Source organism: Parasphingorhabdus sp. W113 (assembly GCF_055693205.1).
In genome coordinates this window covers 2400444-2456839 of sequence record NZ_CM146328.1, presented here as the reverse complement: position 1 = coordinate 2456839, position 56396 = coordinate 2400444, and the positions used below count along the sequence as shown (strand labels likewise).

The following is a 56396-nucleotide window of genomic DNA, read 5'->3' as shown; positions in this document are numbered from 1 at the left end:
ATGAAGCTGAAAGCCGAAGCGGTGCAGGGCGGTTACATCCTCAACGGCACGAAATTCTGGATCACCAATTCCACCGATGCCGATACGCTGGTGGTCTATGCCAAAACCCGCCCGGATGCCGGGTCGGGCGGCATCACCGCCTTCTTGATCGAAAAGGGCATGAAAGGCTTTTCGATCGGTCAGAAGATCGAGAAAGTCGGTATGAAGGGCAGCCCCACCGCCGAGCTGGTCTTTGACGACTGCGAGGTGCCGGAAGAAAATGTCATGGGGCCGCTCAATGGCGGCGTCGGCGTGTTGATGAGCGGACTGGACTATGAACGCGCTGTGCTCGCTGCGATTCCGCTGGGTCTCATGCAGGCCTGTCTCGATACGGTCATTCCCTATGTTCGCGAGCGCAAGCAATTTGGCAAACCGATTGGTACATTCCAGCTGATGCAGGGCAAGATTGCCGACATGTATGTCCGGCTCAACAGCGCCCGCAGCTATGTCTATAATGTCAACAAGGCCTGTGATGCGGGGCAGACCACCCGCTTTGATGCCGCAGGTGCCGTCATGCTGGCGTCGGAAAACAGCGTCCGTGTTGCCGAGGAATCGATCCAGGCGCTGGGCGGGGCTGGCTACACCACGGATTGGCCGGTGGAACGCTATTGGCGAGACAGCAAGCTGCTGGATATTGGCGCCGGTACCAATGAAATCCGCCGCATGCTGATCGGGCGCGAATTGATCGGGGGCGCATGAAGCAATGACTGCGCCGATCCTCCCATCCGCCGTCAGCGCGGCCAGCGAAACCTTTCAACAATATGCGGCGCATAACCGGGCGCTGGCCGAGGAGCTACGCAGCAAGGTCGCAACTCAGGCGCTGGGTGGCACCGAGAAGGCCCGCGACCGCCATGTGTCGCGCGGCAAACTGCTTCCCAGAGATCGCGTCGAGCGGCTGCTGGACCCCGGATCTGCCTTTCTGGAGATCGGGCAGCTCACCGCCAACGGGCTTTATGATGACGCCGTTCCCGGCGCCGGACTGATCGTTGGGGTCGGGCAAGTGTCGGGGCGGCATGTCATGATCGTGTGCAATGATGCCACGGTGAAGGGCGGGACCTATTATCCGCTGACCGTGAAGAAGCATTTGCGCGCACAGGAAATTGCCCTCGAAAACCGGCTGCCGTGCATTTATCTGGTCGACAGCGGCGGCGCGAACCTGCCTAATCAGGCCGAGGTTTTTCCGGACCGGGATCATTTCGGCCGGATATTTTTCAACCAGGCCAATATGAGCGCGCAGCAGATACCGCAGATTGCCTGCGTGATGGGCAGTTGCACGGCGGGTGGTGCTTATGTGCCGGCCATGTCGGAAGAAACCGTGATCGTCCGCAATCAGGGAACGATTTTCCTGGCCGGTCCGCCGCTGGTCAAAGCCGCAACCGGAGAAGAGATCAGTGCGGAAGACCTGGGCGGCGGCGATATGCACGGCAAGAAGTCCGGCGTTGTCGACCATGTCGCCGACAGCGACGACCATGCACTCACAATCGTGCGGGATATTGTTGCAACGCTGCCCCAGAATCGCAAACCGGATGTTGCTTTGCAAGAGGTCCGTGCGCCCAAATATGATGCGGCGGATCTTTACGGGATTATTCCGGACGATGTGCGTGCGCCCTATGAGGTGCGCGAGATCATCGCACGCCTGGTCGATGGCAGTGAATTTCATGAATTCAAGGCGCTCTACGGGCCGACATTGGTGTGCGGTTTTGCGCATATCCACGGCATGCCGGTCGCGATCCTGGCGAATAACGGCATATTGTTCAGCGAAAGCGCTCAGAAAGGCGCCCATTTCATCGAGCTGGCCTGCCAGCGGAAAATCCCGCTGCTGTTTCTGCAGAATATTTCCGGCTTCATGGTCGGCGGCAAATATGAGCAGGAAGGGATTGCCAAACATGGCGCCAAGCTGGTGACCGCGGTCGCAACCGCGCAGGTGCCCAAAGTGACGGTGATGATCGGTGGCAGCTTTGGCGCCGGCAATTACGGCATGTGTGGCCGGGCCTATTCCCCGCGCTTCCTGTTCAGCTGGCCGAACAGCCGGATCAGCGTCATGGGCGGCGAACAGGCCGCCAGCGTTCTGGCCACAGTGCATCGGGATGCCAGCAGCTGGACCGAGGAAGAGGAGGAAGCGTTCAAGGCCCCGGTTCGGCAGCTCTATGAGGATGAAGGCAATCCCTATTTTGCGACCGCACGGCTGTGGGATGACGGGATTATCGATCCGGTGCAAACTCGCGACGTGCTGGGCCTCGCCTTTGCCGCGACACTGAATGCACCGATAGAGGACAGGGCGCAATTCGGCCTGTTCCGGATGTAGGGGGGCGATATGATTACATCTCTTCTGATCGCCAACCGGGGCGAAATTGCCTGCCGGATCATGGCGACAGCGCGCAAAATGCAAATTCGCACGATCGCCGTCTATTCCGATGCCGATGCCAGCGCGATGCATGTGCGCGAAGCCGATGAAGCGGTTCATATTGGCGGTTCTCCAGCCGCTGAATCCTATCTGGTTGGCGACAAGATTATCGCTGCGGCCAAACAGACCGGGGCAGAGGCAATCCACCCCGGATATGGTTTTCTCAGCGAAAATGCGGATTTCGCCCAGGCGGTTATCGATGCCGGTCTGATCTGGGTTGGGCCAAAGCCCGCCAGCATCCGCGCCATGGGGCTGAAAGACGCGGCGAAGACATTGATGGACGAAGCCGGCGTGCCGACAACACCCGGCTATCTTGGCGACAATCAGGATCCGGATCATCTTGCAGAGCAGGCCGAGGCCATTGGCTATCCGGTGCTGATCAAGGCGGTTGCTGGCGGTGGTGGCAAGGGCATGCGCAAGATCGACAGCGCGGCCGATTTTGCCGATGGCTTGCTCTCCTGTCAGCGCGAAGCCAAGGCAAGTTTTGGCAATGATATTGTTCTGATCGAAAAATGGATCACCAGTCCGCGCCATATTGAAGTCCAGGTGTTCGGGGACAGCCATGGCAATGCCGTGCATCTGTTCGAACGCGATTGTTCGCTGCAGCGGCGCCACCAGAAGGTAGTGGAGGAAGCGCCCGCGCCGGGGATGGATGACACCACCCGGGCCGACCTATGTGCCGCCGCCGTGCGCGCCGCCAAGGCGGTCGACTATCAAGGCGCCGGCACGATTGAGTTTATTGCCGATGCCAGCGAAGGTCTGCGGGCCGACCGGATATGGTTCATGGAAATGAACACCCGGCTGCAGGTCGAGCATCCGGTGACCGAAGAAATTACCGGCGTTGATCTCGTCGAATGGCAGTTGCGGGTGGCGAGCGGTGAGCCGATCCCGTTGAAGCAGGATGAATTGAGCATCAATGGCCACGCCGTGGAAGTGCGGCTCTATGCGGAAGATCCCACCAGTGGCTTTTTGCCCTCCACCGGCCTGTTGGAACAATGCCATTTTCCCGAAGACTATGTACGGATTGAAACCGGTGTCGACCAGGGCGATGTCGTGTCTCCCTTTTACGATCCGATGATCGCAAAAGTCATCACCCATGCGGATAGCCGGCACGAAGCGCTTGCTTTGATGCAGGACAAGCTGGATGGCCTGGCCGTCTGGCCGGTCAAATCCAACGCGGGCTTTTTGTACAATGCCGTGGCGCATCCGGCCTTTGTCGCGGGCGACATCACCACTTCCTTCATTGAAGATCACGGCACCGCCCTGATGCCAATTGCCGAACCGGATGCCGAGATGTTGCGCCAGGCGGCCCGGGAGCTTGTTGCGCAATATCAGCACAGCGATGATCGCGGGCTGTTCGGCTTCCGGCTTAATCGGGCGCCGTCGCGGACGGTGCACATGACTGCGGCTGGGCAGACCTATCAGGTCGCTGCACCGGCCGATTTTGGCGGCGATGTCTTTGTCTCCCGGGCCAGCGCCGATGTCGCGCTGGTGACCGCAAGGGGCCAGAGTTTCGGCATCGCGCTCGAACGCCAAGAAGGCGGTCCTGCGGCTGGCATAGCGGATGGGGCGATCCTCTCGCCCATGCCGGGCAAGGTGATTGCGCTGGACATTGCCGCTGGTGACACCGTGGTGGCCGGGCAGAAACTGATGGTGCTCGAAGCGATGAAAATGGAACATGCCATAACCGCCCCGTTTGACGGCGTGGTCAGCGCGGTTGGTCCCGACCTCAATGCCCAGGTGGTCAGCGATGCGTTGCTGATTCAAATCGACAAACCCGATAGCGACGGGGAGCAAGCATAATGGCAGGCCGTTTTTTTGATCAATGGGCCATCGGTGACACGATCGCGCACGACATCCGTCGGACGGTGACCGAAACCGACAATCTTCTGTTCACTACCATGACCCACAATCCGCAGCCGCTGCATCTCGATGCCGAGGCGGCCAAGCAGAGCGAGTTTGGCCAGATTCTGGTCAATGGGACGTTTACATTCTCTCTGATGGTCGGACTGTCGGTCGGCGACACGACTTTGGGGACGCTGGTTGCCAATCTCGGCTATACCGATCTGGTCATGCCCAAACCGGTTTTTATCGGCGATACCATGCGGGCGACCAGCGAAGTGAAAACGCTCAAGCAGAGCAAATCGCGACCGCAAGCCGGTATCGTGACCTTTGAGCATCAGCTGATCAATCAGCGCGACGAAGTGGTTTGCCAATGTCTGCGCAGCGCGCTGTTGAAGAAACAGGACGCATGATTTTGCGCTCGCTGCTATTTGTTCCCGGCGATCGCCCCGAGCGTTTTGACAAGGCGGCGCAAAGCGGTGCCGACGCGATCATCCTCGATCTCGAAGACAGCGTGTCGCTGGCCCACAAGCAGATCGCGCGCGAGGCGGTGGCAAAGTATCTGACGCAGACCGCGCCGGTGCCGGTTCTGGTGCGGATCAATCCGCTCGATGGCCCGCTGGCGATCGCTGATGTCAACAGCCTGTTATCGGCCCCGCCCGCCGGTATTGTGCTCCCGAAAGCCGAAGGGGCAGGTTCGGTTTCGCAGCTAAAGTCCTTGTTGGGCGGGCAGAATATACCCATCCTGCCGATCGCCACCGAAACGCCCGCAGCGGTGTTCCAGCTCGGCAGTTTTCAGGATGTTGGCGAAAGCCTGCTCGGCGTGACCTGGGGTGCAGAGGATCTGCCGGCGGCGATCGGGGCCGCGACCTCGCGCCATGATGACGGCAGCTATACCGCGCCTTATGATATGGTCCGCGCTCTAACCCTGTTCGGGGCCCACGCCGCCGGTGTTGCGGCGATCGATACGGTCTTTCCCGATATCAAGAATCTCGACGGTTTGGAACGCTACGCCCGAGCGAGCGCGCGTGACGGTTTTGCCGGGATGATGGCGATCCATCCCGCTCAAATTGAAACCATCAACGCCGCCTTCACCCCCAGCGCTGACGAGATCGCCTGGGCTGAGGCTGTCGTCGCGGCCTTTGCCGGCAATCCGGGCGCCGGCGTGCTCGAACTGGACGGCAAGATGATCGACAAACCGCATCTCGACCAGGCCGAAAAGCTTCTGGCGAAGATTGCGTCCTAGTCGGGTTTCCGCCTGTCGGTGATCCGCTCAGTCGTCCTCCAGCGCATAGGCAATCACATAGCCGCCCTTGCCATCGCGCACGCTCTGGGAATCGACATATTCGCCGGTATCCGGGTCGCGCGGATAGCGCCAGGTGGGATTGGGCACCGTGACGATGAGATATTGTTTGCCTGATTTTTCAGAGCGGTAGGACATCGGCGTCGCTTGCCCATTGCCGGGCAGGGCGGCCGCCCATTTTTCCTCGCCGGTGCGCAGGTCAAAGGCTCTGACCGTGCTGTCCATTGTCGAGCTGAGAAAGGTAAGCCCGCCGCGCGTGGTCAGCGTTCCTGCCCGAACCGCGGTTCCGACTTCCAGGGGTATGTTGAGCCGCAGGTTGAACGGCCCGCTATCCTTCATCGTGCCCGCGGGCCGGCTCCACAAAAGTTCCTTGGTGTTGAGATCCATGACCGCGATCCGCGACCAGGGTGGTTCGAAACAGGGCACCTGGGTGCCAAGGATCGACATGAAGGGCATCGGCAGGCCGAAAAACTTGATCTGCCGGTGGTCATAGGGGTCATCGGGATCAGCATCGCCCATTTTCGGCTTTGGTCCGTCCGGATCCATGTGCACAGCGGGATGGTTCTTGCCCAGCAACAGCGCGCCGCGCGGTCCCGCCTCGGCGACCTGTTCGGGGGTCACGAGGAGCAACCGGTGGGCCAGCATCATCGGCGCGGCGACGAGCAGGCCATTGTCGGCATCGACCGAAACACTGCCCCAGTTAAAGCCCCCGAAATTGCCCGGATAGAGCAAAGTGCCCTGCTGGGATGGCGGGGTGTACATGCCTTCATAACGCATCATGCGATATTCGATCCGGCAGACCATCTGATCGATCGGGGTCAGTCCCCACATGTCCTTTTCATAGCGGTAGGGGTGAAAATTTGGCAGCGGCGAATGGGGCTGGGTCGGCGACAGATATTCGCCGTCCGCCGCGCCTTGCGGGGCTGGCCGTTCTTCAATCGGGTGGACCGGCGCGCCGGTCCGGCGATCGAGCAGAAATATCGCGCCCATTTTGGTTGGCACCGCGACCGACGGCACGTTTTCGCCATCCCGCGTGACATCGACCAGCACCGGCTGGGCAGGGACGTCATAATCCCAGATGTCATGATGGACGGTCTGATATTTCCACCGCGGTTCGCCGGTCTTGCCGTCAATCGCGACCACTGCGGACGACCATTCGTCATCAAAGTCCCGCCGCGCGCCGCCGAAATAGTCAGGTGACGCATTGCCGGTGGGCGCATAGATCAGGTCCAGCTCCGGGTCATAGCTCATGATCGACCAGACATTCGGCGTACCCAATATATAGGTTTCGCCAGGCCCCGGTTCACTGTGGACCCCGGGATTGCCGAGATCCCAGGCCCAGACAAAGGCCCCGGTCATCGCGTCATAAGCCCGGACGACCCCGGACGGCAGGCCGAGATCCTGAGAATCCAGAACCTGTCCGCCCACCACGAGATTATTGCCGGCGACCAGCGGGGCCGAGGTGACATAATATTCGTCGACCGCATGGTCTCCCATGCCGGTCCGCAGATCGACGGAACCGTTGGCGCCAAAGTCCGTGCAAAGCTGGCCGGTCATCGCATCGACCGCAATGATTCTGCGCATCGACGGTCGCGGTGATGATCCTCTTCGGACATTGCCCGCTATAATCCGCCGGCGCTTCGTGATAGCCAACTCCGCGGCAGGTGCGGGCATATTGATGGGCGGCTGGCGGGGCAACATCCGGCGTGTGACGCCAGACTTCCTTGCCGGTGCTGTCGTCAATCGCGATCATGACATTGAGCGCGGCGCACATATAAAGCATGCCGTTAACCTGCAGCGGAGTCGCCTTGAAATCTTCCTCGACGCCCGTGCGGTAGCGCCAGACTTCCTTGAGGCCGCCGACTGTGTCGGTGTTAATATCGCTTATCTGGGCAAACCGGGTGCCGCCTTCGCTATTGCCATAATGGCGCCAGTCGGTCGTCGCTTCGACGCTATCCACGCTTCGAACCGTGCCGGTGCCGTTCTGGATATAGCCCTGCATCGATGCCAGGATCAGGACTGCGACCGCGGCCAGGCTTGGGCCGCCAACCCACCATTTGGTTGTCATATCGGTGCCGGATTCTTCCGCTTTGTCGGCACGCAGAGATTGGCGATACCAGGGCGTCAGAAACCACAGTCCCATGCCGAGCCACGCGGCGATCCGCGGCAGCAGGGCGAGAAAGTGGAGCTGCGCCTCGAACAGCGCCCAGATCAGGGTCAGCGCGATAATCACCCCATAGACTTTCGGGGCCCAGGCGCTGCGCCGGATCATCAGGACCACCAGTCCAAGCGTGACCAAACCCGCTATGACGTAATAGGGACTGCCCCCGAGCGTGACCAGATAGCCGCCCGGGACGGTCAAAAGCAGGCCGATCAGCGCGAACAGCACAACGAAAAACCAATGGGCGATTTTGGGGACTACCATGCCGGACTCCTGATGCCTGTTGCTATGGTCGGCCTGCTCGCCGACCCGTCGTGGATTACATCGGGTGGATGGTGTGCCCACCGTCCATGACCATGCTTTGACCGGTCATGAACTTGCTATGCCGGGACGCCAGAAAAACGGCGACGCCCTCCATGTCTTCCAGCTCGCCTATCTGGCCGCTCGCCGACCGCCGACGGGCGGAATCCTGAAACGCCTTGCTGGTTTGGAGCGACATTTCGGTTTCGATAAAGCCCGGCATGATCGCATTCACCTGGATGCCCGCCTGGCCGAGCTCAATCGCCAGCGCCTGCACCAGGCCGACCACCGCGGCCTTGGTTGTCGAATAACCCGCCGCGCCGCCGGTGCCCATCAAGGCCGCCACGGAAGAGGTGACGACCAGCTTCCCTCCGGCCTTGCGCTCGAGCATATGCGCCGTGACGGGCCGCCATGTCTGGACGACGCTCATCAGATTGAGATCAATCGTGTCCAGCCAGGTCTGCCGATCGGTCAAGTGCGACATGCCGCGAAAACCGCCGCCGCCCGCATTGGCGAAGCAGCTGTCGACCTTGTCAAAGCGGGCCAGGGTTGCATCCCAGGCCTCAGCAATCCGATCCTCGTCGGTCACGTCGCAGGCAAAGGCTTCTACCTCACCGCCCATCGCGCGCAATTCTTCCACAGCAGCCGCGTTTTTGTCGGCATTGCGTCCCCAGATGGCAACCTTGGCACCGGCCTTTACAAGCCCGCGGGCATAGGCCAGGCCGACGCCCCCATTGCCGCCGGTGACCAGTGCAACATTGCCGGATAAATCAAACATATGGACTCCTAGATACCGTTATTTTCAAAATTCTTTGCGGAGACGACTGCATCAGCCGGCGCCGTTTGCAGACCGATCAGATTGCCGTCAGGATCACGGCCGAACAGGATCTCGCCGCCGTCCATCGGACCCGGTTCGGTGACCACTGTGCCGCCGGCATCGACCAGACGCTTGCGCGCGGCCGCCATGTCCGACACGTCAAAAACGATCATGTTATAGCCCAGCGCATCCACCGGGCGCGGTGTGCTGAGATCTTCGGTGGGATGGCTGTGATACTGGAAAATCTCTAGCTCCAGATTGCGGATCTGGAACCATGCCATTTCAACCTTGCTGTCCGGCAGGCCCGAAACCTTGTCGATTTTCTCGCTCGAGACCGCAAACCATTCCCCCACACGGCGCGGCGATGGCTGGTTGAGAAACGCCGTATAGAAAGCGACCAGCCGGTCGATGTCCGGCGTCGCGAGCGAGACATGCCGGATGCGATATTGGTTTTTCGGCGGTGCGGGCAGATCGAGTTTCGCGACATCAACATGCTCGATCTCCGATATCAGTCCGCTTTGATCCCGCGCATAGGCATAGGAAACCGGGTTTTTCGGATTTAACTGGACCATCGCCTTTTCGCCGATATGGGTTGCTCCTCCGGCGAGAAACTTCTGATAGGCCTGGGTGGTCTCGTTCACCTGATAACAGACATGAGCTATGCCCGGACCTTGAACGTCCATCGGCGCGGCTTTCCGGGCGTCGGAAGACGGATTGGCAAAGGCCATGAAGCGGATCTGGGCATTGGCGCTGCGCATCATCCGCGTGTCTGCCATCACGCCGGCCCGTCCCGCCAAATTGTCAAATAGCGGATTTTCCGAAATCGGCTCTTCATTCACCAGTTTGAGGTCGACGGCGTCGCCATAGAGTTGGACGGTGTCGTCGAGATTGCCGACCGATGCTCCGATATAATTTACACCAGTGATGACGGCATCCGGCGCGACATTCGCGTCGTCTCCAGCACTGCCGCATGCGCTCAAGGACAGCGCGACACTGATTCCGGCTAAAATTCTCAGCATATCTCTCTTTCTGGTGCGACCACAGAGCTTGGAAAAGCTGCTCAGTCAATGGCTCAGAGCCTTCTATCCTTCTATTGAACTAAGAGTCAATAAATAGGCTATCCAAATCCGAATAGAGATTATATTGTTCGCCTTATTGAACATATTGTGTGTTAAATTTCGATGCAAGATAGGGCCAATGCGACGCGGGATTAAATTGACAAGCATCGGCCTGCTGGCCGTTTTCCTGATGGCTGGCGTGATCGCTGTTATTTGGGACAGCATGCCCGTGCGCATAGACCCATCGGATGTCGATCCTGCAGTGGTTCACGCCAACCGCGTCGGCGCAGCGGCTTATCCGTTTCGCGAAGCCTATTTCGAGCAAGATGGTCATCAGCTCCATTATGTGACAGCAGGCGAAGGAGAGCTTGTGCTCTTCCTCCATGGTTTCCCATCTTACTGGCTTTCCTTCATCCGTCAGATGGAGGCGTTAAAAAGTGACTATCGGGTCGTCGCCATAGATGGCCTCGGGGCAGGCCGATCCGATGCGCCGCAGGATCAGGATGCCTATCAGCTTGAGACTATGGCGGCCCATGTGCAGGCCCTGCTTGATCACCTCGATGCAGACAAAGTGCATCTCGTCGGGCATGACTGGGGCGCGACCTTCGCGTTCGGATTTGCCCAACGCTATCCGGATCGCGTCGCCAGCGTAACGGGTTTGAGCGCGCCACCGCAAAACCAGCTGCTGGCGATCATGCAGACTAATCCGGAACTGCGAGAGACCGCTGCCTATATCGAACGGCTGAAACAAGCAAATCCGCTACTGATCGTGGCCCTCGGTGGCGACAAGCAGGTCTGGACAGGGGCTTATCAGCCGCTGGTTGCCAAAGGGTTGCTCAGTGCGGAGGAGGGGGCATTGTTTCGTGCGGCGACAAGCAACCCGAAACGGATCAACGCCCATATCAACTGGTATCGTGCCAATATCCCGGCCTTTGATGCAATTACCGAAGCCAGTTTCTGGCCATCGCGCGACGCGCGCCTGACCATGCCCGCCCAGATTATCTGGGGCGACCAGGATCGGGTTTTTGTCCCTGATTATGCCAGGGCCCTGAGAGATATTGCCGATGATATTCGGCTCGTCCCGTTGGCAGAGGTGGGCCATTGGCCGCATGTTGAGCAGTCTGAAAATGTCACCCGCGCGATCCAGTCGCTGATCGCGGCCGAGGAAACCGCACCGGCGGTCAAATTGATCGAATGATTGTCGCTCAGACCCGTTCCAGCGGCAGAAAGGGCGGATCCGGCAAGTCGACCGTGATATGATCACCCGGACGCACCCGGCCGCCGGCAAGAACCACCGTCATGATCCCGGCTTTGTGGATCAGCGAGCCATCGGGCGCTTTATCAAGCACCGCGGCCAGAAGCCCTTTCTGGAAGCGATCAATCTGTGCACAGGGATTGCGCAGGCCTGTCACTGCCAGACAGACGGTGTCGCCAATGGTCAGCCGGGATCCGCGTGGCAGTGCAAGCAGGTCGATACCCTTGGTGGTGATATTCTCCCCCAGATCAGCCGGCTTTACGCTAAAGCCTTTTGCCGCAACTTCATCGAACAGCTCGGTATGAATCAGGTGGACCTGGCGGAGATTGGGTTGTGTCGGATCGGCCTTCACCCGGGACCGGTGCTGGACCGTGACGCCGGCATGGGCATCATCGCTCACGCCGAGACCCGCGACGATTTCAATTTCAGCCGCGATCCGCTTTGAGAAATCATGTTGTCCGCTCCGGGAAACGGAAATTACTTCTGCTGGCATAGATGGTGCTTTCCCAATCTCGATGAAGCTGGGTCTATCAAGAACCGGCCTGATCGCCAAACGCATGTTGGTATATCGGCATCGGATGCATGACCGGTTCCCAACCCGCTTTCGGAACAGGCGGGTCGTGCGGGGGCTTTCCTACATTCCGGGTCTTCTGCTAAGGTTTCAGACATTTTCTGTGCTTTTGAGCGCTGCAGGACTGGCACACAGGGCCGGCAGGAATGAAAGGTCACACTCGATTGGCAAGTAACGGTTCTTATTAACTGAAATAAAAGAAAATATTATGCGTTTTTAGAATATGTAACGCGCCTTGGGGTGTGATCTTTGCGGTTGCGAAAAACGGCCGGCACGGCCTCTCCTGGCCCGGCGTCTTGGTGTCGAGATTGTTTGACTGTTGTTGGCCTTTTCTGTCTATGGAGCGGCTTATGAAAAAGATATTCCCGTTCTTACTGTCCCTTGCGCTGCTCGGATCTGGCGCGTTCGCGCAACAGCCCGAACCAGCGGCCAGCGAACCGGCCAAGGCTGCGGTTTCCTTTGGCGATCTTTGGGCCTTTGATGCGGATTCCCATGACTTTCCCGAGGACAAGCGGGATGACCTGTCGCAATGCGAAGGCCAAGATGCCGCCGCCATGAAGCGGGCGATACAAACCTGTTGGCCGGTATATGAAAGCTATCGGGATACCAAGGCGTTCCGGGCGGTCAGAAGCAAGGCGGTGGCTCTGGTCAACGATCCGGATACGGATATTGATCTGCTCGAGCAGGCCCAGGAGGATGTATTCCGTGAGGCGCTGCTGGTTCCACAGGCGATCCCCGAGCCCCGTTATCCGGCGCAGTTCTTGCTCGCGTTGACCGCCCATAATGTCCGGTTCAAGCAATGGTCCCGCACCCGGCAATATGAGCGGGCGCGGACCGATGCCAATCGGCTGATTGGTTTTTTCCACCAGGGGAAACAATATCGCGAAACCGGCTATCATAACGGGATTTTGCATTTCAATCGGGTGGAGATGAACCTTGCAATTGATAATCCGGCATCGGACAGTCTGATCGAAAAGCCCGAATATGAACGGCCAGTTGCCTTTGCCGATTTCCGGTCCGTCTTCAATGCTGCCTTTTATGACCGCGACCGGAAACCACCGGCGGTTTTGCCCTTGGGAGTCAGTCCCGATCGCGCGCTGGATCCGGACGATTGTTCTGGCCGGGACTATGCCGGGATTTTGCGCGCGATCCGCTATTGCCGGCCGATCCATGATCTTTATCATGACGTGTCGGTCACCAGTCTCAGTAATTTCAATGTGAAGACAGACAGTTACGATCAGATTATCGCCAAAAGAATAGTGATGCGCGCGGAGCGGCTGAAGATGCCGGTGGCCGACTATTTTCACATGATTGCGCTGCTTTTTCAAAGCACTACAGCCTATATTGACGATGATGACGCTAAGGGCGCGCGGTTTTTGACCCAGGCGCGGTCCGTGTTGAAAAAGTCAAAGCTCAACTGGGATGATGATGTCTTGGAAATGATCGACCAATGGCCCGGCTTGGTGGAGCAGGCGCTGGCCCAGCAGGCGCAGATTGATGCCGAAGCCGCGCAGGCCGCAGCCGAGCGGGCAGAAGCGAAGGAATCTTCGGAGTAACCCGGTTCGGAGCAGGCGCCGATGCACGCGGTCCGATTTTGGCTTAGGCCATTGCATTCTTCGCGGTGTTGACCGAAGGATTAGCAATGCCCGTCCGCCGTTTCCTAGCTGTTGCGCTCCTGCTGACCGGGCTTGTCGCTATTGCCTATCTTCTATCGCCGCTGGTAAAGGCCGGGCAGGCGGTGGCAACGGCCGATCGCGCCGAAGCTGTTGCCGAAGTCAGTCCTGGCCTATCAGCAAAACCGCCGGTGCAGCTGGAGATCCTCGCCCAGGTTGGTCCATGGCCGGTGGCTTCTCGGATGATCGGCTATCGCGGGCGGCTTTGGTTTGCCAATTCGGTCAAGGGCCGCAACCACAATTCTGCTGATATCTGGAGCCTTGATCCGGTCACCGGAGACACGCGTTATGAGCGCCATCTGGTCAGCCAGGATGCCGGAACGCCACTGGTCTACAAGGGCCTGCTATACTGGCCGTTCGAAGATGCGTTGCTGTCGTTCGGCAATGGCGTGATCGCAGTGACCGACGGCGCCAACTGGCGCAGGTTGAACATTCCGCATGCGCCGATTTATCATACCAGCCAGCTCTTTTCTTGGCAGGGCGATTTGCTGGCGATAACCGGCACCCGCAATGCCGGCGTTCAGCGATCGGAGGATGCCGGGCGAAGCTGGACCGAAAGCTATATCCACCCGACCCCGTCGACCCATGTTAGCCGACTGAAGGAAATGACCGTGTTCCAGGGGAAGCTCTACGGCGCGCTCTCGGATGCCAAGGTCAAGCGGTTGGTGGTATGGACGGGGTCTGGTTTTCGCACCGTGAAAGGCTGGCCGCTCAACCGCTATTTTAACGGACTGGTGGTGCATAAGGAGGCGCTGTTCGGGATTGTCGGCAGGGGCAGCCAGCGCGAGATCTGGAGATATGACGGGGTTGATGCGGTGCAGGTCGGCGAGACCGGTGCATTTGTTGATCTGACCAGCGATGGCGAAGACTTATGGGTGGTATCCCGGACCGGAGAATTATGGTCCAGTGCGCTGGGCCACCAATGGGCCGGCCGCGGTCGATTGGAAAAGGGCCGGCCGGTTTCAATAGCGGCCATTGACGGCGCCATTTTTGTCGCGGGTGCAGGCGACGACGGACGGGGTATCGTCTGGGGGCCACGCGGTCATGCCCTGTTGTCCGGTCCGCAGTCACCAGCGGTGATTGCGCCACTGCCATCGCACAATAAGGTGTCCGATTGGCCGGCATTGGGCGCGCAAATTGATCGTTTGTTGAGGGATCGCTCAACCTATGATCCGCGCGGCAGTCGAGCCTTGCGGGCGCTGATCTATCAGGCTGCTACCGGCGGAGCGCCAGCGGGGTTTTTTGCGGCTCGGCTGAAGGTTGCCATCCCCCGCATGACGGTCTCGGCCTTTGGTGGCGCGATGCAGATCCGTGCGGAAGATGTGGCCCACCGGCTGTTGCTATGGGGTATGGCGCTGTCGGGCCAGGCGGATGTGCCCGTCCAATCCCTGACCACGCGATGGACATCGCCGCCCAATTCCTATGAAAAATATTTCGAGCGCGGACAAAGCGCCCTCCGCGCGGTGGCCGATACGGGCCAGAATGACGTAGCAACAATCGCGGCGCTAATTGCACGGCTCGACTTTACCGATGATCCGCCCTGGCTGCGGTCGCAGGTCATTGGTACTCTGACGGCGATCAGCGGACAGCATTTCGGCTATGACGTGGCGGCCTGGAAGCGGTGGGCGCAGAGGGAGCGGCAAAGCGACGTGTCAACGACGGAACGCGAGGCAAGTCAATATAACCAGACTAATCCCGGCCCCGCCATCACCAAGCCCATAAGCGACCCCGCAAGGATATCGGAGGGATAATGATGTCCGACGGATATTCGCGCCCAGCCGATCGTCGCGATCGCGGCGATCGACAGCGGTGACAAGACTGGCATGGCCGCCGCGAGAGTTACAAAGACCGCCATTGCGGTCATCGCATGACCGCTTGGAAAGCTGTACCGGTCAAGGGTTTTGACGAGTGACGGAACCGTCGGATCGTGATCAAAGGGTCGCGCTCGCTTGATCCGGTTCTTTGCGAGCGGATAAAACACGTGAGCGGCCAGCGCCGAACATGTCGCGATGACAATGCCGCTATGGATAGCCTCGCCGAAGAGGAACGCGAGTGCGATCGCGAGCAAGGGATAAAGCAGTCCGTTGGACAGGTAATTGGTGGTCAGCGACAGCGTCCGTAACGCAGGGCGATCAAGATGGGAAACGCACCGCTTCACAACGGGCATTTCGCTGTCATTCAAATGGAGAAGGAAAAACTGGACCGACTGATGCCAGCCACCACCGACGGCGGATGGTGTTCTCAGATCACGGCGTTGGAACCATCGACTCATGTGCATATCCACTTCGTAAATATACTCAACAAGCGACCAACTTATTTTTATATGATGTTCTAATAGCACAAAAATTAGCGAAAGTCCGCCGCTTTTGTGCTAAGCAGCGATGAGTCGAGCCGGATTGGAGCCAGCTTGATTGGCAATCATGCGGAGATGTTCATGCGAGGCTATCCTTATGCGTTTTACATCGCGCTCGATGGCAACGGGATAAATGGCCTCGAAGGCATGGCGGGCATGTGCCTCTTCCTTTTTGATCCGGCAGAAAATCGGTTCGCCTGGAAGATCAAATATTATGACGGCATCGCTGCGGGCCATGCCTGTGCGATCAACCCGTCGGCCAGTCTCGGCTTTCTTGGCAATGCGGGGCAGCATCTGCTGTTTTTTGACGCCGAAACCCTGGAAGAAACGCACCGTATTTCGACCTTGCGTTTTGAAAGCCCGCGCACCTCGCTGCAGGGCAGCACCCATCTTGCCTGGCTTGATGACAAACAGTTTGTGACCGCCATTGGCGAGCATTTCTATCGGTTCTCGGTCGATGATCTGGAAAACCCGCAACAGCTGGAGCGTCATCAGGTCAAATTGCCGCACGCCATGAAGCTGACCGCTTCGCGGCGCTATTTATGTTATGGATCGATGGACAATCCTGCCGATGGCCGCCGCGGTGAGGCTTGTCATGTCGGTATCCGCGACATGGAGTCCGGTGCTGTGGATGTCGTTGCCTTGCCGGCGACCTGCTGGCACGTTTTACCGCATCGCTCGGAAGATCTGTTCTACGCGATTTCCTTTCGCGTCGCCCCGCAGGACCATATGGATTATCACGAGTGGGGGATGTCCTATCTGAAAGAATATGTCTTCGAGATTGATGCGCAAAAGAAATGCGTCCAGCGCCATTGGGCGACCGGGAGGGAAACGCCGGCTCATATCAATTCCGACATTACGCAATCGGATAGCGAACTGATCTTTTGCAACGGCGGCAGTCAATCGATCCTGTTCGTGAATTTTGACGATTTCGCAAGCTATCGCATGATCGATGAACGTCCCGAGATGACCGAAGTCACCAGCCGTCCGCGTGAGGTCGCGACGCAATTATATGACACATTTACGCGCGGTAATGTGTTCAGCAATTCACAGCATTTTCTCGGTGCGCTGCGGGTCAGCCGCTTTTCACTGCTGGATTCTGTCTATGCCTGTCAGTTGTCCAAAGACCAGAAGCTGCTGTTCACCGCCAATCGCGGGCTGAATCACATCAGCATTTACGACTATCCATCCAACAGTCTGCGTTTCCGGGTGCCGATGCCGGATCTGCAGGAATTTGTGCCGACTTTGCCCGCGTCTGCCGATCCGCGCCTTGGGTTTCACCACAGCATATTGGTCGGTTGATCAGTTTTCGGTCGCCGCAATCGTATCGATCATCTTGCGGAAGTTTTTCGGGATCATCGATCCGATCAGCATTTCGATGCCGCTTGATGCCGCGCTGCGCCAGGCTGCCGGTATGCGGGTGAGCGCGTTGTTATCAATGTCAAAAACACCTTCGAACACCGCCCGTGTCCCGCGACCGCCCATGGCGGACTCAAAGCGTGTGGAGCCGGAGCAGGTGATGGCTTCCGGCATGAAATAGGGCTTTATCTGCCAGCGACATTGCATCATGTCGGCATTCCATACGGCATGATCCTCCCATCCCAGCATATCGGGTGTGATGACATTTTTGAGCGAGGCCGGCAGCTTCGGATTGACGCGCCATTCGTTGATCAGCATCACCGAGCCATCGGCCTGACTGGTGCGCTGCAGCGACCGGATCACCTCGACATCATCGAGCGCCGGCGCAATGTCGGGCAAGCTGTCGCGGACGGCGAGAGCGATATGGTCGACCGGCTTGCGTGCGCCGACAAGCGTATGAAACTGCTTCATCTGCCAGACTCCAACAAAAGAGCCCGCTCTCGGTTTTGCGTTGCGGTGCGCGCGATATGGACTTCGCGGGCTAGTGTCATGCCGGTTCGCGTTTCCCGGTCAACATGCGGAGAGGGGGAGAGCCAGGCCAGTGCATCAGCCAAGGCCGCCCGCGCCGAGACCGGTTCAAAGCCAAGCGCTGCTGCATCGTCATGGCTGTACCAATAATAGCGTCCGACCATTTTGGCCTGCGCCCGCGTCGCCAATGGCGGCTTTTTGGTGATCCGGGCACGGGCTTCTTCGGCCAAGGCAATCAGATAGCATTGGGTGGCGCTGGCCATTTGAGACGGTGGCGCCACACCTGCAAGTTCGGTGATGATGCTGTGAATGTCCTGCCAGTGCAGATTTTCCGAACCGAGGATATACCGCCGTCCGGGTGTGCCCTGTTCGGCGAGGATGATATGCCCCTTGGCGACGTCGCGCACCGAAACGATGTTGCAGCCCCCGCGCCAGGTCAGATGGAACGGGTCGGCGAGATAGCTTGTGATCACCGAATTGCTGGGCCCGAGAGACGCGCCAAAGGGACCGACGCTCATCGTTGGACAGGCAAAGACAATCTCGATCTGATGCTGTTCGGCCAGCGCCAGAGCCGCTTTTTCCTGGGCTATTTTGGCGCGCACATAAGCGGGTTCATCGGGCCGGTCTTCTGCGTCTTGCGTTTCATTACTGACGGTCGGTTGATAGCCAGCACCGAGGGTGATGGAGGAGGATGTCATGACGATCCGCCGGATTCCGGCGTTGCGGGCCGCCAGAATGACATTGCGGCTCCCTTCGATCGCAGTGCGATGCAGATTGTCCGGATCCTGACCCCAATAGCTGAACGGAACCGCGGTGTGGAAAATGACATCCTGCTGGCTTACAGCGGCCGCCAGGGTCTCGGGATCCAGAACATCGCCAAAGACAAGCGGCGCCGGCAGGGTTTCGATATGGCGCGTATCTGCGGTTGGACGCACCAGGCCAGAGGGCTGATGGCCAGCGCTGATCAGTGCCCGCATCAGATTGGCGCCGATCAGGCCATTGGCTCCGGTGACCAGCGCCTTCATGACGGTGTCCCAAAATCAACACGGGCCGCCTGTTTCAGATCACCGACAAGATTGTCCCATGCCGGCTTGATCCGCATGATCTGCTCCCCGTCATCAGAACTCGCAGCCGGTTTGAAATGACGAAACCCGTCTTCGTCGACCAGAATGGGCTCGGAGCCGGTATCGGACGGTCTTGTTAGGGTATCCTTGAGCCAGGCCACCGGATCGAGTGCGCCATTCTGGGTCATCGTCTCGACCAGCCGGCTCAGTTGCTCGACCGGAAGATCCGGCCCCCGGCTGTCGTTGGTCCATGGCCTGCCGATCCGGACGTCGCGTCCTTCGGCCACAGCCTCGAGATTGGCAAAGGTGCGACTGGCAAAACGGGTATAGGCATCCTGGACGAGGGCAGCCTTGAAATCTGGCACCAGATCAAGATCGAACAATTCCAGAAACGGAGGCAGGCGAAAATGCTGGCGGGCCCAGATTGTGACCAGCACATCATCACCCAATTCTTCAAAGCGGACGATACCGTCATCGGCAATGGCTGACCCATTGGCGCTGCGAACGGTTTTCCAGAACATCGTCTGTTTGCCTGTTTCATAAGCGACCGTTTCGATCTTGGTCACGTCAATCACCTCACCGCCCGCCAGTACCGTGAAATTGGGCTGTGGCAGATAGAGGTTGCGTTCGATTTGCCTGGTCACGCGGCCCTCGTCATCGCAAGCAATGGTGACCGCATCGCCGCCAATATAGTCATTCATGAACTGAATCGTGCGATGAATCGGGACCGCGTCGGCAAATGCTTCAAAGCGCATCGGAAAACGCCGCACGCAATCGAACAGCACCGCGCCATCATGATAACGCCAGCGCAATCCCGCCGGGTCCACGCGGGTGGCGTTGAGCAAAGCGGCCTTCGGCAACAACTCATCCGCTAGTCCCAGCCAATCGGCTTCGCTTATCGTGGCGGGATCAATATCCACCGGCGCATCGCGGCGCGTCAGCTGATCCTTGTCGAAAAAGATCTGCCAGGCTTCCTGGGACTGGGCGACCTGACCGAGAGCATAGTTGGCCGCGATTATTGTCGACGCTGATGGATCAGCCATTGTGTCAGTTTGCGGCGCACGTTCCGCATCCTCGCCATAGCCCAGCAAGGATGTCGCAACGGCGTTGGCGCGATCGTTGATCGGGTTTGCAAAAGGAAAATGCGTGCGTTCGACTTTCTGCAGAACCGGCCGCACCGAACTGTCAATCGCCAGACTTCGTGACCGTCTTCTGGTGGAGTCGATCAGAAGCGGGTCAACGTTGATCCAGCCCGGATAGGGATCCAGCGGCCCCTTCAGCTGCACCGCATCCAGCAGGTTCGGGCGCCGGAGACTGGTCGCAGCCAGTCGTGATACAAACGGGTCGAGTCCCATTTTCAACGCGCCATAATGATCAGCAAGCACCGGGTCCGAGGCGATGATCATCGTGTCTGTCGCTATCAGGCAGGGCAAGCGCGCACCGCCATTGCCATGGCTGCTGCGCACGGCGTCAATCAGTGCGAAATCGACCGGCGCGGCCGCGAGCAATGCAGCGATCACATCGCCGGGATCGCGGCGGTACCGGTAGTGATAATCCTTGTTGGTCAGCGGCAGGGCATTGAGCAAGGTGGAAAGGCACAGCGCGTAGCCCTCGTCTTCGTCGGTGCGGTTGGCCGCAAAAACAATCCGCATATCTGCTGCCAGCCACTGGCTCGACAGCGGTGTGTCCGCGAGAATATCGCCAGCCTGTACCTTATCGCTGACGGTTTCCTCGGAGAGATCCAGCACATCATAGTCGCGTCCCCTGGGGGTGACATATTGGTAACCCAGCAAGTCCGCCAGCATGTAGACATCGCGGTTTTCCAGCCACAGGGAAGCGGTGCCGGGAGTCGAGCCTACGGCCACTGCAGTTGCGCCCCAGTCGAACAAAAGATCAATCAGATGCTCGACCAGTTCCGGACAGGTTGCGGTCGACCCTTCTGCATCAAATCCATCAAAAGACGGAATGATGATGATATTGCACGCATCTTTCCGCTGCAGCGCCTCCGCGATTTTGGGGGTTGCGGCGCTTTGCAGGCCGGACAGGGCGATGGCCTGGTCCAATATGGCGCAGCCCGGTGCTCCGGGGACATCTGCAATCGCAACAAAGGGAGCGGTCATCGCCGGCAACAGCGCTAGGCCAGGATCGACAGGTGAACGCGGAGGATCATGTCATCAAATCCGCCAACCGCAACATTGGCACTATAGCTTTTGCCAGCCGCGAATTTGCGGCCGTCAATTTTCGTTCTGACGGTGACCTTCTTGTCTTCGCCCGCCTTCAGGGTAAAATCACTGGGATCACATACCGGCGCGGCTTTGATGGTGCCATCGGCGCCGGTGTAATTTGTCGCCTGGAAACTGATCGCGACATCCTGTGCATGCGGATTTTCCAGAATAAACTCGCCACAAGCTTCGGTGCCGGCTTTCCCCGCCATTTTGATATCGTGCACCAAATTCTGTCTTGGTGACGGTTCCGCGACGGCCTGACCATCCGATTCAGGCTGCGCGCGGACAGATGCATTGCCTGGCCCGTTGGCCTGTGAATCCGCAGCCGTTCGGGACAAGGCGGCGGCATAGTCCATCGCCATTTGCCAGGAGTCCGCCGTATAGCGGGTGGATTCTTCGATCGCGAATTTCGCCAGGGCATCGGTGGTCTTGCGCGCATCCTTGACACCGGAGCTATAGTCCGCCAATATCCGGCCGTAATTCTGTACCGCAACCAGTCGCTGGTCGATCCAGCGGCGATAAAGCGTCGAGTTGATGTCGGCGACGGATTTGAACGCCTTGGTAAAATCGTTCGCCATCAGCAGCACTCACTGCAGCAATCGACATGATAGGCGTCGCATGTCCGCGGCAGCACGGCAATAGCGATACGGATCGCGCGCAGGTCGCAGCCTTTGATGCGCAGATCGGCATAGCTGACCGCGCATTCCGAGACATCGCCCAGTTCTTGGCGCTGGGTGCTGGTGCTGTCATTGGTCCCCTTGGCTTCGACCACCAGAATGACTTCCGCGTCGCTGCACGGCGCGATGGTGAAGGTGCTCGGAGAAAGGATCTGACCGGAGATCACAACATCATCCTTGGTTTTGGTCCAGCTGGACAATTCCAGTTCGACTTCGCGTTCCCGGCGCCAGCGGTTCTCAATTACGATCGGGATGATCCGGCGTTCGCCAACCCGCGCCTCGACCAGAAGATCGCTATCCGCCACGCAGCAGCGACATTGGCAGTTATCGGGGCCGCACTTATTGTCACATTCGCAGCATCCGCATGTCTTCTGGGGCATGGTGCGTGCCCATATTTGCTCGGCTTCTCTCGCCCAGTTGTCATAGGCATCGGCCCACGGCTGGAAAGCGTCGCGCATCACCGCGCCAATATCGGCGGAAGGGGATTTCCGATAGGTGGTTACATGCATCATGTTGCGGCTCCTTTTTTACGGGGATTGCGATCCGTTGATGAGGTCTTTTTCGGTGGCGTTGCTTGCTTCTTTCCGGCGCCTTTGCGGGCGGTGACAAAAAGCAGTTCCAGATCATCGGAATAGACAGGGACATAAGCCCGGTAGCGCGCCGATGGTTCCGACTTCTGGTTGAGTTTTACGGTGATGGAGACGGTCTTTTCGGCACCGGCCGGGATCGATACCGGTCCTTCGGGCATCGCAATCGCGATCGTCCCGCTTTCTCTCAGCGCTGGTCTCGCCGCCCGTCCGAAAGCCGTTTCAATCAGGCCGATCAACTGATCAACGCCGTCCGCACCGGGACCGGGGGCAGGGGCCAGTTCTGCCGCAATGGGCTGTTCGATGCCCAGAGCATAGGTCCCGGTCAGATCAATGACCAAAGGAACGTTGCCGCGATTCTGGATCGAGAGGCTGCGGGTGTGTGACCGCATGGTACCGCCATCGATCACCAGCGGCGCCGGACGAATGGAAAGGGCGATGGTTTCGACCACGTCAATCTCAACCTTGCGGGTGATGCCGGCAATTTCCGCTTGGCCCTGATAGCGGCCAGCGGGCGTGGATCGATCGAGCTTCAGTCTGATCTGTCCGTGTGCCGTATCCTTTGGTCCCGGATTCAGGCCGATTGCGACCGGCGTCGCGCGCAACGGTTGCCCGGCGGGCCCGCGCACCTTTTCGAACGAGGCCTCGATGCGCGGTTGGTCCAGTTTGGAATAATCGCCAATCGCTATCGGTAGTTTCAAGGTTTGCGCAGCACCGGAAAGACAGAGCTTCTTGTCCGAAGGCCAGTCTAGAATATCTGGCATGCTGCGTCTCCTTTCAGGCGCCCAGACGGACGCGCATATTGGTGTCGCCTGCGTGCGCTGTGCTGCCAGCGCTGCCCACAATCTGTGTTTGCCGCGGGGGATCAGCAACATGGATTTTTGCTTCGCCCTCCAGCGTGACGCCGACAATTTCAACACCGAAAAGCGTGAACCCGACATGCTGGCGATTGGGCAGGCAGATCAATGTCGGCGGCAGGGGACTCAAGGCGATGCGCAGGCATTGATCGAGCACGACCGGTTGGAGGTCGATATCGGATTTGAACTCCGCTTTGCTTTCGGTCTTGATGGGATCGGGAATCGACAGGCTCAGACTCGATTCCGTTTTGACCGGATCGGGCACAGAAAGGGTCAGCGCCGTTTCCGACACAATCGGTTCTTCGATCGTCAACTTGATGTCATCGAGGCCCGTCACCGCGACCGTTACCGGTCCGCTATTTATGGAAATAGGGTCATAAAAGACGTCGACATCAGCCATGGGGGTCCTCCGATAGTCTGTAATGCTCTTATCCTAAAAAGGCAGGCAGAGCAATGAATATACGTTACGGAAATCAGGACTTTTGATTCGGTGGCACCAAAAATAGGCTTGCCTAAGCGGTTCAAAAATCGCCGATTATCGAATCTTGCATGCGCCCGATATCAAAATTCCGGCATTCCATCCGGGTGCATTGATCACGATTTTGTTGAACCTATCAGAACAGTCCTCGGCTCCATCAGACAGTAAGAACTACCAGGCAGGGCGTCAAAACCAAGGCGGCGCATCAAACCACGACCTGGACGGCCCGGACTTAAACAGTAACGGCCACCCGAGACGTTCTGGCTTGCACCTTCTGCTGTCGCATGGAATCAACGCTGTTGTCAGGGTTGAGCGCGGGTGTGAGCCGCGTTCGTGGGAGAGAAAGCGAGGCTATTGAATAGAAAAGCCTAAGATAGTCCCGTTCTTCGGTTGTTCGTTGATTACCCTTGCGCTGTCGGGATGCAGCTGTTCCGCTTTTTCCTCGCCAGGCGGGATGTACTTTTATGGCGGTGTTGATGCCGCAATGCTTGAATCGGTCCGGAACGCTCCGGAATCGACAACGACGGCCAAGTTTACCAGCGGCGGCGGAGACAGCGTGATCGCGATGGAAATTGGTAGGATTATTCGCAAACGGGGATGGAAGGTGGAGGTCGAGAATTATTGCGTGTCTGCCTGCGCGCAGATCATCATGCCATCTGCTCGAGAAGTGCATGTGCAACCGGGATCGCTTGTGGCTATGCATTTTTCTGCGACCTGGTTGCGAGACATATTGCTGGCGAGCGGTGAAGCAGAACAAGCGCGCAGATATGCGCAGGCAGCAGAACGTGAAAAAGCCTATTATGCAGAGTTGGGTGTCGATATTCGCTTTCTGTCATACCCGTTCCATGGAAACAAAGCGCAATGCTATGCGCGAAGTACAAAGAAAAGCGATGATTTGGCGATGGTTGTCTCTGAATATTGGGGCGTGGTGCTGACCAAGGAAAGCTATGTGCAATTGACCGGCCAAAAGGTTTCGGGAAACTGGGTGCAATCCGTTGATGCCGTTGTGTCGAAATTGGGAGCGCTCAAAGACGAGATATCGCTAACTCAGCTTGCAGTGGAGCGGCGCCCGACGGTCCGGACATTCCGGGTACCGGTCGTGCCGCCATGTACGGAGGCAGCAATCAAGAAAGCTGGGGTCTGGCACATTTTCGGTTCGTGAGCGCTGATCGGTGGAAGACTATCTGGGAACAGCGATAAAATCGATATTGTTCGATGCTCTGTAATCTCAACAGGGTGAATTTGCGCTCGCTTGATATGATCAAAGACCGGCCCGACGCACCACAGGCACCGTTCCCACCATCCACAAATCATTGAAATAATGGTGAGCCCTGCTGGGTTCGAACCAGCGACCTACTGATTAAAAGTCAGTTGCTCTACCGACTGAGCTAAGGGCCCCCGAACGGATGTTTCCGCTGAGAAGCGCTTCCCTAGTGGGGCTTTGCTTATGGGTCAAGCGGGTTTCGCGGGTTTTGGGAAGGATTTCCTGCCTTGGCCTGGCGCGCAGTCAGATGGGCGATGCTGTAGCCGGTCAGTGGGTCGCGCCAGCCGGCGGCAATTTCGGCGGCCGGCTGCAGAACAAACGCCCGGTGGCGGAATTCGGGATGGGGAATGGTGAGCGCCGGATCCTGTCCGACGAAACTGCCCTGGCTCCACAAAATGATGTCGAGATCGAGTACCCGGCGGGACCAGCGCTGGCCGCGCCGCTGGCCGAATTTGGCCTCGATGGACTGCAACAAATGGATCAGTTCCGGCGGACGGAGCGCCGTATCTACAATCGCGGCGCTATTGGCATATTGCCGTGCCGAAGGTCCGATCGGGCGCGAGTGAATCGGGGTGGCGGCTGCGGCAATCTCAAGGCCCTGCTTGTCCAGCTCGACCAGCGCCTGATCAAGCACCGCTCGCGGCGAACCATGGACCGCGTGGCGCTGATTGGAACCCAGTGCGATCAGGAAAGCCGAATTTCGGGCGGATTTTTTCATGATGTTTTTGGCTTTCCCCTTGAAAACTAGATATTTGCCGCCGGCGAAGGGACTGCTATCATAAACGCGAACCTTGCCGATACCGCTATCACTGATTCTGGAGCAACACCATGACCGACCGTCGATCAAAGCCAGCAAAATCATCCGTGTTCAAGACCGGGTTTGGACTGGCCTGCCTATTTGCCGTATCGGCTTGCGGTTCCGAGGCACCGACCGAACCGTCCGCTGGTGAAAATATCGCCCGCGCGGTTTTGATAGGGGCCGATCAGACACGCTATGGCGAAGTGATTGTCGGAATGGCCGAAGATGGATTGCTGGTGCAGATCACCGCCGAAGGATTGGCGCCGGGACCGCGCGGCGTGCATATTCACCAGGTCGGAAAATGTGAGGGGCCAGACTTCAAGTCAGCTGGCGGGCATTGGAATCCGGAAGGCAAGGAGCACGGGTTCGACAATCCCAATGGCGCGCATATGGGTGATTTCTTTAATTTGGACATTGGGGCAGACGGCACCGGCTCGCTGGAAGCAAAAATCGCCGGTGCGCGCTTGAAGGGCGGCGACAATGCCCTGCTCGATGCCGATGGGGCCGCTTTTGTGGTGCATGCTGGTCCCGATGATCTCAAGACCGATCCGTCGGGAGAAAGCGGTGGCCGCGTGGCTTGCGGTGTGTTCGCGGGAAGCTGATGGAGCAAAAAGCGTTGTATAGCATTGATCTTGGGTAGTTTGCGTTCGGAGTCAGAATGACGGTTTCAATATTATTTGTGTGTATGGGGAATATTTGCCGCTCGCCTTTGGCCGAGGCCGCCTTGCGTCAGCAATCCAAGCAGCGCGGTCTGCCAATGATCATCGATTCCGCCGGCACACACGACTGGCATGCCGGCCGGTCGCCTGACGACCGAGCGCAAGCCGTAGCGGCCAAAAATGATGCGCCCATAGACCATTTGCGGGCGCGGCCGGTCCGGACTGCGGACTTTCGGGATTTTGATCATATTATCGCGCTGGATCGCGATAATCTTGCGCACCTCAAGGCGATGGAGCCCAAAGATGGGACCGCGAACTTGTCGCTGTTTCTGGATCTGGTCGAAGGCCGGGCGGGCGAAGATGTCGCGGATCCCTATTATGAGGATGCAGAGGCGTTTGACCGGACCTGGAACGACGTTGTTGCCGGCGCCGAAAGCCTATGCGCGCGCTTTTCCTGAGGTCTGGTCCGGTCTTCGCGGTTGTCGATTGACCGGAATGACAAGCCTGCGTCGAGGAGCGTCCAATGGCACTTTGACAATTAGAAGAACAAAAACGGAATTTGATAGATAATATCTATCGGATGGACGGCAAATTTTATCGGGTTGTAGTGCGGTTTTTCTTGAAAAATTCACATTAGCAACCGATATTGGAGGGGAAAGAGCGGTTTTGCCCGATACAACCGTCTGGATAACAACTAGGAGTTACGAATATCATGGCGAATTGGTCTGATCCAAGAACGACTTTGGCGGGAACACCCGTCGGAACGACGACCCAATCCGATGTCGCTTATGACGCTGGATTGCGGTCCTATATGCTCAAGGTCTACAACTATATGGCCAGCGGCGTGCTGCTGACCGGTGTGGTTGCAATGCTGTTTGCGCAGTCTGGTATGGCCGCGGAAATTATGTTTGGCGGTGGTCCCCTCAAATGGGTGATCATGTTGTCACCACTGGCAATTGTGTTTGCGATGAGCTTTGGCCAGAATAAATTTTCGACCTTCACTCTCCAGGCCATGTTCTGGGGCTTTGCGACCCTGATGGGTCTGTCGATGTCGACGATTTTCCTGGTCTTTACCGGCGCGTCCATTGCCCAGACATTCTTTGCAACATCGGCGGCTTTCCTGGGACTCAGCCTGTTCGGCTACACCACGAAGAAGGACCTGTCCGGTTGGGGTAGCTTCCTCATCATGGGTGTGATTGGCCTGATCGTCGCCATGGTGATCAACATCTTCCTGCAGTCGACGATGATGCACTTCGTTATCAGCGCGATCGGTGTTCTGGTTTTTGCCGGTCTGACCGCCTATGACACGCAACGGATCAAGAGCATGTATGCTTATGTCGCGGGAACCGATATGGTCGGAAAGACCATCGTGTTGAGCGCTCTGAGCCTCTATCTCGACTTTATCAACATGTTCCAGTTCCTGCTCAGCTTCATGGGCAGCCAAGACTGAAATAGTCCGGGACAGTCCGGACCAACGAACGAAAGCCCGGCGGGAAACCGCTGGGCTTTTTCTTTTGGCAATTGGTCGATTTTACTAGGCATTTGCTGGACATCCGCTGGACACAGCCATATTGCGGAAAGGTACATTCAGGGAGAGTTTTGTGGTCCAGTCAGTAAAAAATCTGCGTAAGTTAGCAATTTTGAGTTCCGTCGTGATTTTGGCGGCTTGCCAGACTGCTCCGCCGCCACCTCCGCCGGCCGCGCCGATTGCCACCCCGCAATATACGCCGCGCGCGCCCACGACGCCCTTTGGCGCCAGCATCAACACGATTGTACCGCAAATGCGTGCGGATGGCTTGCGGCAGACGATTAACCGTGACCTTGGTCCCCTAGAGACGATCTGGCACGTCCGCGCGGCGCTGAATGTTGCGGCGCTGAGCTGCACGGCCCCGCAATATAGCCGGATTGTCAGCGACTATAACGCGTTTATCGGCAATAATAAGCGGTACCTGCGCAACGCCAACAATGCGATTATCAGCAAGTTCCGGCGCGAAGTCGGCTCGGGCTATAAACAGGCGCATGATCGGCACCAGACCAGCCTGTATAACTATTGGTCCTTCTCTCCGCTGCGCAGGCCTTTTTGCGATCAGGCGGTGCAGGTCAGCCAGCGTGCCATTGTGACCAAGCCAAGCGAGATGGAAGTCTTTGGCCAGCAAGCGTTGAACGAGCTCGAAAAACCGTTCACGGATTTCTATCTGGCCTACGAAGAATATGAGCGTGATCTCGATGCATGGCGCCGGCAATATGCGCCGGAACAGGCGCGTGATGCAGCGGATGAAACCATCAACACCACCGGTCTGACTGAAGGCGATTAACACCGCTCGTCTTTGGCGTCGGTAACAAGCCAAAAAAGAAGGCCAGATGGGACTACCATCTGGCCTTAGTCTTTCAGCCTTCGAGGGATTGGAAGAGAGTGCTGAAAGTGTTGGGGAAGTTCAGGGATTCTACAGGGAATTCAAATCGTCGTTCAGAAACCGAAGCGGATGCCAACCGTGCTTTTGTCGGCCGCCGCTGGACCGGTATCGGATAGATAATCGGCGCGTACGGAGGTGGACAGGAACCGGCCAGGCGTGACAGCATCAACGCCGCTGTCCTGAGCGCTGGAGCGATAAGCAAATTCAGCCGGGATCAGCAGACCGGGCAATCCCGTTGAGGGTTCCTGCGGGATGGGTTTGAGAGCGGTCGGTACCCGATATCCGGTTTCGTAGCTTTCAACCATAGTCGCCATAAATGCGCTTGCCTTGGCGCCATCAACGCCGGCCAGATCAAAATTGCCAATCGGCAAGTCAATGGCTTGATACTGTGTAGGGGCCGCGGCGGTCATCATGCTGTCGGTATCGACCGCGGAATCAGCCCATGCGGGTGCGGCGGTGATGGATCCAAGGGCGGCGGCAATGATCAGGACTTTTTTCATGATGACTTCCTTTTGTGGTGCAGCATGTTGCTGCTCTTACAAAAGGGTTCGCCGGTGATGGCTGAAAGGTTACAGCGAATAGGAAAATCGGTGCTGGCGGTTCCCTCAACCCCGCAAAACCGCTGAAAGCCAAACTACGCAGTGGTCTCCGGAATCAACGCCATATCGATCGCCTTGGCGTTCTGATAAGCCTCGCGTTCCTGCAATCGTTGGGAATAGGCCAGCAATGAGTCCCGTTCGGGCATGGTCTTGAATTGGATGCCCCAGATGGCCTGCGATCCGATATAGACATCGGCCATGGTGAAGCGATCTCCGCAGACAAAATCATCGCCAGAAAATTTTTCTGCCATGACATCAAGCGTCCGTTCGAACGTGCCATAGCCGGCCATCATCTGCTGATCGTCGGCTGGATTGAAACCGAGGGCGTTGTTGGTCACGGCCGACTCCAGCGGGCCGGCGGCAAAGAATAGCCAGCGGTAGTAGTCGGCGCGCTCGTCCGCGTTTGGACCAAGACCGGCATCGGGAAAGGCGTCGGCGAGATAGGCACAAATGGCCGCACATTCTGTGACCGTCCGTCCATCATGGACGATCGCGGGAACCTTACCCATCGGGTTGATCGCGAGATAGCGGTCCGCCTTCATGTCCGGGCCATATTCGACAATCTGCTGGTCATAATCGGCGCCGGCTTCGTGCAGGGCCCAACGCGCAATCTGACCGCGCGACATCGGATTGGTGTAAAATGTAAGAGATGAAGTCATGTTCCGCTCCTCACTGGTGATATGCCAGTTTAGCAGAATTTTGTCCCTAAATGCAGTCCTTGCTTACCGGAACTGACAAGCCGCATTTGGTGCAACGAGATGAATGTCCGCAAAGGCTGCAGTTACCGTCTCCCTGCTATTGTCGGTGTCGCTGGAAATGGCGATCGATGTAATTTTTGCTTTGCCGGTCCGGAATTGCGTCTTGATATCCGCCGCCAGATTGCGCCGTTCATTCACCCATTTATTGGCTTGGCCGTTGCCGGTCTGGGCGACGATGATCTTGGCCTGTTTGGTATAGACATTGTCCCGAGCGGTGCCGACGGCATAACGATTGTCCCAGACATAATTGATCGCACCATCAGGTATCGCGTCGCCGCCGCGGCTCCGGGCAAAGGCCAGCTTTGCGCGGGTTCCCAGCGACAGGCTGCTATTGGGCAGGTCGAGGCCAATATAGATGCGCGCCGCTTGATCATCGCCCGATTTTTTCGCGATGTTCGCGGTTCGCACGACATCGCTGACTCGCCAGCGCCAGCATAAAATCGGCGTTTTGGCGAGATCGACAGCTACGGTGCGTGTGAGCAAGGCCATGCTTTTCCTGGCAAAGGCCTCAACCGCGGGAACGCCGTCGATCCGCTTTGCGGTAAAGCGCGTCGCCGGGACTTTCTTGTCGATGCGAACGGTGCGCCATCCCGATGTCCCGCTGCTGAAATTGCTGATATGCTGAACCGTCTCGGCGCGCGCATGGGACGCGACCGGATCCATCAGGCACCCAAGCGCACAAAGAGAGAGCAGCTTATGCATCATCAGGTCCGGTTGAGCCGCCAGTCATAGGACAGAAAACCGATTTTGGTCTTGCCTGACCGCAAGGCTGATTGCTGGCCTTTGGTCAGTCCCAGTGCATTGGCATATATGGCGAGAAACTGGTTGAGATTTTTCGCGCCGCGCCAGCCTTTCTCGAAATCACCGCGGTACCATTTGAATATGCTCGAAACCTGCAGTCGTCCGTTTTTCAGACGGTTGCGGCTGCGGTCGCGAAGAAAGCCTTTGGTGACCTTGTCCAGCTGGGCAGACAGACTGCGCCCCTGGAAAGCCTGGTTGAGCAGGGCAGGGCAGCCGATGCTGGCGCAATTTACTGCAAAATGGATACGCGGTTCATTATAGCGCCCGCTGCCACGGATCAGCTGATGCTCGATATGGTCGAGCGAAACGGTCGCGCCAAAGAGCGGAATGAACTTCTTTTTCCATGGCGACTGGATGAAAGAACCGAGATCGTTGATCGATTTCAAGTTGGGATACTCGGTCAGGATCAGTTCGACGGTCCAGGCATTATAGGCATTGATCAGAAACGCGAGCTGGTCGTTCTTTGACCAGCCATTAAACTGTTTTCGGCTCACCGAAGAGGTCATCTTGAGATAGGTTTTCAATTTTGGCCGATCAGTTTTGAATCGCGCATAATTGACCTTCGAGCCGGTCCCGCCGCCGGTGACAACCACGTTGCGTTTCAGCAGCGCATCCCAACCGCTGTGATCGATTGCCGCCCAGGCGTGGGAGGGCAAGATTGCGAGTAGCATCGGAAGCAGGAAACGGAGCAGCATTTTCAAGACGCCTTAGTGGTTGCAGATATGTACAGGTTCGCAAAAATGCACCGCGTGGTTACATCTGTGCGGTAAATTGTGAAAAGGGCAAAACAATAATTCCCGGCTCCTCAACCCGATCGACCATTCGGGCGAGGGCCATGCGGGTCGTTTTTCCCGGATCAGCACAAGCGGCGATCAATAACTGCTTGGAAGTTTCGGAAGAGCGGGTAACAATCTGACGCAGGGGGCTCCTAATGTATTTGATTCGATTGGTGTTGACGTCTTTTTTGCTTGTCCTGGCACAGCCAGTATTGGCTGGTGAGGCCATTTTATTTCAGGAAATACCAAAATGGGTCAAGGTTGTGGACATGGACGCCACGCTCGCCGAGGAACCCTCGGCCGATGCGATGTTCGTCATTCTCGACAAGCAAATCAAGCTCGAAGACGGAGAGACGCATGTCTATTCGGACATTGCCATGCGAGCGATATCCGCAGACACATTGCCCGCGATCGGCAATCTGATCCGCAGCAGCTGGCACCCGGGGCAGGGTGACTTGATCGTTCACCGATTGGAGATAAGACGCGGTGAAAAAACGCTGCTGCCACTGGAAAATGGGTTCAAATTCGAGACCATCCGGCGCGAGAAGCAGCTCGAACAATATCAGCTCAACGGCGTGCTGACGGCGACCTCCCAACTGGAAGATATCCAGCTGGGAGACATTGTCCGCTTTTCGGTTTCGGTGACCCGCCGCAATCCGGCTTTGGGGTCGAAAATGGAATATTCGAGCAAATTGCTTGTCCAGCCCTGGGTTGACTGGGAAAATCGTCTGCGCATGATCTGGCCAAAATCGGAAAAGATGCAGTGGAAAGTCTCGCTCGAAGACCATCCGTCCAAGCTGACCGAGGTCGGTCAATATAACGAGCTGACCATGGCGATAAATGCGGAAAAGCCAAAGGACATGCCCAAGGACGCGCCCAACCGCTTCCGGATCAATCCCTTTGTCGACATGACCGGCTTTGCAAGTTGGGCCGAGGTTTCGGCCCGTGTAGCAGAATTGTACCAGACCGACGGCAGCATCGCGGAAGGTGGTCTGTTAATGCAGGAAGTCGACGCCATTGCTGCCAAGACCGATGATCAGATGCAGCGGACGGCGCTGGCGGTCCAGCTCGTGCAGGACAAGGTGCGCTACCTCTATAATGGTCTCGGATTTGGCAATTATGTTCCCCAGACGCCCGAAGAAACCTGGAAACTGCGCTATGGTGATTGCAAAGCCAAGACATTGCTCCTGATGGCAATATTGCATCGGCTTGGCGTTGATGCCGAGGCGGCTCTTGTTCATACCAACTGGCGTGATGGCGTGACCGAACGGCTGCCAGGCTTCCAGGCGTTCAACCATATCATCGTCCGTGCGGAAATTGATGGCGAGATTCTATGGCTCGACGGCACCGGCACAGGCACGCGGATTGATGACCTCAAAGATGTTCCAGGGCACCGCTATGCGCTCCCGGTTCGCGCGAAGAACGGGGATCTCGAAGCGATGAACATACGCCGGATGGGGCGTCCCTATAATGACATAGCAGTCACTTATGATCTCAGTGCGGGTACCGCTTTCCCGGCCCTTGTAGACCTCCGCGCGGTGATCAGGACGAGCGATGCACGCAATCTCAATGCGCAGAAAAGTCAGCTCACCTCCGATGAGTTTCAGGAAAAGCTTGATGCAGAAGCGGCCAAACATATTGTCGGCAATCTGGTGACTGACAGCAGCTTTGCCTATGATCCTGATCGGGGTGAGGCGATTATCACGGCCAGCGGCATTTCCTATCTGGATTGGAAAACCCGGCGCAAAGCAAAGCGTCACGAGTTCTGGAACGTGATGGGGAAGTTCACCATCGAGGCGGAGCGCAACACGCCGGAGACCAAGGATCTGCCGGTAAAAGTAGCGTATCCGGGCTATTTCCGGGAACGCGCAACCTTCCGGCTGCCAACCGATCTTTTGCCGGAAAACAGTCCCGGCTTCAGCATTGCTGGAAAAGCCAATCTGGATGAAACTCTCGCCGGTCATCGGGTATCGCGAACCACTGAAATTGTGGGCGACATTTTGCGCTTCAACGAAAGCTATTATGTGTCCCAATGGGAAATTGCGGCCGATCAACTGGCGCTTGAGAAGAAGAAACTGACGGCGGCGAAAAAGCGCAAAGTGACTCTGGTTGCACCACAGGATTTGCCGGATGATTGGCAGCAGATCGAACGCGGTCTGGCCAATGGCAAGGTGGACCGGCTGATTGCCGCATTTGATCGGCTGGTTGCCCACAACCCGGATGATTCCAATGTGCTGCAGCAACGGGCCTGGATTTACCAGCATCTTGGAAAATATGACCAGGCCATTGCGGATCTGGAGCGCGCGCTTGCCGTTGAACCGGATGCCGATGTCTTGAACTGGCGCGCCGAGTTGTTGATGGGAACCGATCCGGAGGCTGCGATTGCCGACCTGGAAAAAGCGCTGGAGATTGATCCAGCCCACAAGGATGCCACAGCCGAACTGGTCAACATTCACATTCTGGCTGGCCGATCGAAGAAAGCAGAGAAAACCCTCGCCACCGCCCGTGCCAAGGGATTGAGTGATGAGGAGGCGGACAAGTTGCTCGCGCTGATCTGGCAATCAGACAACCGTGCTGAAGACGCGGATGCTTTGCTGACCAGCCTGATCGACGATGATCCGGAAAGCCTGTCGTTGCTGAATGAACGCTGCTGGTTGCGTGGTCGCAGCAACTTCAAACTGGAAGAAGCGCTGGAGGACTGCACGGAGGCGGTGGAATTGGCGCAGTCACCCGCAATCTATCTCGATAGCCGGTCGCTCATCTACTATCGCTTGGGGCGCTATGACGAGGCGCTGGCCGATATCAATCGGGCGCTGCGTTTGTCGCCAAATATGTCGAGTTCGCGCTATATGCGGGCTCTGACTCATGTGGCTAAGGGCGATCATCAGAGGGCCGAGCAGGACTATAAGGCGGCAGTTGCGCTCTATAAATTTGTCGATCTGACTTACGACCGGTTCGGACTGGGTTTCGCGGCTGTGGGACAAGACTGACGTGCATCCAATCTACTGCCGGCCATATTTTGTTTCGAGCTGACGCAATATTTCTGCCAGTGACTGTTCGGGCACGATAGGAAATGAGGTTCCGGTGCCCATCAGTTCGGTCATGCGATCCAGCCGGAACATCCGGAAATCATCGCGCAACTGACACCAGGCGACGAGAGTCCAGGTCTTGCCCCAGAACCAGAGCCCGAGCGGCTCGACGCTGCGCTGCGTTTCGTCCTGCACTTCGTCGCGATAGGTGAAAGACAGGACTTCGCGGGTTTCGATGGCGGTTTCGCAACGGTCAATCCGATCACGGGTTTGGGATTCCAGACCCATTTCAGGCGCAAATATCTTGGTGCCGCCGACGCTGTCACGCAGTTTTTCCGGGAGTACGCCCTCGATTTTGACCAGCGCTTCTTCAGCCGCTTCCATCATCGCTGAGCCACCCCATGCCCGGACCATTCGGGCTCCGGTCACCAGCGCGACAATTTCCTGATGGCTGAACATCAGCGGTGGCAAGTCAAAGCCACTGCGCATGATGTACCCAATGCCCGCTTCGCCATCGATGGGAACGCCGGTCGATTGCAGGTCGGCAATATCCCGATAGATAGTGCGTTCCGATACCTCGAGGCGTTCCGCAAGCAATTTGGCTGTGACGAGCCGACCACCGCGCAGATATTGCACGATCTGAAACAGGCGCTCGGCTCTGCGCATCAGTCGTTATACCGAAAGATAGCGATGGAATTGCCTTCGGTATCCTTGGCGTAGAAAAAGGCAGCCATGGGAAGCGGGATGTCATCGGACACCACTTCACCGCCGGCATTTTTGACGCGAGCCTTGGCGGATGCCAAATCGCCACCAACCGAAAAATGCGGGGTCGGCCCGTCGCCGGCTGTTGCCGGTTTGCCTTCATAGAGATGCCCGCACAGGGAGTCGCCTTTGCTGGGGATCATCTGCATGGTCTGCGGGCCATTATTGTCCTCGATCAGCTTCGTCTCCAGGACCGCCTCGTAAAAGGCCATGGCTCGTTTGAGGTCGGTGGCAGGGATCTCTATCCATACCAGGCGGTCGCGTTCGGCTTCGGTCATCATCTTGCTCCTTCTTTTTGTTGAACAAGCCCGAACTATCATAGCCCTCCTGACAGCATATTGTCAGGAGTGATTTGGGAACCAACCGGTAATTCAGTCTGTAGCGGTGTCGAGCAGAACCGTGAAGCCGCCATAGATCAGTCGTTTGCCATCGAACGGCATGTCTGCGTCAGGTGGCGGCATCCGTTTGTCTTCGCGCATCTTCAAAGAGCCTTGCTCAAAAGCGTCTTTGGACGGCCAGGCCACATATCCAAAAGCCACGGCTTCATCTGCTTTGGCTTTCACAGCCCTTTTGAAGTCGGTTATCTCGCCGTCGGCAATCTTCTCGGACCAACCGTCTGCGGTATTTTGTGCACCACTGTCGATCGCGATTGCGCGCATCAAAGCGCACATATCGGCATAGGTCTGGCGGTTCTCTTTCGGAACCGGCGCGACATAGCCCTGGACGTAGCCTAGCGGTCCTTGGTGCCCGCTTGCACCAAGCGTTTCGAAGCCGGTATAAATCATTCGCATGCCGTCAAAGGGCATTTCGGTTGGTTGTTCCATCCGCTCATCTTGTCCCATGGCACGATGCGCCTTTAGATAAGCGGCTTTCGATTCCCAGTCGATCCATGAGAAAACAATATTCTCGTTGGGTTCGCCCTGAACCGCCTGATACATGTCGGTCGTGTCGCCGCGCGGCACCGATTCACCCCAGCATTCGACAATACGCTGTGCGCCGTGGTCGGAGAACAGCGGAACGGACTCCTTGGCCATCTTGAGATATGCTGCTTTCTTGCTTTCCGGGACCGGAATAAGAAAACCCTGAAAATAGGACATGATCAACCTCCTCAGAATCCTATAGCAAATTTTTAGGCCGGCTTCACCAACGTACAAAAAAAGCGGCGTGAGACCAGTCACGCCGCTTTGATTTTGTCCGGCGAACACGAGGCTCGCCGGGGGAGTGAAACTATTTGCTCTTGGTCGGAGCGGCTTTCTTTGGCGCTGCCTTTTTCTTCTTCTTGCCGGTCGGGGCCGCAGGTGTGACTTCGAAGGTCAGTTCGTTGTCCTTCAGATGCACTTTGACCTCGCCGCCATTGACCAGCTTGCCGAACAGCAACTCTTCAGCGAGGGGCTGCTTGATCTTCTCCTGAATGAGGCGACCCATCGGACGGGCGCCATAGAGCTTGTCATAGCCGCGTTCGGTCAGCCAGCTGGTCGCATCATCATCCAGCGTGATGTGGACGTTCTGATCGGCAAGCTGCAGTTCCAGTTCGAGGATGAACTTCTCGACCACCCGCGCAACCACTTCCGGTGGCAGATAGGCGAACGGTACGATCGCATCGAGCCGGTTGCGGAATTCAGGCGTGAACATTTTCTTCACCGCTTCATCGCCCGCATCTTCCTTGGAGACGTTGCCGAAGCCAATGCCTTCCTTGGCCATGTCCGATGCGCCGGCATTGGTGGTCATGATCAGAATGACATTGCGGAAATCCACGGTCTTGCCATGATGGTCGGTGAGCTTGCCGTTATCCATGACCTGCAACAGTATGTTGAACAGATCGGGATGGGCTTTCTCAATCTCGTCGAGCAGCAGCACGCAATGGGGATTCTGGTCCACCGCGTCGGTCAGCAGGCCACCCTGGTCATAGCCGACATAGCCCGGAGGCGCGCCGATCAGACGGGAGACACTGTGCCGTTCCATATATTCAGACATGTCAAAGCGCTGCAGCGGAATGCCCATGATCGAGGACAGCTGGCGTGCGACTTCGGTTTTGCCGACGCCGGTAGGCCCGGAGAACAGATAGTTGCCGATCGGTTTGTTGGGTTCGCGCAATCCGGCACGCGACAATTTGATCGCGCTCGAGAGCTTGTCGATCGCTTCATTCTGACCGAAGACCACCCGCTTCAGATCCTTGTCGAGATTTTCAAGCGTCTTCTTGTCGTCTTTCGAAACCGATTTGGGCGGGATCCGCGCCATCGTCGCGATCACCGCTTCAATATCCTTGGTGGTGATCATTTTCTTGCGCCGTGAAGGGGGCATGAGCATCTGCATCGCGCCGACTTCGTCAATCACGTCAATTGCTTTGTCCGGGAGTTTGCGATCATTAATATAGCGCGTGGAGAGTTCGACCGCGGATTTCAGAGCATCAGGGGCATAGCGCACCTTGTGATGCTCTTCAAAAGCGCCGCGCAAGCCAGCAAGGATTTTGATCGTATCCTCAACGCTTGGCTCGTTAATATCGATCTTCTGAAAACGCCGCAGCAAGGCTCGGTCCTTTTCAAAATGATTGCGAAATTCTTTGTAGGTGGTTGATCCGATGCACCGGATAACCCCGCCAGACAGGGCTGGCTTGAGCAAGTTTGACGCATCCATCGCGCCGCCGCTGGTCGCGCCAGCGCCGATCACCGTGTGAATTTCATCAATGAACAAGATCGCGTCGGGCATTTTTTCGAGTTCGGCGACAACCTGTTTCAGTCGTTCTTCGAAATCGCCCCGATAGCGGGTTCCGGCGAGCAGCGAACCCATGTCGAGAGAGTAAATAATTGCCGGCTTGAGAACGTCCGGGACATTTTCCTCGACGATCCGCAAGGCGAGACCTTCGGCAATGGCCGTTTTGCCAACCCCGGGCTCGCCAACATAGAGCGGGTTATTCTTGGACCGGCGGCACAAGATCTGCACCGTGCGATCCACTTCGGCCTGTCGCCCGATTAACGGATCAATACGGCCTTCCTTGGCTTTTTTGTTAAGATCCACGGTGAACTGATCAAGCGCGGTCTCTTTCTTGTTCTTGCCGTCGCTTTTCTCTTCATTATTCTCGTTGCCAGACAGCTCGGCCGGATCAACCGACTGGCCGCCTTTGCCTACCCCATGACTGATGAAGCTCACCGCATCGAGGCGGCTCATGTCTTGTTGCTGGAGGAAATAAACGGCGTAGCTCTCGCGCTCGGAGAACAGGGCCACCAGAACATTGGCACCGGTTACTTCGTCCTTGCCCGAAGACTGAACATGCAAAATCGCGCGTTGCACTACGCGCTGGAATCCGGATGTCGGCGAAGGATCGATCGATTTCTCGACTTTGAGCGAGATCCAGCTCGCTATCGAGATAGAGCACAACGGCGTCTTCGAGATCACCGAGGTCGACGCCACAGGCGTTCATCACTTGCGAAGCATCGCCGTCATCAACAAGCGCCAGAAGCAGATGCTCCAATGTCGCATATTCATGAGACCGATCGGCGGCATTCTTCAGCGCCTGATGAAGGGTCTTTTCCAGCGATTCAGCAAATGATGGCATATAATCTACTCCTTGATGGGACATTTTCTGTCCCGGTGGCCGGAAACGGGTGCCGATGCTTCCGAACCTTAACTGCGGCTATGGTTTCAATCTATGTGCCAATGACAAAACATCAAGGGCTACGATCAATTGAAAAGCAAGCTCCGTGCCAAGGTTAAACCCTTTCTATCCTCTACCATATGCTCTGACCCCATGCGGGCCAGCTTCAGTCCGACTATTGATAAACATGGTTAACAAAAGCTTACCAAAAGGCGAGTCCTTATATTTTCTTGAACAGGTCATCGGCGGTGGCGCGATGTGAAACAGCGAAGCTTTTCTTTTGTTCACAGCGCGTTATTTCGGATTGTAGCAATTTTATCCGGTTTTCCAGTTCATCGACCGACAAGGGGTCGAGATCCTGTTTGATGACCAACGCGAGGGGATCGTTGGCGTTGCGCGGAAGATTATCGTCTTCATCCATGAAATTGTTTTCCTGCTTTTTGCCGTTTTTTGCCGCCGTAATGTTGACCGGTGGCGCTTTGCTGTCAATAAGGCCGGTGAGGAAATCGCGGGTTTGGACACTGCCATCAGGGTCTTTCGGGTCGGATGAGGAAATAGCATGACAGCGGCACAAGTCTTACAATCGGAAATGACCGCGGTCGCCATCAGCACGCCGGGTGGTCCGGAAGTGCTACAACCGGTGACTGTTGGGATGCCGCAACCCGCTGAAGGTGAAGTGCTGATCAAAGTGGCGGCCGCCGGGGTCAACCGTCCCGATGTTGTTCAGCGCATGGGTTTATATCCAGCCCCTCCTGGCGCATCCCCGTTGCCCGGACTGGAAGTTGCCGGAACTGTAGTTGCCCTGGGTGCCGGCGTTGAGCCCGAGTGGATAGGCCGTGCAGTCTGTGCGCTGACCAATGGCGGCGGCTATGCGGAATATTGTGTCGCGCCCGCAGGACAATGCCTGAGCGTGCCAGAGGGGCTGACGATGGCCGAGGCGGCGGCTTTGCCCGAGACTTTGTTCACTGTCTGGGGCAATTTGTTCAACCGCGCCTTTGCCCGCGAAGATGAAACCGTGCTCGTGCATGGCGGCACCAGCGGCATTGGCACCACGGCGATTTCACTGGGCAAGCTTTTTGGTCTGCATGTCATCGTGACATGCGGATCCGATCAGAAATGCACGGCCGCCAAATCCTTGGGTGCAGATCATGCCATCAATTACAAAACACAGGATTTTGTCGAGGAGATCAAAAAGATCACGGATGGCAAAGGCGTCGAGATTGTGCTCGATATGGTGGCTGGAGACTATGTGCCGCGCAACCTCAACTGCTTGAAGGAAGACGGTCGGCACGTCACGATAGCGGTTCAAGGCGGAATGTCCGCAACCGTCAACATGGCGCAAATCATGATGCGGCGATTGACGATGACGGGTTCAACCTTGCGACCACAGTCCAATGACAGGAAAGCGTTGCTGGCGGACGAACTGCACCGTTATGTCTGGCCCGAGGTGGAATCCGGCAAGCTTCGTCCGGTAATGGACGAGACTTTTCCGCTGGCCGATGCCGCCAAGGCCCATGCCCATATGGAAGCGGGCGATCATATCGGGAAGATTGTTCTGCTGGTCGAATAGGTGGTGGCGTCAGCTCGCGCGGCGATGACGTTATTCCGGTATCTTCCCGTGAAGTCATAGAGGGATGGACGTTCCGCCCGCATATGGCCAGCCTTTGCTGTAAATAAACGTTCACAAAACGGGAATCATCCTGTCACAAACCCACCCTATAGACGGCCCATGGAAAGGGACCATGGGAGTTTGTAATGTCCAAGCAATTTCCACCGCTGTCGCCGGCCAACATACCGCTGCTCGATCATGATCGCTACGCCACACGATTGAACCGGTTGCCAAGGATCGATCCGACCGAGCGCACCCGCTATCGCACGATCTGGATTTCCGACATCCATCTTGGCACGCGCGGCTGCAATGCCGAAATGCTGATCGACTTTCTCGACCATGTCGATAGCGATACTCTCTATCTGGTGGGGGATATTATCGATGGCTGGCGTCTGAAGAAAAAATTCTACTGGCCCGATAGTCATAACGACATTGTCTGGCGCATATTGAAGCGTGCCAAACGGGACACGCGCATCATTTACATCCCTGGCAATCATGACGAGATGTTTCGGCAGTTTACCGGACTCAATTTCGGCGGCGTCGAGATCAAACGTCATGCTATCCATGAGACCGCCGATAGCCGCCGGTTGCTGGTCATGCATGGCGATGAATTTGATACGGTGATGCTGGCCCATCGCTGGCTCGCCTTTGTCGGGGACGCCGCTTACACCGCGCTGATGCGGCTGAACTGGCTGGTCAACAAAGTGCGCAACCGCCTGGGATTGCCTTATTGGTCGCTTTCGAAAATGGCCAAGCACAAGGTCAAAAACGCCGTCGAATTTATCTGGCAATTCGAAGAACTGGTTGCCAAGGCCGCGGGCAGCCGCGGCGTCGATGGCGTGGTTTGCGGCCATATTCACACCGCCGAGATGCGGACAATCAAGGGTGTGGAATATTATAATGACGGCGATTGGGTCGAAGGCTGCACCGCGCTGGTTGAATGCGATGACGGCACGATGGAAATTCTGCACTGGTCACAGGAAATCGCAGCCCGCGAGACTCGTCGCAAGCAAACGGCAACGCTCACCATAGCCGATTCTGAAAACCGTCAGCGATCGGCGTCGGAAGTGGCATGAGAATCGTTCTGGTCACCGATGCCTGGCATCCACAAGTTAATGGCGTCGTGCGAACGCTCGACACGGTGCTGGATATATTGCGGGGCTGGGGACACCAACTGCTGGTGATTTCTCCAGAACAGTTTCGCACGGTAGCGGCGCCAAGTTATCCCGAGATCCGACTGGCCGTGGTGAGCGCCCGGGAGGTTGGTCGGCAGATCGCGGCTTTTGAACCCGATGCCATCCATCTTGCAACGGAAGGGCCGCTTTGTCTGTCTGCCCGCCGCTGGTGCCTCAGAAATGCCCATGCTTATACAACAGCTTACCACACCCAGTTTCCGGAATATCTGGCGAAACGAACCCGGCTGTCGCCGCGTTTGTTCTGGCCCTATATTCGCTGGTTTCATGGTCCATCCCGTGCGGTGATGGTGTCTACGGGCAGCGTCAGGCAACAATTGCTGCGCGAGGGACTGGGTCAAGTGCATCACTGGAGCCGTGGCGTGGACATGACAGATTTTACGCCGGACGCGCCCCGTCCGGCTCTGTTCAACGAATTGCCGCGGCCGATCCAGCTTTATGTTGGTCGGGTTGCGATAGAGAAAAATATCGAGGCGTTTCTTGATAGTAATCATCCCGGCAGCAAGGTGGTTGTTGGCGATGGCCCCGCGCTGAACGAATTGCGCCGTCGCTATCCGGCTGTTCATTTTCTCGGTCGTCAGACCGGAAGCCGGTTGGCTGGCTGCTATGTCGGCGCTGATGTCTTTGTTTTTCCAAGTAAAACTGATACTTTTGGGTTGGTGATTATCGAGGCTCTCGCTTGCGGGACGCCGGTCGCGGCCTATCCGGTGACGGGGCCTGTCGATATTCTGACTTCCGCTTGCGGTGCGATGCACGCGGACCTTGATCAGGCGATCGGCCGGGCTTTGGGGCTGAGCCCGGCGGCCTGTCTTGAACGCGCATCGCAGTTTAGCTGGACCGCCAGCGCGCGTCAGTTTCTCAACGGCCTGGCGCCGGTGGACACGTCATATTCCGCTCGTCTATCGCGGCGGTTTGTTGCCAAGGCCATATTTGCACGAGCCTAATGGAAGCGCGCAGCCGGAATGACGCAATTGTCTTGCCGACCGCGCCGATTTGTCTTACAAAGCGCTCAACACCAAGGCCGTCTCCGCAAGGGGGCGGCCCTTATTTTATGGAGAAAAGGCCGTGGCCCAGGAAAATAACACCCCTCTCATGCCGCATGCGACCGCTAGCTGGCTGGTCGACAATACGGGTCTGAGTTTTGACCAGATTGCCGAATTTTGCGGGATCCATATCCTCGAAGTCAACGCCATGGCGGATGACCTTGCGAGCTCGAAATATACCGGTCGCGATCCGGTTCAGGCGCATGAACTGACCCATGAAGAGATTGCCAAGGCCGAAGGTGATCCCGACTATCGCATGAAGTTGCAAAAAGGACCCGATCAGGTGCGTCGGACGAAAGGACCGCGGTACACTCCGGTTTCCAAGCGGCAGGACAAGCCCGATGGTATTGCCTGGTTGCTGCGCAATCATCCGGAAATTTCGGATGCCCAGGTTGGCAAGCTGATCGGTACCACCCGCACGACGATTAACGCGATCCGCGATCGCGAACATTGGAATATTGCCAATATCGTCCCGAAAGACCCGGTGACATTGGGCCTGTGTTCCCAGCGCGAGCTGGATGCGGTGGTTGCCAAGGCGGCGAAAAAGGCCGGTATCGAGCCAGAAGTGCCGGAAGACAAGAAGCTTGGCGGCGACAAAGAAGCCCTGATCGCCGAATTGCATGAAGAGCGGGCCCAGGCCGCGCGCGATGCGGAAGCCGCTCTGGCAGAGGAATCCGGCGAAGAGAAAATCGCACCGGAAGATCTCACCGCCGAAACGCTGTTCAAGGACTGAACGGGGTTTGGAAGGATCGGGGCATCTCTCGACTGGGAGATGCCACACGGTCTTTTAATTAGCTGATTAAATCCGGTTGCGCCGGTCCCCGCGATCAGACTATGGTTTGACGATGGACGCTCCTCGCACCCCTCCGGCTTATGACGCAACGCTTGCGGATCATGGCTTTGATCCGATCGAAGCGGAGGGACTGACCTATCCGCTGGGCGATTACGAACCCAAAACCGGTGAATATTTCGAACTGATGCCAGGCATCGGCTGGACCCGGACTCCGGTACCCGGGCCGCTTGGCCATATCAACAACTGGATATTGGACGACTATCATCCCGATGGCAGTACCGGCTTTGCGATTGTGGATACCGGATTGTTCATGCCGGCCGCCATTGAAGCCTGGAAAGGGCTGTTTGAAACCGGCTTGAACGGCAAGACCGCAACCAAGATTGTCGTCACCCATTTTCACCCGGATCATGTCGGCTGCGCGGGCTGGCTCGCGAAACGGTTCAAGGCGCCGCTGCATATGAACCGGACCGAGTGGCTGCTTGCCCGGATGCTGACCGCTGACACGGATGCCGAGGTTCCCCAGGAAGCGATTGACGAATGGCGCTTTGCCGGATGGGATGAAGAACTGATCGCCGACAAGATCAAGGCGGGTTGGGGGCGCTTCGCCAAGGCGGTGTCGCGCATGCCGCTGGGTCATATCCGGATGGATGAAGGCGATCTTCTGCGGATCGGTGACAATGGCTGGCGGGTGATGATCGGGCGCGGCCATACCCCGGAACATGCCTGTCTGATCGACGATAAAAATCATGTGATGATTTCGGGTGATCAGATTTTGCCACGGATCACCTCGAATATCTCGGTTATGATGAGCGAACCAACCGCCGACCCGCTCGGGGAATGGCTGGAAAGTATTGCGCGGTTTCGCGAGGAGATTGATCCCAACCTGCTCGTACTCCCCGCCCATGGTCGTCCGTTCAAGGGTGCACATGAACGATTGGACACGCTGGCCTTGCGCCACAACGAGGCGCTTGATGATCTCGCTGATGCGCTGGCGGAAAAACCGATGCGGGTGGTGGATAGTTTTCCGTTGCTCTTTTCGCGGCCGATCGGGCCGGATGTCATCGGCATGGCAACAGGAGAAGCAATGGCGACCCTGCGGCATCTCGAATATACCGGCCGCGCCTTGCACGAAGTGAAAGACGGCACCGCCTGGTATCGCGCCAGCTAGACTTTGCCACTGGGCAATCGAATGGGGCCTATCAATTTTGATTGTCAGCGGCGGTCTATTCACTTACACCAATGTCAATGACTGACGCCCCCGCACCCGCTTCGCCTGATGACGTGATTCCGATCTGGAAATCGCGCTACAATCATCCCACCGACTGGGATCAATTTTTCCCGCCCTTGTCGATGCCCGCGATGTTTTTTCATTCGGCGGGCCGTCGGGGAGAAGCCAATCTGCTCGACTTTATGGGCCGCAAATATAGCTATGCGGATGTTGCTGCCGGGGTCATCCGTGTGGCCCGGGGGTTGCAGGATCTGGGGATCAAAAAAGGCGACCGCGTCGGGTTGTTTCTGCCCAATGTTCCACATTATGTGACCGCTTATTATGGTGCGATGGCGATTGGCGCGACGGTGGTGAATTTCTCGCCGCTCTATACGGTGGAAGAGCTCAATCATCAGGTTGAAGACAGCGGCACCAAGATATTGTTCACCCTGTCGGCAACCGCGCTCTTTCCGACGGCTTATGAGGTTCTCCAGCAATCCAGCCTCGAACGGCTGGTCGTGGGCAGCGTGGCGGGTGCTCTGCCGGGCGCCAAGGCGCTCTTTTATCGGTTGTTCCGGCGCAAGGAAAACAGCCCGCAGCCAGATGATGACCGCATTACGCCCTTTGCGGATCTGACCGACAATGACGGCAAATATGTCGCTCCGAATATCCATCCGGAAAAGGACATCGCCTTACTGCAATATACCGGTGGCACCACGGGCACGCCCAAAGGGGCCATGCTCAGCCACCAGAATCTGACCGCCAATGCCCGGCAGATCAACCGAATCGACCCCTTTGTCGACGAGGATGATCGCCTGATGGGTGTACTGCCGTTCTTTCACGTGTTTGCCAATAGCGCGGTACTCAACCGCACGGTGCAGCGCGGCGGTGAAATTGTCATGCTCCCGCGCTTTGACGCCAAGCAGACGCTGAAGGCGATTTCGCGCAACCAGATTACCGCAATGCCGGGGGTGCCGACCATGTATCAGGCGCTGCTCGATCATCCGGATATCGACAAGACCAATTTCTCGTCCCTGAAAGTCTGTGTTTCCGGCGGTGCGCCGCTGGCTGGCGAGCTGAAGAAGAAATTCGAGGCCAAGACCGGGGCCAAGCTTGTGGAAGGCTATGGATTGACGGAAAGTTCCGGTGTGGTCAGCGCGAACCCTTATTCCGGACTGAACAAAACCGGGACCATTGGTCATCCGGTACCCGGCACCCTGGTGAAATTGGTCGACAAGGAAGACCCGTCCAAGGAGGTTCCGAAAGGCGAACCGGGTGAGCTTATTTTTTCCGGACCGCAGGTCATGCAGGGTTACTGGAACTTACCCGAAGCGGATGACGAAGTATTTATCGACGGATTTCTAAGAACCGGAGACGTCGCCCAGATCGATGATGATGGCTATATCAAGATTGTCGACCGGCTGAAGGACATGATTGCGGTCGGTGGATTCAAGGTATTTCCCAGCCAGGTGGAAGAGGTGCTCTACGCGCATGAAGCGGTGAAGGAAGCGCTGGTGATTGGCGTGCCGGATGATTATCGCGGGGAAAGCCCCAAAGCCTTTGTCGCGCTTGAAGAGGGCGCGGATATCGACGGCAAGATGTTGAAGGAGTGGCTGAACCCGAAGCTTGGCAAGCATGAACGCGTGATCGATGTGGTCGTCCGCGAGAGCCTCCCGAAAACCATGATCGGTAAACTGGATCGCAAGACATTGCGCGCTGAAGAACTGTCCTGACGTTGTCGCCGTTCGATCGAGCACCGTCTGGAATCAACCGGCGGCGGTGATCGTTATGCGGTGCGGTTCACAATGTTCCGATTGCGGATCATCAGCCGAGATCGCCTAAGTCTTGCTGCGGCCGACCAGAATCTGTTTGTTCCGCGCTTCAACGGCGCGAAAGGCCTTGAAAACCGAGAGATCGGGGTCGGTTTTGCCGCTGTGCCCGATATGGAACAGCTGCTCGTAAAACCAGTAAATGGTTGCGAAGCCGTCGACGGCCTTGACCATCTGAAAGCGTTTGAGAAAGCCCAGCCAGTCGGGAACGAGTTGCAATTCGTCCTCGAAACGCGGGAGCGCATCGAGGCCTTCGAGCAGTTGGGCAGGGGCATCGGTCATCACGCACATCGGGCGTCCGAGCCCGATAACATCTGCTGCCCCGTTGGTCAGCGCCTGGTTCATCGCCGCACGGGTGCGGAACCCGCCGGTGACCATCAACGGCACCGCGACCGAATCCTGCATCGCCTTCGCAAAGTCGACAAAATAGGCCTCGCGCGCCTTGGTTGACGGCGCAACATTCTGCTCTTCTTTTTCTTCCATGCCATCAGCGCCCATCAGGGCGGGCTGTTCATAGGTCCCACCGGAGATCTCGATGAGGTCAACGCTCGCCGCCTCAAGCCATTGCACGACTTGCAGGCTGTCTTCAAAAGCGAAGCCGCCTTTCTGGAAATCAGCACTGTTGAGCTTTACCGAAATCGGAAAATCCGGCCCGACCGCAGCTCGCGCCTTGCTGATCACGGCGAGCAGGAAGCGCGCGCGGTTTTCGAGGCTGCCGCCGTAGGCATCGGTGCGCTGGTTGGCGCGTGGGCTCAGGAAGCTGCTCAACAGATAGCCATGCGCACTATGGATTTGCACGCCAGTGAAGCCGGCGTCCTGGCAGGTTTTCGCGGCAAGGGCGAAGCGGTCGACCAGCTGTTCGATTTCTGCTGTGGTCAAGGCCACCGGTTCGCCAAATTGTCCGCCCGGCAAGCCCAGTTTGACCGCCGATGGCGCCTTGGGGTGCGGATTGACATTGGCCTGCGTCTGGCGCCCGGCATGACTGATCTGGGCCCAGAAATGGTTGCCGTTGCGGGTCGCCTCGGACGCCCAGCTTTTGAGCGCCGCCATCATCGCGGCATCGGCCGGTTTATCAATGACGACATTGCCGGGGCGTTCGAGATGATCTCGGTCAATCTGGATGTTGCCGCTCAACAACATCCCGGCACCGCCATCAGACCAGATGCCGTAGAGCCGCTCGAGCTCGGCGGTCGGCAACCCATCGGGTGTCGCCAAGCCTTCGGTCATCGCTCCCTTGCTGATCCGGTTGGTTAAAGTCGCGCCACAGGGCAGGGCGATCGGATCGGCGAGAGAAAGGGTCATGAAACAGTTCCGTTTTTACATTGCGATTAGAAACTGATTCTGTCCGATTCCCCAGAAAATGCAAGCAATTTGCTGCTCTTAACCACGTAAAAGACCGAAATTGGGGCAATTTGGCTTTTTCAATTTTTACGGTATAGTAATCATACCGTCAGCGGGAGAGCACATCCGGCGGCGACGAGAGATATCTGAAAGGGAAATAGGATATGGTTGCATCAGCATCACGGAAATCGGTTACCAAGCATCGCGATTTTGGCGATAGCGATATCGCTCGTCCGGTGCAGTGGAACAAGAAAATGAGCAATAATTGCGCTACCGCGTTGCTCGTCTATACGATGGCACAAATCTTTTTCGTTCTCAGTTTCATCCAGACCAAGGGCATGTCTATTGCGCCCTATTTTGGGCTCGTTCTGCTCGTCGCCGTGATCATTCCCTTTTGCCGCAAATTTGAAAAGCGCTGGGAAACGATGGAAACCAGCCATCTCACCGAACAGAGCATTGCCGCCCGTTTCCGCCGCGACCAGATTGTTTTATGGTTGCTTGCATTGGGCCTGCCGTTTGTTTTTGTCGGCATCATTCAAGCCGCCAGTTTCATTTTCTAAACCACAGGATTTCGCCGGTTTGTCTGGCGAAATGATCCGCGATCAGCGTTGACCTTGGGGCAGGGCGCTCCTATGTCTGCGCCCATGTTAAAGCCCGAAGAAGCGCAAGACCGCGCCGACGCCCTGATCTCCCAAGCCAAACAAGCCGGTGCCGATGCCGCTGACGCGATCTATGTCTGCGATGCCGCGACCCAGGTGTCGATGCGGTTGGGCAATCTTGAGGATGTCGAACGGTCGGAAGGCGAAGAAATCGGTTTGCGGGTATTCGCCGGCAGCCGCTCGGCCACGGTATCCTCATCCGATATGGATCCCCAGATTTTGGCTAATTTGGTCGGCCGCGCTCTCGATATGGCGCGCGAAGCGCCGGAAGATAAATATGCGGGTCTCGCCCCCGAAGAGCTGATCCTGAAATCCGCACCCCATCCGATTGACGGTGATGATGGCGTTGACCCGGATCCGGCGGCCTTGCGGGAGATGGCGCTGGCTGCAGAAGATGCCGCACGGGCGGTCTCTGGGGTGACGAACAGCGAAGGCGGCGGTGCCAGCGCGGGGCGCAGCATTGTTGCACTTGCCACCAGCCATGGCTTCTCGGGCGCTTATTCGACCAGCGGCTACAGCGTATCGGCCAGTGTTATCGCTGGCGAGGGCGACGGTATGGAACGCGATTATGCCTATCACAGCACGCGGCATCTCGAAGATCTCGACCGACCCGAGACGATCGGCCGGGAAGCGGGAGAGCGAGCGGTGTCCCGGCTCAATCCGGTGGAATTTCAATCCGGGGCCATGCCGGTGGTGTTTGATCCCCGCGTCAGCAATAGCTTGCTCGGCCATTTCGTTGGCGCAATTGCCGGCAGCAGCATCGCGCGCAAAACCAGTTTTCTGCTCGACGCGCTGGATAGCCAGGTGTTTGACAGCGCGATCAATCTTATCGATTGCCCGCATCGCAAGCGGGGGCTGCGCTCCAAGGCTTTTGATGGCGAAGGCTTGCCCACCGCCAAGACCAAGCTGATCGACAACGGACGCCTGACCGGCTGGATCATGGAAAGTGCCTCCGCGCGCCAATTGGGGCTTCAGCCCACGGGCCACGCTTCGCGTGGGGTCGGCGGCGCGCCGGGGGTCAGTGTCACCAATCTGCACATGAATGCCGGTACGGTCAGCAAGGCGGCGCTGATTGCCGACATCAAACATGGCGTTTATATTACCGAGTTGATCGGACAGGGCGTCAATCCCGTCACCGGCGACTATAGCCGCGGCGCAGGCGGGTTCCTGATCACCGATGGGCAAATTGGCGCGCCGGTTTCTGAAATCACCATTGCCGGCAATTTGAAAGACATGTTCGCAAGCCTGATCCCGGCGGATGATCTCGACTATCGCTATGCGATCAACGCGCCGACCTTGCGAACAGACGCCATGACGGTCGCTGGTGGATAGACGGATAGAGTCTCTCGCCGCCACTCGCTCGCGCCTGTCGAAGGATCGGTCGTTACTCTGCCGCAACTGGTCCGATAGGAACGGGGAGAGCGGCCGTGGCTGAGGTTGATTTTGATCAGATCGTTACGATTGCCAGAGAAGCTGGCGATCTCGCCATGCAGCAATGGCAGGCCGGCAAAAACGCAGAAAAGACATGGGAAAAATCACCCGGACAGATTGTCAGCGAAGCCGACTTGGCCGTCGATCGCTTTCTCCGCGAACGGCTCGAGGCCCAGTTGCCCGACGCCGGATGGCTGTCAGAAGAAACCGCTGAAGACAAATCTCTGTCCGGGCGTGAAATGGCCTGGGTGGTGGATCCGATCGATGGCACCAAGGATTTTGTAAAGGGCAAGCCCGGCTGGTGTATATCAGTGGCCCTGGTGCAAAATGGCGCGCCGATATTCGGCATCCTCAACGCGCCGGCGATGGACGAAATCTGGACCGCCAAGGCGGGTAGCCATACCGAAGTCAATGGCAAGCCACTAAAGGCCAGTCAGTGCATGCGTTACAATGGTGCGCGATTGCCGGTCGAAGAGTTGCCGGACCATATTGATCTCACGCCAGTGTTCAAACCCAACAGCATTGCCTTGCGTCTCGCGATGGTTGCCGATGATCGCGCGGATCTTGTCGTGTCGACACGCTGGGGGAGTGAATGGGATATTGCCGCGGCGCATGTTATTGCCGAAGAGGCCGGCGCGATGGTTACCGATGCCCATGGTCAGACGCTTCGGTATAATGGAACCCACGGACAGGCCTTCGGTGTGTTGTGCACCTCTGCCGGAATTCACGAGGATGCGGTGGCCCGGGTCGCCAAATTTCTGTCCGAGAATGAGGGACAGCGCTAGGCCGGCCGCCGCGGACGGGTCCAGAGTTGATCGCGATCGACCCATTTTGGTTTCCACAAGGCCTGGCCAAAGGCTTTTGCCACCCATGCCGTTTTGGCGGCTTTGCTGGTGACGATCCGGTGCTCGAGGGAACCGCCGGCACTCTTTCGCACGGCACGGGCGATATCCCCGTAAATCCCGGCCGCCGCCAACACCGCCCAACGCGATCGAAAAGGCAGCTTGGCCGCGCCGATCCGGGCTGAGGCTTCATAATGTTCGGACAGGTCACAAAGCCGGTCGACCAACAGGATGAGCGCGTCCCGTCGCGCAGGGTCCATCACATCGAGCGGATCAATCCGCATCTCGGCGAGCCAGTCTTTGGGCAAATAGCACCGGCCGGCTTCCGCATCTTCTGCAACGTCCCGGGCGATATTGGACAATTGAAACGCCAGACCCAGATCGCAGGCGCGGTCGAGCGTTTCATCGTCGCGCGGGCCCACGCCCATGACAATGGCCATTAAGCCACCGACGGCGCCGGCAACATGATAGCAATATTGGTAGAGATCATTTTCGGTCTGCGGCCGCCATTCCCTGGCATCGAGGGCGAAGCCGTCAATGACGTCCATCGCCAGCGGCTCCGGTAATCGGCATTCCTCGGCTACCACGCCCATTGCGTCAAAGGCGGGTTTGCCGGTTTGTTCGCCGCCCATGACCCTTTTGGTAAGCATGCGGACCGCGGCCACGGTTCGCTTGGGATCGGGGACGGCGGACTGGCCGTGACCATGGTTCTGGCCATCGACCAGATCATCACATTCGCGGCACCAGGCGTAGAGCAGCCACACCCGTTCCCGCGTCTGACGCCGGAACAGCTTCGAGGCCAGCGCAAAGGAACGGGATCCCTTGTCAATGCTGCGCTGGGCATGGAGCACGAGATTGGCGCGGTTCATGGCAGCAGGCGAGCGTGTGGCATCAGGATCAAGACGGGGACAAACAGCACCAGCGCCTCGTCACGCTAGATCTTCCAGCATCAGTTCAGCGGTTGCCTTGGCACTGCCAACAACACCAGGAACGCCCGCGCCGGGATGGGTGCCTGCGCCAACAAAATAGAGATTGTTGATGACATCATCGCGATTGTGGACCCGGAACCAGGCGCTTTGGGTCAACAGCGGTTCGAGACTGAAGGCGCTGCCAAGATGGGCGTTGAGATCCGTGCCGAAATCCTGCGGCGTGTAGTGAAAGCTGGTGACGATCCGATCATGAATATCCGGGATGAGACGATGACCGATTTCATCCAAGATGCGCTTTTCATAGATCGGTCCCATTTCCTCCCAGTCGATCGGCAATTTGCCCTGATGCGGTACCGGTGCAAGAACATAGAAGGTGCTGTGCCCTTCGGGCGCCATTTCCGGATCGGTGATCGTCGGGTGGTGGAGATAAAGCGAGAAGTCCTGCGGCAGCACGCCATTGTCGTAAATGTCCTCGAGCAGGCCCTTATAGCGCGGGCCAAACAGGATCATGTGATGCGGTATGCCGGGCCAGCTGCCCTTGAGCCCGAAATGGACGACGAACAAAGATGGCGAATATTGCTTTTTCTTGAGCGATGTCGTGACCTTGTCGCTGCGATGCTTGTGACCCAGCAGATCGCGATAGCTGTGCATGACATCGGCATTGGAAGCCACCGCGTCAAATTGCTCGCTCCAGCCGGATTTGCAGGTCACGCCAGATGCCCGATCGCCAACCGTGTCGATGCTGGTGACCGGATCAGACAATCTGATCGTACCGCCAAGCCGCTCGAAATGCTTGACCATTGCCGCCACCAGCATGTTGGTGCCGCCCTTGGCGAACCAGACCCCACCGAGCCGCTCGAGCTTGTGGATCAGCCCGTAAATCGCGCTCGTCGACATCGGATTGCCGCCCACAAGCAGCGATTGAAAGGACAGGAATTCGCGCAGCTTTTCATTCTTCACAAAGGAAGAAACCTTTGCATAAACAGAGCGATAGGCCTGAAACTTCATCAGGGCTGGCGCTGCACTGACCATCGATTTGAAATCGAGAAACGCTTTGGTTCCAAGCTTCACATAGCCTTCTTCGTACAGCCCGCCGCTATATTCCAGAAAGCGCTTATAGCCTTCGACATCATCCGGTTCGATTTTCGCAATTTCGGCGTAGAGCTCTTCGGGATCGTTGACATAGTCGAAATTGGTCCCGTCCGGCCAGTTGAGACGGTAAAAGGGGGATACTGGCATCAGCTCGATATCTTTGGCCATGTCATGGCCGGTCAGATCCCACAGCTGGCTGAGGCAGTCCGGGTCGGTGATGACGGTTGGTCCACCGTCAAAGATAAAGCCTTCCTTTTCCCAATAATAGGCCCGGCCCCCGGGCTTGTCGCGGGACTCTAATATGGTTGTCTGGATACCAGCAGATTGCAGGCGGATGGCAAGCGCCAGGCCGCCAAAGCCGGAGCCAATGACCGCGGCTTTTTGGAACAGTTCGGGTTGGCTTTTAGTCACATCAGTCATGGGCAAGATTACTCATCGGTATTTTAGTAAGAGCGGGATAGCGCGTATAATCGGAATTGGCGGTTTGCCGGTCAACAGGCGGGCCTGATCCCGCATGGTCGATTTTCCGGCATAGAAACGGGCCAGCAAGTCCGCGTCCTTGGTATATGTATGTTGCAGGGTCAGATAGCGTTTCTCCGGGTCTGCGCCCTTGAATAGGAATGCACAGAGCATGCGATAAAATTTGCCTTTTTTCCAGTGCTTTGTTGCCATGTTGCGCAACAGTTTGTCGAGATTTTCCTGTGTGAGTTCAGGCAGTTCCGCAATCTTGATCGCAGTGCGCACGGCCATCGGCAGGGAATAGCTGGTAATCGGCTGGATCATCGCAGCGCGCGCGCCGGCGCGGGCATCCGGGCCGGGATTGCTTTTCCAAAAACGGTCAAAATTCCCGCCATAAATAACCGGCAAAGCCCCGATTTCTTCTCTGACCACCTTGTCGATCTGCCACCCTTGGGCAGCCGCATAGTCCGTGATCCGATTACGCAACTGCTCGACATCCATGGCTTTGCTGTCCGCATAATAAGTGTCTTCAATGAAAATCTCGGTCTCGCTGAACGGCAGGCAATAAACGAACCGATAACCATCGATCTGGTCGACCCGGGCATCCATGATAATCGGGTGCTTGAGCCCGTGGGGGGCGTTCAGCCGGAGCATTTGGCCACAAAATTTTTGCCACCCATATTCGAGCGCCGTGTTGTTGTCGCCGCCGCGCACGTCGATAATGGCGTTGGCGGCGATAGGATCATTCTGCTCAACAGCGACAAGGCCATCGTCAAGACTGGTCGCCTTGTGGCCCGATTTCAATGCGGTCACCGGCAGGCGCGCGCGCAGTTCGCGATCGAGATTTTCTGATTCTATCGAAAAATAGCGATTGGCAATGGTCCGGCTATATTGTGGAAAATGGACGTCATAATTGTCCCATTGCCGGGACAGAAGGGGATCCAGCAGCCAGCGGTGCTCGGGATCGATATCGCTCTCGAAAAAGGACCAGATATGGTTGCCACCAAAATGTTCCTCGGCTTCAATCAGCGCGATGTTCAATTCCGGACGCAATTGGCTTAGCGCCAGCGCGATCAATCCACCCGCCAATCCTCCGCCCGCAATGGCGAGATCATAGTGATTTTTGGATGCAGCGGGCTCAGCCATGTTGTGGCCTTAGCGAATAGACCGGGGCGACGAAAGCCTGTCCCAAAGCATGTAGCAAAATAATTGGTTTTGGCCTTGCTCAGCGCCGTCCTGGGGCATAGCAGATGGCTATGGAAATATTCGTCGCTCTCCTGCTGTCTGCCATCGCAATGACGGTGATTGTAGGTGTCCGCTATCTGATCACCAGTGGATTTTTCGCCTGGCTGACCGGCAAGGTCAATCCCGGGCAATATGATCGCCTCAAGCCTCAGATTTCAAAGGAAATCCGGTGGTCGCTTTGGTCGGCGATTATTTACGGCGTACCCGCAGGAATTATTGCCTGGGGCTGGCAGAATGCCGGATGGACGCAAATTTATACCGACTTCAACATGTACCCAATATGGTATTTGCCGCTCTCGCTTTTCGTCTATCTCTTTCTGCACGACAGCTGGTTCTATTGGACCCATCGCCTGTTTCACCGGCGTGGATGGTTCGAACTGGCGCATGCGGTTCATCATGAAAGTCGGCCGCCAACCGCTTGGGCTGCCATGAGTTTTCACCCGCTGGAGGCGATTAGCGGCGCGGTGGTCATCCCGGCTCTGGTTATCGCAATACCGATTCATGTCAGCGTTTTGGGGATTGTCCTGCTGATTATGACGGTTATGGGAGTGACCAATCATATGGGCTGGGAGCTATTTCCCCGCTGGATGGTTAACGGGGCATTAGGGAAGGGTCTGATAACAGCGACCCATCACGAAAAACACCATGCGAGTTATAGGGGTAATTATGGGTTATATTTCCGGTTCTGGGACAAATTATGCGGCACTGATCTTGGGCTCGGCCATTTCGGCAACATTGCTGATGGCGACACCGACCGACGCAGCGGGAACACCAACCACCGTCGCTAGCCCGGTCGCCGGGGCACCGGTCGTGGCGGCAACGGTCAATATCGCGGTTTCCGGCTTGCGGTCACAAAAAGGCGATGTGCTGGTTTGTCTGAGTTCCGAACCCAAATATTTCCCGGATTGCCGGAAAGACAAGAATGCGCGCAAGATGAAAGTTGCGGCGACGGATGCCGGCAGCGTGCTCATCCCCAATGTCAAGCCAGGCACTTATGCGGTTGCGCTGATCCATGATGAAAACGCCAATGGCAAGATGGATATGCGGCTGTTTCTGCCGCGCGAAGGCTTTGGTTTCTCGCGTAATCCCAAGCTCGGCATGGGACCACCAAAGTTCAAATCGGCCCAATTCACGATCGGCGCTGACAATGCCAAGCATGCCGTGAAGATGAAATATATTCTTTGACAACAGAAAAATGACTGGACCTTTTGGCGCCGGCGCGCATGATATCATGATGACACAATCCCCCATTTCCGCTCGACGGGCCGCGCTCTGGGCAGCGCCCCTTGGTATAATGCTGGCTGCACCGGCTCAGGCGCAACCGTCAGGGCCTCCGCAGGACAGTGTCTTTGATGATACCTATGTCACGATTGGCATCGGCGGCAGCTACGGCCCCAGCTATGATGGTTCGGATGATTACACATTTTCGGTGCTCCCGGTGGTCACCGGCAGTGTCGCTGGGATAGACTTCACCCCACGTGGCCCGGGTTTTGCGGTCAACGTCATCCCCGACCGCGACAATGCGAAAGTGGAATTTCTCCTCGGTCCGGTCGTCACCGCGAGCTTTGACCGGGTTAATGATATTGAAGATCCGGTGGTTGAGCTGCTTGGTGAGCTAGACACAGCGATTGAAATCGGCCCGACAGCGGGCGTCAAGCTGAACCGCATTACCAACCCGTTTGACTCGCTGACCGCGGCCGTGGATGTCAAATGGGATGTG

Annotated in this window: 53 protein-coding genes, 1 tRNA gene and 2 pseudogenes (2 of these 56 cut by a window edge); 27 read left to right on the top strand and 29 right to left on the bottom strand. The window is 57.3% G+C overall.

Translation table 11 applies throughout. The features are described 5' to 3' along the window. The 5 genes in view from ACZ1GS_RS11845 to ACZ1GS_RS11825 are tightly spaced (at most 9 nt apart) and all read left to right on the top strand, a layout consistent with a single transcriptional unit that may run on beyond the window. Positions 1-738: the 3' portion of an isovaleryl-CoA dehydrogenase gene (locus ACZ1GS_RS11845; RefSeq protein ID WP_472695389.1), read on the top strand. 426 nt of this gene lie to the left of the window's left edge; 738 of the gene's 1164 nt are visible here — the last part of the coding sequence; its start codon lies beyond the left edge, outside the window; its stop codon occupies positions 736-738. Between the two features lie 4 nt (positions 739-742). Further along, positions 743-2344 carry a carboxyl transferase domain-containing protein gene (locus ACZ1GS_RS11840; protein ID WP_472695388.1) on the top strand — a complete coding sequence of 534 codons (1602 nt, stop codon included), beginning with the start codon at positions 743-745 and terminating at the stop codon, positions 2342-2344. Between the two features lie 9 nt (positions 2345-2353). Further along, a complete protein-coding gene (locus ACZ1GS_RS11835; protein WP_472695387.1) occupies positions 2354-4246 on the top strand; it encodes an ATP-binding protein in 1893 nt (630 codons plus the stop codon). Next, entirely contained in the window at positions 4246-4698 is a 453-nt protein-coding gene (locus tag ACZ1GS_RS11830; RefSeq protein WP_472695386.1) for a MaoC family dehydratase, read from the top strand. The genes ACZ1GS_RS11835 and ACZ1GS_RS11830 overlap by 1 nt, the downstream gene beginning before the upstream one ends. Continuing rightward, positions 4695-5531 (top strand): HpcH/HpaI aldolase/citrate lyase family protein, encoded by an 837-nt coding sequence (locus ACZ1GS_RS11825; protein WP_472695385.1) that lies wholly within the window; start codon positions 4695-4697, stop codon positions 5529-5531. Before ACZ1GS_RS11830 ends, ACZ1GS_RS11825 begins: the two co-directional genes overlap by 4 nt. A gap of 27 nt (positions 5532-5558) precedes the next feature. On the opposite strand, the gene ACZ1GS_RS11820 is transcribed toward ACZ1GS_RS11825, so the two are convergent. From ACZ1GS_RS11820 to ACZ1GS_RS11805, 4 genes and pseudogenes are all read right to left on the bottom strand, one after another. Continuing rightward, the gene (locus tag ACZ1GS_RS11820) at positions 5559-7172 is read right to left on the bottom strand and encodes a PQQ-binding-like beta-propeller repeat protein (RefSeq protein ID WP_472695384.1); all 1614 of its coding nucleotides are present in this window, start codon (positions 7170-7172) and stop codon (positions 5559-5561) included. 58 nt (positions 7173-7230) lie between these two features. Continuing rightward, positions 7231-7590 (bottom strand): annotated as a pseudogene (locus ACZ1GS_RS11815) (outer membrane protein assembly factor BamB family protein); the annotation flags it as partial. A gap of 478 nt (positions 7591-8068) precedes the next feature. Continuing rightward, positions 8069-8827, bottom strand: coding sequence for an SDR family NAD(P)-dependent oxidoreductase (locus ACZ1GS_RS11810; RefSeq protein ID WP_472695383.1), 759 nt, complete (start codon positions 8825-8827; stop codon positions 8069-8071). A gap of 8 nt (positions 8828-8835) precedes the next feature. Further along, positions 8836-9885 (bottom strand): VOC family protein, encoded by a 1050-nt coding sequence (locus tag ACZ1GS_RS11805; protein WP_472695382.1) that lies wholly within the window; start codon positions 9883-9885, stop codon positions 8836-8838. 178 nt (positions 9886-10063) lie between these two features. On the opposite strand from ACZ1GS_RS11805, the gene ACZ1GS_RS11800 reads away from it, so the two are divergent. Beyond that, positions 10064-11122, top strand: a complete 1059-nt coding sequence (locus ACZ1GS_RS11800) for an alpha/beta fold hydrolase (RefSeq protein ID WP_472695381.1) — start codon at positions 10064-10066, stop codon at positions 11120-11122. Between the two features lie 7 nt (positions 11123-11129). On the opposite strand, the gene ACZ1GS_RS11795 is transcribed toward ACZ1GS_RS11800, so the two are convergent. After that, positions 11130-11672 carry an MOSC domain-containing protein gene (locus tag ACZ1GS_RS11795; RefSeq protein ID WP_472695380.1) on the bottom strand — a complete coding sequence of 181 codons (543 nt, stop codon included), beginning with the start codon at positions 11670-11672 and terminating at the stop codon, positions 11130-11132. Between the two features lie 428 nt (positions 11673-12100). Here ACZ1GS_RS11795 and ACZ1GS_RS11790 point away from each other — a divergent pair, with 428 nt between their 5' ends. Both ACZ1GS_RS11790 and ACZ1GS_RS11785 read left to right on the top strand, forming a co-directional pair. Beyond that, positions 12101-13306, top strand: coding sequence for a hypothetical protein (locus ACZ1GS_RS11790; protein WP_472695379.1), 1206 nt, complete (start codon positions 12101-12103; stop codon positions 13304-13306). Positions 13307-13392: 86 nt separating this feature from the next. Beyond that, the gene (locus ACZ1GS_RS11785; protein ID WP_472695377.1) at positions 13393-15174 is read left to right on the top strand and encodes a hypothetical protein; all 1782 of its coding nucleotides are present in this window, start codon (positions 13393-13395) and stop codon (positions 15172-15174) included. On the opposite strand, the gene ACZ1GS_RS11780 is transcribed toward ACZ1GS_RS11785, so the two are convergent. Further along, positions 15099-15695: a phosphatase PAP2 family protein gene (locus ACZ1GS_RS11780; RefSeq protein ID WP_472695376.1), complete on the bottom strand. Its 597-nt coding sequence runs from the start codon at positions 15693-15695 to the stop codon at positions 15099-15101. The two genes, ACZ1GS_RS11785 and ACZ1GS_RS11780, sit on opposite strands and share 76 nt — an antisense overlap. Before the next feature lie 162 nt (positions 15696-15857). On the opposite strand from ACZ1GS_RS11780, the gene ACZ1GS_RS11775 reads away from it, so the two are divergent. Next, positions 15858-17078, top strand: coding sequence for a hypothetical protein (locus ACZ1GS_RS11775; RefSeq protein ID WP_472695375.1), 1221 nt, complete (start codon positions 15858-15860; stop codon positions 17076-17078). Here ACZ1GS_RS11775 and ACZ1GS_RS11770 read toward each other — a convergent pair whose 3' ends face one another. From ACZ1GS_RS11770 to ACZ1GS_RS11740, 7 genes are read right to left on the bottom strand one after another with little or no spacing between them, the layout of a single operon-like run. Beyond that, positions 17079-17606, bottom strand: a complete 528-nt coding sequence (locus tag ACZ1GS_RS11770; protein WP_472695374.1) for a hypothetical protein — start codon at positions 17604-17606, stop codon at positions 17079-17081. After that, positions 17603-18688 carry an NAD-dependent epimerase/dehydratase family protein gene (locus tag ACZ1GS_RS11765; protein ID WP_472695373.1) on the bottom strand — a complete coding sequence of 362 codons (1086 nt, stop codon included), beginning with the start codon at positions 18686-18688 and terminating at the stop codon, positions 17603-17605. Before ACZ1GS_RS11765 ends, ACZ1GS_RS11770 begins: the two co-directional genes overlap by 4 nt. After that, positions 18685-20847: a DUF362 domain-containing protein gene (locus tag ACZ1GS_RS11760; protein ID WP_472695372.1), complete on the bottom strand. Its 2163-nt coding sequence runs from the start codon at positions 20845-20847 to the stop codon at positions 18685-18687. The genes ACZ1GS_RS11765 and ACZ1GS_RS11760 overlap by 4 nt, the downstream gene beginning before the upstream one ends. A 14-nt stretch (positions 20848-20861) precedes the next feature. Further along, a complete protein-coding gene (locus ACZ1GS_RS11755) occupies positions 20862-21530 on the bottom strand; it encodes a hypothetical protein (RefSeq protein ID WP_472695371.1) in 669 nt (222 codons plus the stop codon). Next, on the bottom strand, positions 21530-22141 hold the full coding sequence (locus tag ACZ1GS_RS11750) for a hypothetical protein (protein WP_472695370.1): 612 nt from the start codon (positions 22139-22141) through the stop codon (positions 21530-21532). Before ACZ1GS_RS11750 ends, ACZ1GS_RS11755 begins: the two co-directional genes overlap by 1 nt. Next, positions 22138-22980, bottom strand: coding sequence for a hypothetical protein (locus tag ACZ1GS_RS11745; protein ID WP_472695369.1), 843 nt, complete (start codon positions 22978-22980; stop codon positions 22138-22140). Before ACZ1GS_RS11745 ends, ACZ1GS_RS11750 begins: the two co-directional genes overlap by 4 nt. 13 nt (positions 22981-22993) lie before the next feature. After that, entirely contained in the window at positions 22994-23473 is a 480-nt protein-coding gene (locus ACZ1GS_RS11740) for a hypothetical protein (protein ID WP_472695368.1), read from the bottom strand. A 532-nt stretch (positions 23474-24005) separates the two neighbouring features. Here ACZ1GS_RS11740 and ACZ1GS_RS11735 point away from each other — a divergent pair. Then, a complete protein-coding gene (locus tag ACZ1GS_RS11735) occupies positions 24006-24713 on the top strand; it encodes a hypothetical protein (protein ID WP_472695367.1) in 708 nt (235 codons plus the stop codon). Between the two features lie 160 nt (positions 24714-24873). Here ACZ1GS_RS11735 and ACZ1GS_RS11730 read toward each other — a convergent pair. Further along, a tRNA-Lys gene (locus ACZ1GS_RS11730) sits at positions 24874-24949 on the bottom strand. 47 nt (positions 24950-24996) lie between these two features. Then, on the bottom strand, positions 24997-25533 hold the full coding sequence (gene folK, locus ACZ1GS_RS11725; RefSeq protein ID WP_472695366.1) for a 2-amino-4-hydroxy-6-hydroxymethyldihydropteridine diphosphokinase: 537 nt from the start codon (positions 25531-25533) through the stop codon (positions 24997-24999). 110 nt (positions 25534-25643) lie between these two features. On the opposite strand from folK, the gene ACZ1GS_RS11720 reads away from it, so the two are divergent. From ACZ1GS_RS11720 to ACZ1GS_RS11705, 4 genes are all read left to right on the top strand, one after another. After that, complete coding sequence (locus ACZ1GS_RS11720) at positions 25644-26216, top strand: superoxide dismutase family protein (protein WP_472695365.1); 573 nt, start codon at positions 25644-25646, stop codon at positions 26214-26216. 56 nt (positions 26217-26272) lie between these two features. Then, on the top strand, positions 26273-26731 hold the full coding sequence (locus ACZ1GS_RS11715; protein ID WP_472695364.1) for a low molecular weight protein-tyrosine-phosphatase: 459 nt from the start codon (positions 26273-26275) through the stop codon (positions 26729-26731). Between the two features lie 254 nt (positions 26732-26985). Then, positions 26986-27723, top strand: a complete 738-nt coding sequence (locus ACZ1GS_RS11710; RefSeq protein ID WP_472695363.1) for a Bax inhibitor-1/YccA family protein — start codon at positions 26986-26988, stop codon at positions 27721-27723. A 202-nt stretch (positions 27724-27925) separates the two neighbouring features. Continuing rightward, positions 27926-28588, top strand: coding sequence for a hypothetical protein (locus tag ACZ1GS_RS11705; RefSeq protein ID WP_472695362.1), 663 nt, complete (start codon positions 27926-27928; stop codon positions 28586-28588). A gap of 152 nt (positions 28589-28740) precedes the next feature. On the opposite strand, the gene ACZ1GS_RS11700 is transcribed toward ACZ1GS_RS11705, so the two are convergent. The 5 genes from ACZ1GS_RS11700 to ACZ1GS_RS11680 form a co-directional block, all read right to left on the bottom strand. After that, positions 28741-29187: a hypothetical protein gene (locus tag ACZ1GS_RS11700; RefSeq protein WP_472695361.1), complete on the bottom strand. Its 447-nt coding sequence runs from the start codon at positions 29185-29187 to the stop codon at positions 28741-28743. Positions 29188-29321: 134 nt separating this feature from the next. Then, on the bottom strand, positions 29322-29945 hold the full coding sequence (locus ACZ1GS_RS11695) for a glutathione S-transferase family protein (RefSeq protein WP_472695360.1): 624 nt from the start codon (positions 29943-29945) through the stop codon (positions 29322-29324). Between the two features lie 63 nt (positions 29946-30008). Next, positions 30009-30749: a DUF3047 domain-containing protein gene (locus ACZ1GS_RS11690; protein WP_472695359.1), complete on the bottom strand. Its 741-nt coding sequence runs from the start codon at positions 30747-30749 to the stop codon at positions 30009-30011. After that, positions 30749-31540, bottom strand: a complete 792-nt coding sequence (locus tag ACZ1GS_RS11685) for a DUF547 domain-containing protein (protein ID WP_472695358.1) — start codon at positions 31538-31540, stop codon at positions 30749-30751. Before ACZ1GS_RS11685 ends, ACZ1GS_RS11690 begins: the two co-directional genes overlap by 1 nt. 58 nt (positions 31541-31598) lie before the next feature. After that, positions 31599-31850: a hypothetical protein gene (locus ACZ1GS_RS11680; RefSeq protein ID WP_472695357.1), complete on the bottom strand. Its 252-nt coding sequence runs from the start codon at positions 31848-31850 to the stop codon at positions 31599-31601. A gap of 40 nt (positions 31851-31890) precedes the next feature. Between ACZ1GS_RS11680 and ACZ1GS_RS11675 the strand changes: the two genes are divergently transcribed. Beyond that, complete coding sequence (locus tag ACZ1GS_RS11675; RefSeq protein ID WP_472695356.1) at positions 31891-34611, top strand: tetratricopeptide repeat protein; 2721 nt, start codon at positions 31891-31893, stop codon at positions 34609-34611. Between the two features lie 12 nt (positions 34612-34623). Here ACZ1GS_RS11675 and ACZ1GS_RS11670 read toward each other — a convergent pair whose 3' ends face one another. From ACZ1GS_RS11670 to ACZ1GS_RS11650, 5 genes and pseudogenes are all read right to left on the bottom strand, one after another. After that, entirely contained in the window at positions 34624-35316 is a 693-nt protein-coding gene (locus ACZ1GS_RS11670; protein ID WP_472695355.1) for a helix-turn-helix transcriptional regulator, read from the bottom strand. After that, complete coding sequence (locus tag ACZ1GS_RS11665) at positions 35316-35693, bottom strand: VOC family protein (RefSeq protein WP_472695354.1); 378 nt, start codon at positions 35691-35693, stop codon at positions 35316-35318. Before ACZ1GS_RS11665 ends, ACZ1GS_RS11670 begins: the two co-directional genes overlap by 1 nt. Before the next feature lie 90 nt (positions 35694-35783). After that, entirely contained in the window at positions 35784-36509 is a 726-nt protein-coding gene (locus ACZ1GS_RS11660; protein ID WP_472695353.1) for a DUF1428 domain-containing protein, read from the bottom strand. Between the two features lie 130 nt (positions 36510-36639). Then, positions 36640-38965: pseudogene (clpA, locus tag ACZ1GS_RS11655) on the bottom strand (ATP-dependent Clp protease ATP-binding subunit ClpA). Positions 38966-39224: 259 nt separating this feature from the next. Next, positions 39225-39425, bottom strand: a complete 201-nt coding sequence (locus ACZ1GS_RS11650; RefSeq protein ID WP_472695352.1) for a DUF1192 domain-containing protein — start codon at positions 39423-39425, stop codon at positions 39225-39227. A 138-nt stretch (positions 39426-39563) separates the two neighbouring features. Here ACZ1GS_RS11650 and ACZ1GS_RS11645 point away from each other — a divergent pair, with 138 nt between their 5' ends. The 6 genes from ACZ1GS_RS11645 (at position 39564) to ACZ1GS_RS11620 (ending at position 46582) form a co-directional block, all read left to right on the top strand. Beyond that, a complete protein-coding gene (locus ACZ1GS_RS11645) occupies positions 39564-40574 on the top strand; it encodes an NAD(P)H-quinone oxidoreductase (protein WP_472695351.1) in 1011 nt (336 codons plus the stop codon). 185 nt (positions 40575-40759) lie between these two features. Further along, positions 40760-41689, top strand: coding sequence for a UDP-2,3-diacylglucosamine diphosphatase (locus tag ACZ1GS_RS11640; protein WP_472695350.1), 930 nt, complete (start codon positions 40760-40762; stop codon positions 41687-41689). Next, positions 41686-42750, top strand: coding sequence for a glycosyltransferase family 4 protein (locus ACZ1GS_RS11635; protein ID WP_472695349.1), 1065 nt, complete (start codon positions 41686-41688; stop codon positions 42748-42750). Before ACZ1GS_RS11640 ends, ACZ1GS_RS11635 begins: the two co-directional genes overlap by 4 nt. A gap of 148 nt (positions 42751-42898) precedes the next feature. Then, positions 42899-43582: a cell cycle transcriptional regulator TrcR gene (locus ACZ1GS_RS11630; protein ID WP_472698128.1), complete on the top strand. Its 684-nt coding sequence runs from the start codon at positions 42899-42901 to the stop codon at positions 43580-43582. A gap of 112 nt (positions 43583-43694) precedes the next feature. Continuing rightward, a complete protein-coding gene (locus ACZ1GS_RS11625; protein ID WP_472695348.1) occupies positions 43695-44810 on the top strand; it encodes an MBL fold metallo-hydrolase in 1116 nt (371 codons plus the stop codon). Between the two features lie 77 nt (positions 44811-44887). Further along, a complete protein-coding gene (locus ACZ1GS_RS11620) occupies positions 44888-46582 on the top strand; it encodes a long-chain-fatty-acid--CoA ligase (protein ID WP_472695347.1) in 1695 nt (564 codons plus the stop codon). A 105-nt stretch (positions 46583-46687) separates the two neighbouring features. Here the strand turns inward: ACZ1GS_RS11620 and ACZ1GS_RS11615 are convergent, their stop codons facing one another. Further along, the gene (locus ACZ1GS_RS11615; protein ID WP_472695346.1) at positions 46688-47980 is read right to left on the bottom strand and encodes an NADH:flavin oxidoreductase/NADH oxidase family protein; all 1293 of its coding nucleotides are present in this window, start codon (positions 47978-47980) and stop codon (positions 46688-46690) included. Between the two features lie 203 nt (positions 47981-48183). On the opposite strand from ACZ1GS_RS11615, the gene ACZ1GS_RS11610 reads away from it, so the two are divergent. The 3 genes from ACZ1GS_RS11610 to ACZ1GS_RS11600 all read left to right on the top strand — a co-directional run bounded on the left by ACZ1GS_RS11610 (position 48184) and on the right by ACZ1GS_RS11600 (position 50894). Next, positions 48184-48579, top strand: coding sequence for a hypothetical protein (locus ACZ1GS_RS11610; protein WP_472695345.1), 396 nt, complete (start codon positions 48184-48186; stop codon positions 48577-48579). Between the two features lie 84 nt (positions 48580-48663). Further along, on the top strand, positions 48664-50010 hold the full coding sequence (locus ACZ1GS_RS11605; protein ID WP_472698127.1) for a TldD/PmbA family protein: 1347 nt from the start codon (positions 48664-48666) through the stop codon (positions 50008-50010). Positions 50011-50105: 95 nt separating this feature from the next. Then, the gene (locus ACZ1GS_RS11600; RefSeq protein WP_472695344.1) at positions 50106-50894 is read left to right on the top strand and encodes a 3'(2'),5'-bisphosphate nucleotidase CysQ; all 789 of its coding nucleotides are present in this window, start codon (positions 50106-50108) and stop codon (positions 50892-50894) included. On the opposite strand, the gene ACZ1GS_RS11595 is transcribed toward ACZ1GS_RS11600, so the two are convergent. The 3 genes from ACZ1GS_RS11595 to crtY are packed head-to-tail and all read right to left on the bottom strand — an operon-like array spanning position 50891 to position 54577. Then, on the bottom strand, positions 50891-51820 hold the full coding sequence (locus ACZ1GS_RS11595; protein WP_472695343.1) for a phytoene/squalene synthase family protein: 930 nt from the start codon (positions 51818-51820) through the stop codon (positions 50891-50893). The two genes, ACZ1GS_RS11600 and ACZ1GS_RS11595, sit on opposite strands and share 4 nt — an antisense overlap. A gap of 60 nt (positions 51821-51880) precedes the next feature. Next, positions 51881-53392: a phytoene desaturase gene (locus tag ACZ1GS_RS11590; protein ID WP_472695342.1), complete on the bottom strand. Its 1512-nt coding sequence runs from the start codon at positions 53390-53392 to the stop codon at positions 51881-51883. 12 nt (positions 53393-53404) lie between these two features. Then, the gene (crtY, locus tag ACZ1GS_RS11585) at positions 53405-54577 is read right to left on the bottom strand and encodes a lycopene beta-cyclase CrtY (protein ID WP_472695341.1); all 1173 of its coding nucleotides are present in this window, start codon (positions 54575-54577) and stop codon (positions 53405-53407) included. A 110-nt stretch (positions 54578-54687) separates the two neighbouring features. On the opposite strand from crtY, the gene ACZ1GS_RS11580 reads away from it, so the two are divergent. The 3 genes in view from ACZ1GS_RS11580 to ACZ1GS_RS11570 are tightly spaced (at most 10 nt apart) and all read left to right on the top strand, a layout consistent with a single transcriptional unit that may run on beyond the window. Continuing rightward, entirely contained in the window at positions 54688-55464 is a 777-nt protein-coding gene (locus ACZ1GS_RS11580) for a sterol desaturase family protein (protein WP_472698126.1), read from the top strand. Then, positions 55418-55861, top strand: a complete 444-nt coding sequence (locus ACZ1GS_RS11575; RefSeq protein ID WP_472695340.1) for a DUF2141 domain-containing protein — start codon at positions 55418-55420, stop codon at positions 55859-55861. The genes ACZ1GS_RS11580 and ACZ1GS_RS11575 overlap by 47 nt, the downstream gene beginning before the upstream one ends. A gap of 10 nt (positions 55862-55871) precedes the next feature. After that, positions 55872-56396: the 5' portion of a MipA/OmpV family protein gene (locus ACZ1GS_RS11570; RefSeq protein ID WP_472695339.1), read on the top strand. 381 nt of this gene lie beyond the right edge of the window; only the first 525 of its 906 coding nucleotides appear in the window; the start codon lies at positions 55872-55874; its stop codon lies off the right edge, out of view.

Coding starts and splice junctions, on each gene's coding strand:
- ACZ1GS_RS11840 (WP_472695388.1), top strand. CDS start 743: ATGACTGCGCCGATCCTCCCATCCGCCGTCAGCGCGGCCAGCGAAACC.
- ACZ1GS_RS11835 (WP_472695387.1), top strand. CDS start 2,354: ATGATTACATCTCTTCTGATCGCCAACCGGGGCGAAATTGCCTGCCGG.
- ACZ1GS_RS11830 (WP_472695386.1), top strand. CDS start 4,246: ATGGCAGGCCGTTTTTTTGATCAATGGGCCATCGGTGACACGATCGCG.
- ACZ1GS_RS11825 (WP_472695385.1), top strand. CDS start 4,695: ATGATTTTGCGCTCGCTGCTATTTGTTCCCGGCGATCGCCCCGAGCGT.
- ACZ1GS_RS11820 (WP_472695384.1), bottom strand. CDS start 7,172: ATGCGCAGAATCATTGCGGTCGATGCGATGACCGGCCAGCTTTGCACG.
- ACZ1GS_RS11810 (WP_472695383.1), bottom strand. CDS start 8,827: ATGTTTGATTTATCCGGCAATGTTGCACTGGTCACCGGCGGCAATGGG.
- ACZ1GS_RS11805 (WP_472695382.1), bottom strand. CDS start 9,885: ATGCTGAGAATTTTAGCCGGAATCAGTGTCGCGCTGTCCTTGAGCGCA.
- ACZ1GS_RS11800 (WP_472695381.1), top strand. CDS start 10,064: ATGCGACGCGGGATTAAATTGACAAGCATCGGCCTGCTGGCCGTTTTC.
- ACZ1GS_RS11795 (WP_472695380.1), bottom strand. CDS start 11,672: ATGCCAGCAGAAGTAATTTCCGTTTCCCGGAGCGGACAACATGATTTC.
- ACZ1GS_RS11790 (WP_472695379.1), top strand. CDS start 12,101: ATGAAAAAGATATTCCCGTTCTTACTGTCCCTTGCGCTGCTCGGATCT.
- ACZ1GS_RS11785 (WP_472695377.1), top strand. CDS start 13,393: ATGCCCGTCCGCCGTTTCCTAGCTGTTGCGCTCCTGCTGACCGGGCTT.
- ACZ1GS_RS11780 (WP_472695376.1), bottom strand. CDS start 15,695: ATGAGTCGATGGTTCCAACGCCGTGATCTGAGAACACCATCCGCCGTC.
- ACZ1GS_RS11775 (WP_472695375.1), top strand. CDS start 15,858: ATGCGAGGCTATCCTTATGCGTTTTACATCGCGCTCGATGGCAACGGG.
- ACZ1GS_RS11770 (WP_472695374.1), bottom strand. CDS start 17,606: ATGAAGCAGTTTCATACGCTTGTCGGCGCACGCAAGCCGGTCGACCAT.
- ACZ1GS_RS11765 (WP_472695373.1), bottom strand. CDS start 18,688: ATGAAGGCGCTGGTCACCGGAGCCAATGGCCTGATCGGCGCCAATCTG.
- ACZ1GS_RS11760 (WP_472695372.1), bottom strand. CDS start 20,847: ATGACCGCTCCCTTTGTTGCGATTGCAGATGTCCCCGGAGCACCGGGC.
- ACZ1GS_RS11755 (WP_472695371.1), bottom strand. CDS start 21,530: ATGGCGAACGATTTTACCAAGGCGTTCAAATCCGTCGCCGACATCAAC.
- ACZ1GS_RS11750 (WP_472695370.1), bottom strand. CDS start 22,141: ATGATGCATGTAACCACCTATCGGAAATCCCCTTCCGCCGATATTGGC.
- ACZ1GS_RS11745 (WP_472695369.1), bottom strand. CDS start 22,980: ATGCCAGATATTCTAGACTGGCCTTCGGACAAGAAGCTCTGTCTTTCC.
- ACZ1GS_RS11740 (WP_472695368.1), bottom strand. CDS start 23,473: ATGGCTGATGTCGACGTCTTTTATGACCCTATTTCCATAAATAGCGGA.
- ACZ1GS_RS11735 (WP_472695367.1), top strand. CDS start 24,006: ATGTACTTTTATGGCGGTGTTGATGCCGCAATGCTTGAATCGGTCCGG.
- folK (WP_472695366.1), bottom strand. CDS start 25,533: ATGAAAAAATCCGCCCGAAATTCGGCTTTCCTGATCGCACTGGGTTCC.
- ACZ1GS_RS11720 (WP_472695365.1), top strand. CDS start 25,644: ATGACCGACCGTCGATCAAAGCCAGCAAAATCATCCGTGTTCAAGACC.
- ACZ1GS_RS11715 (WP_472695364.1), top strand. CDS start 26,273: ATGACGGTTTCAATATTATTTGTGTGTATGGGGAATATTTGCCGCTCG.
- ACZ1GS_RS11710 (WP_472695363.1), top strand. CDS start 26,986: ATGGCGAATTGGTCTGATCCAAGAACGACTTTGGCGGGAACACCCGTC.
- ACZ1GS_RS11700 (WP_472695361.1), bottom strand. CDS start 29,187: ATGAAAAAAGTCCTGATCATTGCCGCCGCCCTTGGATCCATCACCGCC.
- ACZ1GS_RS11695 (WP_472695360.1), bottom strand. CDS start 29,945: ATGACTTCATCTCTTACATTTTACACCAATCCGATGTCGCGCGGTCAG.
- ACZ1GS_RS11690 (WP_472695359.1), bottom strand. CDS start 30,749: ATGATGCATAAGCTGCTCTCTCTTTGTGCGCTTGGGTGCCTGATGGAT.
- ACZ1GS_RS11685 (WP_472695358.1), bottom strand. CDS start 31,540: ATGCTGCTCCGTTTCCTGCTTCCGATGCTACTCGCAATCTTGCCCTCC.
- ACZ1GS_RS11680 (WP_472695357.1), bottom strand. CDS start 31,850: ATGGCCTCACCAGCCAATACTGGCTGTGCCAGGACAAGCAAAAAAGAC.
- ACZ1GS_RS11675 (WP_472695356.1), top strand. CDS start 31,891: ATGGACGCCACGCTCGCCGAGGAACCCTCGGCCGATGCGATGTTCGTC.
- ACZ1GS_RS11670 (WP_472695355.1), bottom strand. CDS start 35,316: ATGCGCAGAGCCGAGCGCCTGTTTCAGATCGTGCAATATCTGCGCGGT.
- ACZ1GS_RS11665 (WP_472695354.1), bottom strand. CDS start 35,693: ATGATGACCGAAGCCGAACGCGACCGCCTGGTATGGATAGAGATCCCT.
- ACZ1GS_RS11660 (WP_472695353.1), bottom strand. CDS start 36,509: ATGTCCTATTTTCAGGGTTTTCTTATTCCGGTCCCGGAAAGCAAGAAA.
- ACZ1GS_RS11650 (WP_472695352.1), bottom strand. CDS start 39,425: ATGGATGAAGACGATAATCTTCCGCGCAACGCCAACGATCCCCTCGCG.
- ACZ1GS_RS11645 (WP_472695351.1), top strand. CDS start 39,564: ATGACAGCGGCACAAGTCTTACAATCGGAAATGACCGCGGTCGCCATC.
- ACZ1GS_RS11640 (WP_472695350.1), top strand. CDS start 40,760: ATGTCCAAGCAATTTCCACCGCTGTCGCCGGCCAACATACCGCTGCTC.
- ACZ1GS_RS11635 (WP_472695349.1), top strand. CDS start 41,686: ATGAGAATCGTTCTGGTCACCGATGCCTGGCATCCACAAGTTAATGGC.
- ACZ1GS_RS11630 (WP_472698128.1), top strand. CDS start 42,899: ATGCCGCATGCGACCGCTAGCTGGCTGGTCGACAATACGGGTCTGAGT.
- ACZ1GS_RS11625 (WP_472695348.1), top strand. CDS start 43,695: ATGGACGCTCCTCGCACCCCTCCGGCTTATGACGCAACGCTTGCGGAT.
- ACZ1GS_RS11620 (WP_472695347.1), top strand. CDS start 44,888: ATGACTGACGCCCCCGCACCCGCTTCGCCTGATGACGTGATTCCGATC.
- ACZ1GS_RS11615 (WP_472695346.1), bottom strand. CDS start 47,980: ATGACCCTTTCTCTCGCCGATCCGATCGCCCTGCCCTGTGGCGCGACT.
- ACZ1GS_RS11610 (WP_472695345.1), top strand. CDS start 48,184: ATGGTTGCATCAGCATCACGGAAATCGGTTACCAAGCATCGCGATTTT.
- ACZ1GS_RS11605 (WP_472698127.1), top strand. CDS start 48,664: ATGTTAAAGCCCGAAGAAGCGCAAGACCGCGCCGACGCCCTGATCTCC.
- ACZ1GS_RS11595 (WP_472695343.1), bottom strand. CDS start 51,820: ATGAACCGCGCCAATCTCGTGCTCCATGCCCAGCGCAGCATTGACAAG.
- ACZ1GS_RS11590 (WP_472695342.1), bottom strand. CDS start 53,392: ATGACTGATGTGACTAAAAGCCAACCCGAACTGTTCCAAAAAGCCGCG.
- crtY (WP_472695341.1), bottom strand. CDS start 54,577: ATGGCTGAGCCCGCTGCATCCAAAAATCACTATGATCTCGCCATTGCG.
- ACZ1GS_RS11580 (WP_472698126.1), top strand. CDS start 54,688: ATGGAAATATTCGTCGCTCTCCTGCTGTCTGCCATCGCAATGACGGTG.
- ACZ1GS_RS11575 (WP_472695340.1), top strand. CDS start 55,418: ATGGCGACACCGACCGACGCAGCGGGAACACCAACCACCGTCGCTAGC.